At 73.4% G+C, this 57,671-nt stretch carries 45 protein-coding genes and 1 tRNA gene (1 of these 46 only partly in view); 34 read left to right on the top strand and 12 right to left on the bottom strand.

Annotation, left to right across the window (positions count from 1 at the left end; all coding sequences use genetic code 11):
- On the top strand, positions 1–1,817 hold the 3' portion of the coding sequence (locus ABD254_RS06400; RefSeq protein WP_344246748.1) for a M14 family zinc carboxypeptidase. It extends 841 nt beyond the left edge of the window; only the last 1,817 of its 2,658 coding nucleotides appear in the window; the start codon falls outside the window, past its left edge; its stop codon occupies positions 1,815–1,817.
- Between the two features lie 89 nt (positions 1,818–1,906).
- Here the strand turns inward: ABD254_RS06400 and ABD254_RS06395 are convergent, their stop codons facing one another.
- Both ABD254_RS06395 and ABD254_RS06390 read right to left on the bottom strand, forming a co-directional pair.
- Positions 1,907–2,899, bottom strand: coding sequence for a hypothetical protein (locus ABD254_RS06395; RefSeq protein WP_344246746.1), 993 nt, complete (start codon positions 2,897–2,899; stop codon positions 1,907–1,909).
- Positions 2,900–3,157: 258 nt separating this feature from the next.
- A complete protein-coding gene (locus tag ABD254_RS06390) occupies positions 3,158–3,700 on the bottom strand; it encodes a DinB family protein (protein WP_344246744.1) in 543 nt (180 codons plus the stop codon).
- 88 nt (positions 3,701–3,788) lie between these two features.
- Here ABD254_RS06390 and ABD254_RS06385 point away from each other — a divergent pair, with 88 nt between their 5' ends.
- Genes ABD254_RS06385 through ABD254_RS06370 form a run of 4 tightly spaced genes read left to right on the top strand, consistent with a single transcriptional unit; the run spans position 3,789 to position 7,258 of the window.
- Positions 3,789–4,328 carry a hypothetical protein gene (locus ABD254_RS06385; RefSeq protein WP_344246742.1) on the top strand — a complete coding sequence of 180 codons (540 nt, stop codon included), beginning with the start codon at positions 3,789–3,791 and terminating at the stop codon, positions 4,326–4,328.
- A gap of 57 nt (positions 4,329–4,385) precedes the next feature.
- Positions 4,386–4,991, top strand: coding sequence for a hypothetical protein (locus tag ABD254_RS06380; protein ID WP_344246740.1), 606 nt, complete (start codon positions 4,386–4,388; stop codon positions 4,989–4,991).
- Positions 4,992–5,050: 59 nt separating this feature from the next.
- Positions 5,051–6,736 (top strand): DUF7059 domain-containing protein, encoded by a 1,686-nt coding sequence (locus tag ABD254_RS06375; RefSeq protein WP_344248510.1) that lies wholly within the window; start codon positions 5,051–5,053, stop codon positions 6,734–6,736.
- A 27-nt stretch (positions 6,737–6,763) separates the two neighbouring features.
- Complete coding sequence (locus ABD254_RS06370) at positions 6,764–7,258, top strand: hypothetical protein (protein WP_344246738.1); 495 nt, start codon at positions 6,764–6,766, stop codon at positions 7,256–7,258.
- Positions 7,259–7,346: 88 nt separating this feature from the next.
- On the opposite strand, the gene ABD254_RS06365 is transcribed toward ABD254_RS06370, so the two are convergent.
- The 3 genes from ABD254_RS06365 to ABD254_RS06355 form a co-directional block, all read right to left on the bottom strand.
- Entirely contained in the window at positions 7,347–8,105 is a 759-nt protein-coding gene (locus ABD254_RS06365) for an alpha/beta hydrolase family protein (RefSeq protein ID WP_344246736.1), read from the bottom strand.
- A 103-nt stretch (positions 8,106–8,208) separates the two neighbouring features.
- On the bottom strand, positions 8,209–9,642 hold the full coding sequence (locus ABD254_RS06360; protein ID WP_344246734.1) for a TrkH family potassium uptake protein: 1,434 nt from the start codon (positions 9,640–9,642) through the stop codon (positions 8,209–8,211).
- Positions 9,643–9,671: 29 nt separating this feature from the next.
- Positions 9,672–10,319 (bottom strand): TetR/AcrR family transcriptional regulator, encoded by a 648-nt coding sequence (locus ABD254_RS06355; protein ID WP_344246732.1) that lies wholly within the window; start codon positions 10,317–10,319, stop codon positions 9,672–9,674.
- Positions 10,320–10,430: 111 nt separating this feature from the next.
- On the opposite strand from ABD254_RS06355, the gene ABD254_RS06350 reads away from it, so the two are divergent.
- The 9 genes from ABD254_RS06350 (at position 10,431) to topA (ending at position 24,698) form a co-directional block, all read left to right on the top strand.
- Positions 10,431–13,097: a beta-d-glucosidase gene (locus ABD254_RS06350; protein ID WP_344246730.1), complete on the top strand. Its 2,667-nt coding sequence runs from the start codon at positions 10,431–10,433 to the stop codon at positions 13,095–13,097.
- A 55-nt stretch (positions 13,098–13,152) separates the two neighbouring features.
- On the top strand, positions 13,153–14,841 hold the full coding sequence (locus ABD254_RS06345) for an ABC transporter substrate-binding protein (protein WP_344246728.1): 1,689 nt from the start codon (positions 13,153–13,155) through the stop codon (positions 14,839–14,841).
- Positions 14,841–15,938, top strand: coding sequence for an ABC transporter ATP-binding protein (locus ABD254_RS06340; RefSeq protein WP_344246726.1), 1,098 nt, complete (start codon positions 14,841–14,843; stop codon positions 15,936–15,938). Before ABD254_RS06345 ends, ABD254_RS06340 begins: the two co-directional genes overlap by 1 nt.
- Complete coding sequence (locus ABD254_RS06335) at positions 15,935–16,915, top strand: ABC transporter permease (RefSeq protein ID WP_344246724.1); 981 nt, start codon at positions 15,935–15,937, stop codon at positions 16,913–16,915. Before ABD254_RS06340 ends, ABD254_RS06335 begins: the two co-directional genes overlap by 4 nt.
- Position 16,916: 1 nt before the next feature.
- A complete protein-coding gene (locus ABD254_RS06330) occupies positions 16,917–17,939 on the top strand; it encodes an ABC transporter permease (RefSeq protein ID WP_344246722.1) in 1,023 nt (340 codons plus the stop codon).
- Entirely contained in the window at positions 17,936–19,012 is a 1,077-nt protein-coding gene (locus ABD254_RS06325; protein WP_344246720.1) for an ABC transporter ATP-binding protein, read from the top strand. Before ABD254_RS06330 ends, ABD254_RS06325 begins: the two co-directional genes overlap by 4 nt.
- 131 nt (positions 19,013–19,143) lie before the next feature.
- Positions 19,144–20,700, top strand: coding sequence for an Ig-like domain-containing protein (locus tag ABD254_RS06320; RefSeq protein ID WP_344246718.1), 1,557 nt, complete (start codon positions 19,144–19,146; stop codon positions 20,698–20,700).
- A 116-nt stretch (positions 20,701–20,816) separates the two neighbouring features.
- Positions 20,817–21,818, top strand: coding sequence for a phosphatase PAP2 family protein (locus tag ABD254_RS06315; RefSeq protein ID WP_344246716.1), 1,002 nt, complete (start codon positions 20,817–20,819; stop codon positions 21,816–21,818).
- Positions 21,819–21,932: 114 nt separating this feature from the next.
- Positions 21,933–24,698, top strand: coding sequence for a type I DNA topoisomerase (topA, locus tag ABD254_RS06310; RefSeq protein ID WP_344246714.1), 2,766 nt, complete (start codon positions 21,933–21,935; stop codon positions 24,696–24,698).
- A 110-nt stretch (positions 24,699–24,808) separates the two neighbouring features.
- On the opposite strand, the gene ABD254_RS06305 is transcribed toward topA, so the two are convergent.
- The gene (locus ABD254_RS06305) at positions 24,809–25,024 is read right to left on the bottom strand and encodes a hypothetical protein (protein ID WP_344246712.1); all 216 of its coding nucleotides are present in this window, start codon (positions 25,022–25,024) and stop codon (positions 24,809–24,811) included.
- Positions 25,025–25,096: 72 nt separating this feature from the next.
- Here ABD254_RS06305 and ABD254_RS06300 point away from each other — a divergent pair, with 72 nt between their 5' ends.
- Together ABD254_RS06300 and ABD254_RS06295 are read left to right on the top strand one after the other, a co-directional pair.
- Positions 25,097–25,591: a MarR family winged helix-turn-helix transcriptional regulator gene (locus tag ABD254_RS06300; protein WP_344246710.1), complete on the top strand. Its 495-nt coding sequence runs from the start codon at positions 25,097–25,099 to the stop codon at positions 25,589–25,591.
- 31 nt (positions 25,592–25,622) lie between these two features.
- Positions 25,623–26,684, top strand: coding sequence for a Gfo/Idh/MocA family protein (locus ABD254_RS06295; protein ID WP_344246708.1), 1,062 nt, complete (start codon positions 25,623–25,625; stop codon positions 26,682–26,684).
- Positions 26,685–26,703: 19 nt separating this feature from the next.
- On the opposite strand, the gene ABD254_RS06290 is transcribed toward ABD254_RS06295, so the two are convergent.
- Together ABD254_RS06290 and ABD254_RS06285 are read right to left on the bottom strand one after the other, a co-directional pair.
- The gene (locus ABD254_RS06290; protein WP_344246706.1) at positions 26,704–27,111 is read right to left on the bottom strand and encodes a pyridoxamine 5'-phosphate oxidase family protein; all 408 of its coding nucleotides are present in this window, start codon (positions 27,109–27,111) and stop codon (positions 26,704–26,706) included.
- A gap of 127 nt (positions 27,112–27,238) precedes the next feature.
- On the bottom strand, positions 27,239–28,261 hold the full coding sequence (locus ABD254_RS06285; protein ID WP_344246704.1) for a LacI family DNA-binding transcriptional regulator: 1,023 nt from the start codon (positions 28,259–28,261) through the stop codon (positions 27,239–27,241).
- A gap of 146 nt (positions 28,262–28,407) precedes the next feature.
- Here ABD254_RS06285 and ABD254_RS06280 point away from each other — a divergent pair, with 146 nt between their 5' ends.
- The 4 genes from ABD254_RS06280 to ABD254_RS06265 all read left to right on the top strand — a co-directional run bounded on the left by ABD254_RS06280 (position 28,408) and on the right by ABD254_RS06265 (position 36,329).
- Positions 28,408–31,455, top strand: a complete 3,048-nt coding sequence (locus ABD254_RS06280) for an alpha-mannosidase (protein WP_344246702.1) — start codon at positions 28,408–28,410, stop codon at positions 31,453–31,455.
- Positions 31,456–31,546: 91 nt separating this feature from the next.
- The gene (locus ABD254_RS06275; RefSeq protein WP_344246700.1) at positions 31,547–33,661 is read left to right on the top strand and encodes an endo-beta-N-acetylglucosaminidase; all 2,115 of its coding nucleotides are present in this window, start codon (positions 31,547–31,549) and stop codon (positions 33,659–33,661) included.
- Positions 33,662–33,773: 112 nt separating this feature from the next.
- Entirely contained in the window at positions 33,774–34,751 is a 978-nt protein-coding gene (locus ABD254_RS06270; RefSeq protein ID WP_344246698.1) for an EndoS/ChiA family endoglycosidase, read from the top strand.
- A 99-nt stretch (positions 34,752–34,850) separates the two neighbouring features.
- A complete protein-coding gene (locus ABD254_RS06265; RefSeq protein WP_344246696.1) occupies positions 34,851–36,329 on the top strand; it encodes an arylsulfatase in 1,479 nt (492 codons plus the stop codon).
- Here the strand turns inward: ABD254_RS06265 and ABD254_RS06260 are convergent, their stop codons facing one another.
- Positions 36,330–37,121, bottom strand: coding sequence for an AraC family transcriptional regulator (locus tag ABD254_RS06260; RefSeq protein ID WP_344246694.1), 792 nt, complete (start codon positions 37,119–37,121; stop codon positions 36,330–36,332). It abuts the gene before it with no gap.
- A gap of 135 nt (positions 37,122–37,256) precedes the next feature.
- On the opposite strand from ABD254_RS06260, the gene ABD254_RS06255 reads away from it, so the two are divergent.
- Both ABD254_RS06255 and ABD254_RS06250 read left to right on the top strand, forming a co-directional pair.
- Positions 37,257–38,198 (top strand): EndoS/ChiA family endoglycosidase, encoded by a 942-nt coding sequence (locus tag ABD254_RS06255; protein WP_344246692.1) that lies wholly within the window; start codon positions 37,257–37,259, stop codon positions 38,196–38,198.
- Positions 38,195–39,520: an alpha-L-fucosidase gene (locus ABD254_RS06250; RefSeq protein WP_344246690.1), complete on the top strand. Its 1,326-nt coding sequence runs from the start codon at positions 38,195–38,197 to the stop codon at positions 39,518–39,520. Before ABD254_RS06255 ends, ABD254_RS06250 begins: the two co-directional genes overlap by 4 nt.
- A 114-nt stretch (positions 39,521–39,634) precedes the next feature.
- Here the strand turns inward: ABD254_RS06250 and ABD254_RS06245 are convergent, their stop codons facing one another.
- Positions 39,635–40,891: an EndoS/ChiA family endoglycosidase gene (locus ABD254_RS06245; protein WP_344246688.1), complete on the bottom strand. Its 1,257-nt coding sequence runs from the start codon at positions 40,889–40,891 to the stop codon at positions 39,635–39,637.
- A gap of 108 nt (positions 40,892–40,999) precedes the next feature.
- Positions 41,000–42,484 (bottom strand): family 20 glycosylhydrolase, encoded by a 1,485-nt coding sequence (locus tag ABD254_RS06240; RefSeq protein ID WP_344246686.1) that lies wholly within the window; start codon positions 42,482–42,484, stop codon positions 41,000–41,002.
- Between the two features lie 215 nt (positions 42,485–42,699).
- On the opposite strand from ABD254_RS06240, the gene ABD254_RS06235 reads away from it, so the two are divergent.
- The 11 genes from ABD254_RS06235 (at position 42,700) to ABD254_RS06185 (ending at position 56,034) form a co-directional block, all read left to right on the top strand.
- The gene (locus tag ABD254_RS06235; RefSeq protein WP_344246684.1) at positions 42,700–43,998 is read left to right on the top strand and encodes an ABC transporter substrate-binding protein; all 1,299 of its coding nucleotides are present in this window, start codon (positions 42,700–42,702) and stop codon (positions 43,996–43,998) included.
- Between the two features lies 1 nt (position 43,999).
- On the top strand, positions 44,000–44,971 hold the full coding sequence (locus tag ABD254_RS06230; RefSeq protein WP_344246682.1) for a carbohydrate ABC transporter permease: 972 nt from the start codon (positions 44,000–44,002) through the stop codon (positions 44,969–44,971).
- Positions 44,968–45,843, top strand: coding sequence for a carbohydrate ABC transporter permease (locus ABD254_RS06225; protein WP_344246680.1), 876 nt, complete (start codon positions 44,968–44,970; stop codon positions 45,841–45,843). Before ABD254_RS06230 ends, ABD254_RS06225 begins: the two co-directional genes overlap by 4 nt.
- An 8-nt stretch (positions 45,844–45,851) precedes the next feature.
- The gene (locus tag ABD254_RS06220; RefSeq protein ID WP_344246678.1) at positions 45,852–47,300 is read left to right on the top strand and encodes a sulfatase family protein; all 1,449 of its coding nucleotides are present in this window, start codon (positions 45,852–45,854) and stop codon (positions 47,298–47,300) included.
- 26 nt (positions 47,301–47,326) lie between these two features.
- Positions 47,327–48,640: a glycoside hydrolase 5 family protein gene (locus ABD254_RS06215; protein ID WP_344246676.1), complete on the top strand. Its 1,314-nt coding sequence runs from the start codon at positions 47,327–47,329 to the stop codon at positions 48,638–48,640.
- On the top strand, positions 48,637–49,962 hold the full coding sequence (locus tag ABD254_RS06210) for a sulfatase family protein (RefSeq protein ID WP_344246674.1): 1,326 nt from the start codon (positions 48,637–48,639) through the stop codon (positions 49,960–49,962). Before ABD254_RS06215 ends, ABD254_RS06210 begins: the two co-directional genes overlap by 4 nt.
- A 53-nt stretch (positions 49,963–50,015) precedes the next feature.
- Positions 50,016–50,681, top strand: a complete 666-nt coding sequence (gene tmk, locus ABD254_RS06205; RefSeq protein ID WP_344246672.1) for a dTMP kinase — start codon at positions 50,016–50,018, stop codon at positions 50,679–50,681.
- Entirely contained in the window at positions 50,678–51,841 is a 1,164-nt protein-coding gene (locus ABD254_RS06200; protein ID WP_344246671.1) for a DNA polymerase III subunit delta', read from the top strand. The genes tmk and ABD254_RS06200 overlap by 4 nt, the downstream gene beginning before the upstream one ends.
- Positions 51,842–51,979: 138 nt before the next feature.
- The gene (locus ABD254_RS06195) at positions 51,980–53,698 is read left to right on the top strand and encodes an enoyl-CoA hydratase-related protein (RefSeq protein WP_344246669.1); all 1,719 of its coding nucleotides are present in this window, start codon (positions 51,980–51,982) and stop codon (positions 53,696–53,698) included.
- 7 nt (positions 53,699–53,705) lie between these two features.
- Positions 53,706–54,308, top strand: a complete 603-nt coding sequence (locus ABD254_RS06190) for a hypothetical protein (protein WP_344246667.1) — start codon at positions 53,706–53,708, stop codon at positions 54,306–54,308.
- 136 nt (positions 54,309–54,444) lie between these two features.
- The gene (locus tag ABD254_RS06185) at positions 54,445–56,034 is read left to right on the top strand and encodes an alpha/beta hydrolase (protein WP_344246665.1); all 1,590 of its coding nucleotides are present in this window, start codon (positions 54,445–54,447) and stop codon (positions 56,032–56,034) included.
- Here the strand turns inward: ABD254_RS06185 and ABD254_RS06180 are convergent.
- Positions 56,024–56,941 (bottom strand): PrsW family intramembrane metalloprotease, encoded by a 918-nt coding sequence (locus ABD254_RS06180; protein ID WP_344246663.1) that lies wholly within the window; start codon positions 56,939–56,941, stop codon positions 56,024–56,026. The genes ABD254_RS06185 and ABD254_RS06180 overlap by 11 nt on opposite strands.
- Positions 56,942–57,216: 275 nt before the next feature.
- Here ABD254_RS06180 and ABD254_RS06175 point away from each other — a divergent pair.
- Positions 57,217–57,292 (top strand) — tRNA-Thr (locus tag ABD254_RS06175).
- Positions 57,293–57,671 lie beyond the last annotated feature (379 nt).

Genomic DNA, 57,671 nt, shown 5'->3' with positions numbered 1-57,671 from the left:
CGGGCGTGCTGCAGGTGGAGCCGTGCGGCCCGCCGCACGGCGAGAACTACGAGTACGACCTCTTCATCCCGCACGGGTACGCGCTCGCGCGGCAGGTCGAGGAGGACGTGGTCGCCGCCGAGATCCCGGGCAACACGTACTACGACCCGGCCACCGACGAGGCGGTGGACGAGAACACCGGCTTCATCAAGATCCCGTACCGCGACACGCCGTCCGGCTGGGACGACTACCCGCCGATCTTCACGGCCCAGTACGCGGCGTTCCACGGGGCCACCACCAGCACGGTCGAGCTGCCGAAGGGCCGCACCGGCGCCACCACGACGCCAGAGAACGCCGTGATCAACACGGCCGTGGCGAAGCGGACGATGGAGACGATGGTCGACTACGTCGGCCAGCACCACGACGCGATGCTGGCCGACCAGATCGAGGCGTTCCGGCGCGGCGTGGCCGGCGAGCCGAAGGACGCGCTGACCGCCGAGGACGTCGCCGCCGTGCCGGGCCCGGACGAGTGGAAGCAGCACTGGGACGTCGCCGACGACCAGGACCCGGTGGACCTGCCGCGCGCCTACGTGATCCCCGTCGGCGACGGGCAGCGGTCGGCCGCCGACGCCGAGGCGCTGGTGGACCAGCTGCTCTTCCACGGCGTCAAGGTCGGCACGCTGACGCGCACCCTCCACATCGGCGGGGTGACGTACCCGCGGGGCTCGTTCGTCGTCGACCTGCACCAGCCGCTGCGCGGGCTGGCGAACGTGCTGCTCGACCTGGGGACCGACATCTCGGCCAAGGTGCCGTCGATGTACGACATCTCGGCGTGGAGCCTGTCGTCGCTGTGGGGCGCCACGGTCGAGCGGATCGGGTCGACGACCGGCCCGGCGCTGCGGGGCGTCGCGGGGCTGCGGGGCGAGCCGTCCGACGGCGGGCTGCCCCGCGCGGCGGCGTTCGTCGCGTTCGACGTCGCCGGGGTCGAGGACTACCGCGCCCTCAACGCCCTGCTGGAGGACGACGCGCCCGTGTGGCTGCTCGACGACGGCCGCGCCGTCGTCGGCCCGCGCGGGCTGCGGGCGGCGCGCGAGGTCGCAGACGAGCACGACGTGCCGTTCGAGCGGGCGTCGTGGCGGGACCTCGCCGGGCTCCGCGACGCGACCGAGCTCGAGGACCTCACGGTCGCGTACGCGGGCACCCAGGACGACCTGCTGTCGCTCACGGAGCTAGGTTTCGACGACCTGGTGCGCGTGACGACGAGGGGCATCGAGGACGGCGCCGCGACCGGGACCACCGGGCTCGAGGACGCCGACGTGCTGTGGGTCGGCACGTCGCTGAGCCCGGCCGAGGGCGGCGCCGGGCAGGCCGCACTGCAGGAGTGGGTGGACGACGGCGGGTCCGTCGTCGGGCGCACCGCCGCGGCGTTCGCCGTGGCCGAGGCGTACGGGTTCGTGGAGGGGGAGGCGACGTCGGGGGACCGCAGCTCCAACGGCATCGTCGACGTCACCACCCCGGACGGCTCGATCCTGGCCGCGCACGAGCAGGACCACGCGTTCGTCTACCCGGCGACCTGGTTCACCGGCCTCGGTGAGGGCACGACCGTCGAGCAGACGTACGACGCCGAGCACCCGTTCCTCGCCGGCCACTGGGTCCCGACGGAGGGAAGCGCGGACGGCCCCGACGCTGCCGCCGGGCAGGCGGCCGTCGTCTCCGGCGAGGCGGAGTCCGGGGCGAGGGCTGTCGTCTTCGGCACCTCGGTGTTCTTCCGCACCCACCCCAAGGGCGGGCTGAGCCAGGCCGCGCAGGCGCTCTTCTGGGCGGCGTCGGGAGACTGACGGGGCAGCGGCTCGGGTCGACCACTCCGTACCCGGGTCGGCAGCAATGTCTGCCGACCCGGGTACGGGACGCCGACCCGACCCGGCGGTCAGGCAGTGGGGGCGGCGGGCTCCCGCCGGGACGCCACCAGCCGCCGCCCGCGCGGGTAAGCCCACGGCCAGGCGAAGCACACGACGCTCACGACGGCGGACACCCAGAACACGCGCCAGATCTCGCCTCGCAGCGGCGCGAGGAACGCGTCGAGGGCGAGCCGCACGGCCTCGAGCCCGGTCTCCTGCAGCGTCAGGGCGCCCAACGCACGGTTGTTGCCGATCAGGACGCCGAGCTGCAGCACGAGCATGACCAGCGCGATCACGCCGGCGGCGACCGCGACCGTGCGCAGCCGCCGACCGGCTCCCGCGGCCCATGCCGCCGCCGCGACGAACGCCAGGACGATCACCGGCAGCCAGGGCGTGAGGATGTCGAGCCACCGGACCCCGTCCGAGACGGTGGCGAGGTCCTCCGACTCGAAGAGGGTGATCGAGCGGCCCTGCGGCTCGATCCGCTCGGCGACCGTCACGCCGCGGTCGACGAGCCGCTGCTTGATCTCCTCCACGAACGGGTCGAGCGGCACCGAGACGGTGCCGTCCTCGATGTTCAGGTACTCGCCGGTGCGGTCCTCCAGGACGCGCACCGTGGTGCCGTGCCCCACCTCGTTCGCGCTGATCCACAGCGTGACGAACGCCTGGGACTGCACCAGCCGGTCCGCGGCGCGGGCGATCAGCGTGTCCACCTGGTTGGCCAGGGCAGGGCCGATGACGGGCGACAGCCGGGTGATCGCGTCGGGGACGCGCTCGCGGCCGGCGGCGTTGGAGAGGGCGTCGTCGACCAGCGCCTGCACGTCGATCTGCTCGGTCACCTCGCGGGTGATCGCCGTCGACACCGCCTCCTGCACCGCCGGCTCCGACGCCAGCGGACCCACCACCTCCAGGTAGCCCTCCGTGTCGAGCACCGTGTGCTCCACGTACCGCGCCGGGATCGTCACGACCGCGACGAGCACGGCGAGGACCACCAGCAGCACCGCGACGACTGTGCGCACCATGGGCCGGACGCTACCTGTGGCGAGGCCGCCCGGCGCGGGGAGGGTCGGGACGGTGCGGGTTCCGCGTGCGGGGCACTCCGCCCATCGCTGGGCCACGACGAGGGGCAGGGATCGGCCAGTCGATCGGATACGCGGAGATGAGGTGCAGCGTGCGCGCTAGGTCCAGTACAAGATGCGCGAAAGGTTCGGTTGCTGGGGCGCATCCGGGATGGCAGGTGGGTCTGACCAGGGGCTCGACAGGGTCGACCGGAGGTCGCTCTACAGCCCGGTGCGCCCGTCGATGCACTCGCGGAGCAGGTCGGCGTGCCCCATGTGCCGCGCGTACTCCTCGGTCACGTGCAGCAGCACGTCGCGCGCCTCGACGGTGCCGCCGTCGTACGGCAGCTCGCGCTCGAGGTCCTCGCCGACCATCCAGTCGTCCGCGACGTCGACCGCGCGGTGCCACGCCTGCCACGCCTCGTCGACGCAGGTGGCGTCCGGCAGGGCGCCGTCGAAGTCGACGTCGGGGTAGCCGGGCAGCTCGAACGGGCCGCGCTCACCGACGCCCTGCAGCACGCGGCGGAACCAGTGGTGCTCGACGTTCGCCAGGTGCCGCACCAGCCCGAGCAGCGAGAGCGTCGATGGCGCGACGGAGCGGCGCGCCATCTGCGACGCGTCCAGGCCCTCGCACTTGAGCACCAGCGTCATGCGGTACCGGCACAGGTACTCCCAGAGGGTCTCCTTCTCCCCGACGGGGTCGACGCCGGTCACGCGGGGGTCGTGCTGGGGGTCCACCCACATGCCGGGTGCGGTACGAGTCACGCGCGTAATCTGGCGGATCCTGGGCCCCGGGTCAAGCGCCGTCCGCGCCGTCCGGGACCCGCCGCCGCTACCGGTAGCCTTCGCGGTCATGAGGGCGACCCGGACGCGACGCGGTGCGCGGCGCCGCGGCGCCCCCCGGGGCCTGCGACGTCCCCTCCCGCCGGGCTGGGCGCGACGGTCGTCGCTCGCGGCGAGCGCGGCGGTCGGACTCCTCCTGGGTGTGGCCACGGGCCTGGGCGTCGACGTGCTGGGCGGCGGGTCCCCGCCGGACGCGCGGCCCGAGGTCTCGGTCGAGCCGGCGACGTGCGCGCAGGCGCAGGTCGCGTGGTCGCGCGCGGCGGCGGCGCAGGTCGCGATGTCGGGGGACGACCCGGGAACGCTGCGTCGCGGGTTCGTGGAAGCCTCCGCCGCGCTCACGACGGCGAGCCCGCCCGAACCCGTCGCCGCCGACTGGCGGACCGTGTCGGACTACCTGGCCGCGGTCGCGGCGGCGCTCGAGGACGTGAAGGGCGACAGCGAGGTGACCGGCGCCGTGGCAGGTGCGCTCGACGAGCTGGACACCCCGGCGATGACCGCGGCGTTCGACCGGGTCACTCGGTACCTCAAGGCCGGCTGCGCCGCAGGCTGAGCCCCGCGCGGCCGGGGCGGCTTTCGTCCCGCGCGCGCGGTGGTTCACCATAGGGGGATGCGTCCGCCCCGCCACACCCGCTCCCGCCTCCCCGTCCTCGCCGCGTGCGCGGTGGCGGTGGGTCTCGTGACCGCCGGCTGCACGGCGGCCCAGGACGGCGCGGAGCCGGTGGCCGAGCCGGCGCCCGCGGTGTCCGTCCCCGCCGACCTGCGCATGGGCGTCGAGGGCGAGGCGTCGCGGTCGGCGTCGAAGAAGCCTGCCGCTTCCAAGCCGAGCGCGGCCGCGAAGGACGGCGCGGTCGACGCGAAGGACGGCGCGGTCGACGCGAAGCGTTGCGCGTCGATGCAGGAGGCGTGGGCCGCGACCAACCGCGCGCTCGTGGACCTCAGCGCGGAGCACCCGCGTGCGCTGGTCGAGAGCTTCCGCGCCGGGCACAGCGCGGTGACATCGACGGAGCCCACCGAGGAGGTCGCTCCGTCGTGGACGACGATGGCGGACTACCTGGGCGACGCCGTGGCGGCGTTCGAGGACGTCGACGAGGACGACGCGGACGCCGTGAGCTCGGCGATGGCGGGCGCGATCACCGCGGACGACACGGCGGAGGCGACGACCGCGGCCCAGACGGTCACGGACTACCTCGCGACGACGTGCGGCGGCCGGTGAGCGGCCCGACCCCGCCGGGTGTTGCTTCCCGGACGGGCGCCGCCGACGAGGGCGCCCGCATCGTCGCCCGCCTGCGCGCCGACCTCGACGTGGCGGGGTACACGGTCGACGGCGTCCGCGACCTGCTCGGCGACGTCGCGTCGGCCGCGCTGGAGCGCGAACAGTCGGCCCCCGCCCGCCGGGCCCTGACGGTCCGCGGCGTGGACGGCGGCCGCGGCGTGGACGGCGGCCGCGACATCGACACCGGGTCCGGGGCGTCGCGCGACCCGCGGGCCGCGCTGACCCGGCTGTTCCTGCTCGGCGACGAGGTGTCGCGGGCGGACCTCGACCGAGCGCTGCCCGGCGTGGGCGCCGACGGGGCACGGCGGCTCGGTCTCGTCCGCGTCGCCGGCTCGGCGCCCGGCGACGCCGTGGCGGCCGCCGTCGAGCTGCACCCGTATGCCGCCGAGGACGCCGGCGGGCAGGTCGCGTGGTGGCTCGCCAGCGACCTGGGCGAGCTCGCCACGGGCGGGCGGCTCGCCGCCGATCACGTGCTCGGCGCGGGCGGCGCGTCGACCACGCTGGCCCAGGTCACGGTCCGTACGCCGGTGGGCCGGGTGCTCGACCTCGGCACCGGCTGCGGCATCCAGGCGCTGCACGCCGCGCGGCACGCGCGCCACGTCGTGGGCACCGACATCTCGCGCCGTGCCCTGGACTTCGCGCGCTTCAACGTCGCGCTCAACATGCCCTTCCCGGGCGCCGACCATGCGGCCGGTGCGGATCCCGGCGACGGGATCCCGACGAACCGCATGCTCGGCGGGGCCGGGAGCGGGGCCGGGGGAGTGGAGCTGCGGCACGGCTCGATGCTGGAGCCGGTCGCGGGCGAGCAGTTCGACCTCGTGGTCTCCAACCCGCCGTTCGTCATCACGCCCCGTGCCGGCGCCGCCGGGCGCGCGGTCACGGAGGCCATCGGCGACTACGAGTACCGCGACGGCGGGCGGGCCGGCGACGACCTGGTGCGCGACCTGATCATCGGCGTCGGCGGCGTGCTCGCCCCCGGCGGGGTCGCGCAGCTGCTGGGCAACTGGGAGCACCGGCGCGGCGAGCCGTGGACCGAGCGGGTGGGTGCCTGGCTCGACGACGCGGGCCTCGACGGCTGGGTGATCCAGCGCGAGCTGCTCGACCCGGCCGAGTACGCCGAGACGTGGATCCGCGACGGCGGCACGACGCCGGACCGCGAGCCGGCGGCCTGGGCCGCCGCGTACGGCGCATGGCTCGACGACTTCGCCGCGCGCGACGTCGAGGGCGTCGGCTTCGGCATCGTCACGCTGCGCCGCCCCGCCGACGGTGCACGACCCACCCTGCGCCGGCTCGAGGAGCACGCAGGCTCCGTGCGGCAGCCGCTCGGCGCACACCTCGCCGCGTCGCTGGCGGCGCACGACTGGCTCGCCGCGCGGGACGACGACGCGCTCGCCGCCGCGCACCTCGTGGTCGCGCCCGACGTCACCGAGGAGCGCCACCTCACCCCCGGGGCCGCCGACCCGAACGTGATCGTGGTCCGCCAGGGCGACGGGCTGGGGCGCGGCGTGCACGCTTCCACCGGGCTGGCGGCGTTCGTCGGGGTGTGCGACGGCGAGCTGGCCGTCGGGCAGATCGTCGGCGCGATCGCGGCTCTCTTCGACGTGCCGGCCGAGGACCTGCGCGCCGAGCTGCTGCCCGCGGTGCGCGGGCTCGTGCGGGACGGCTTCCTGCGCCCGCGTGACTGACGCCGGGCGGTCATGGACGATGGCTGCATGCGTACCCGACAGACCATCACCCGGACCACCGCTGTCACCGCGGGCGCCCTGCTGACGTTCGCGCTCGCCGCGTGCGGCGGCTCGGACGGCGGCTCGTCCGACGGCGGCTCGTCCCCCGAGGACGGCGCGGCGTCCGAGCCCGCGCCGCAGGCGGAGGGTGGTGGCGACATCTGCGAGGCGACCACCATCCTGGAGGACATGTCCACCACGATGGCGGACGTCGACCCGACCGACCTGCAGGCGACCCTCGACCAGCTCGAGGAGCTGACCACCACCGTCGAGGGCGTCGAGCCCCCGGCCGAGGTCGCCGACGACTGGGACACGCTCGCGACCACCTTCCGCGACATGACTGACAGCCTCCAGGCCGCCGTCGACGACCCCGCCGACGCCGACGCCATGTCGGACGTCAACGACGCCATGGCCGCCCTGACGGACGAGGAGTTCCAGACCGCGGGGCAGAACATCAGCGCCTACACGGCGGAGAACTGCTGACCCTCCCGCCGACATGCGTCGCCCCGGGCCTCCGCGCGGAGGGCCGGGGCGTCGTCGTCGGGCGTGCGCCCTGAGGCGGGCCGACGGGTCAGTGCGCCAGGTACATGTCGGCCCACGCGCTGACGATCCGCGCCGCGCGCTGCGCCCGGCCGGGGCGGGTGAGCAGGTGGTCCGAGCCGTCGAGCGCGACGAAGCTGCGCGGGTGGCGCGCGGCGGCGAAGATCATGCTCGCGTTGTCGATGCCGACGACGGAGTCGGTGGGCGAGTGCATGACGAGCAGCGGCAGGCCCAGGTCGCCGATGGTGTGCTCCAGGTCGGCCTGTCGCACGTCCTCGACCATGCCGCGCTTGAGGTTGAGCCGCTTGTCGCCCACGTGCCACTGCGCGACGCCCTCCGCCAGCACCTGATCCACGAGCTCGTCGTACTGCGCCTCGGCGTGGCTCGGGTCGAACGGCGCGCAGACCGACACCACGGCCCGGACCCCGGCGACCTCGGTCGCCGCCGCGATCGCCGCGGCCCCGCCCCACGAGTGCCCCACCAGCAGCTGGGCCGGGGTGCCGCGGGCCGCCATGAGCTCGCACGCGAGCACGGTGTCGGCGACCTTGACCGTGAACGACCCGTCACCCCAGTCGCCCTCGGAGTCCCCGAGCCCCAGGTTGTCGAACCGCAGCATGCCGATGCCCTCGGCCGCGAGCTGCTTGCAGATGCGCGCGGCCGCCGGCGAGTCCTTGCCGAGCGTGAACCCGTGCGCGAACACGCCCCAGCCGCGGACCTCGCCGTCCGGGAGGTCGAGGATGCCCGCCAGCTTCGGGCCCGTGCTGCTGGTGAAGGTCACGCGTTCGGCCATGCGCCCATCCTGTCAGCCGATGCCTGTCTGTCGCCCGAGTCTGCGGTTCCGCTGCGGGCGGGTGCCTCGTTCCTCGGCCTCCACCCTGCGCTGCACCTCCGCCTCAGCCGATGACGACGGCGGACTCGGGGCGCCGATACAGCCGCTGCCGCTCGCGCAGCGCCAGCCCGGTGCCGAGGGTGATCGGGCCGAGCCGCCCGAGGAACATCAGCACCACCAGCACGACCTGGTGCCACGGCTGCATGTCGGCGGTGATCCCGGTGGACAGGCCGGTGGTGCTGAACGCGGAGACCACCTCGTAGAGCACCTGGTCCAGGGTGAAGAGACTGGTCGAGAGCGTGATCGCCAGGGTCGGCAGGACGACGGCGGCGACGCCGACCAGGGCGACGGCGAGCGCCTGGCGCTGGGTGGCGCGGGACAGCCGCCGGTCGAAGACGGTCACGTCCGGGTCCCCGCGCAGCTCGGACCAGATGACGAACGCCAGCACGGCGAACGTCGTGATCTTGATGCCGCCCGCGGTGCCCGCCGACCCGCCGCCGACGAACATCAGCAGGTCGGTGAAGAACCACGTGCCGTTGTTGAGCTGCGAGATGTCGACCGAGTTGAAGCCGGCCGTGCGAGGCATGACGGACTGCGTGAAGGCGGCCAGCACCTTCCCAGGGCCGTCGAGCGGACCGAGCGTGCCCGGGTTGCGCCCCTCGGCGGCGACGAAGAACACCGTCCCCACGACGAGGAGGATCCCGGTGACTCCTACCGTGAGGCGCGAGTGCACGCTCCAGCGCGAGAGCCGGAACAGGTCCCGACGCACGTCGGGAGCGCGCCGGGTGCGGCCGAGGCGCCACAGCTCGAGCAGCACGGGGAACCCGATGCCGCCCAGAATCACGGCCGCGCAGATCGGCAGGCACACCCACGGGTCGGCGACGAACGGCATCAGGTTGGCGCTGTAGATCGAGAAGCCCGCGTTGTTGAACGCCGACACGGCATGGAAGACGCCCGACCAGACCGCGTGCCCGAGCGGCTCGCCGTAGGTCGTCGCGAACCGTGCGGTGAGCAGCACGGCCACCAGCAGCTCCGCGACGACCGTGAACCGCAGCACGCCCACCAGCACCCGCCGCACGTCGCCGAGGCTCACCGCGTGCGTGGACTCGGCGGCGACGAGCCGCGTGCTGAGCCCCAGCCGCCGGGAGAGCAGCAGGCCCAGCAGCGAGGCCACCGTCATCACGCCGAAGCCGCCGACCTGGATGAGCGCCAGGATCACGGCCTGCCCGAACGGGGTCCAGAACGTCTCGGTGTCGACGACGGCGAGGCCGGTCACGCAGGCGGCGGACGTCGCGGTGAACAGCGCCTCGACGAAGCTCGCGTTCCGGCCGGTCGCGCTGACGGGCAGGCTGAGCAGGGCCGTGCCGACGGCGATCGTGGCGAGGAAGCCGACGGTGATCATCTGCGCCGGGCGTCGCCGCAGGCTGGCCGGGGAGGCATGGGACGCGGTCGGCGGGCGGCTCGGGATCAGCCGGCGCAGCACGGGAACGAGGTGCACGAGCGCCAAGTGTGGCACCCCGGGGGTACTCAGGAGGGGGGAACGGTGCGGGGGGCGTCGGGGCCGGCGAGCGCCGCGGCGAGGATCGCCTCGATGGCGAACGCCGTCTCCTGGGCGAGGTCGACGTCGTCCGGGTCGAGCAGCCACTGCACCTGGAGGCCGTCCATGACGCCGATGACGGCGCTCGCCGCCCGGCGGGCGTCCCGCTCGCCGATCTCGACGCCGCGCTCGCGCGCGACCTGCGCCACGGCGCCTGCGATCTCGCCGCGCAGGACGGTGAAGCGCTCGGTCACCCAGCCGGCGGCGGGATGCCCGTCGGTCACGGACTCGCCCGTGAGCACGGCGTAGGCCTGGACGATGCCGCGGCGCTCGGCGTTCTGGCGCGCGGTCGTGAGCAGGTGGCGGAAGAGGTCGAGGCCGCCGGGGATGTGCTGTCCCTCGAGGTGCTCGACGTCGATCTTGTCGCGGTACTCGAGCACGGCCCACAGCAGCTTGTCCTTGCTGCCGAAGTGGTGCAGGACCCCGGCGTGGGTGATCCCGACCTGCTCGGCGACGTCGACGAGCGACCCGGCGTGATAACCCTTCGAGCCGAAGACGCGCGTCGCTGCGCGCAAGATCTCCTCGCGTCGTTCCGCTCGCGAGGGCCGGGACCGCGCGGGGCGGCTGACGTCGGTCATGCCGTCACCATACTGTGACCTGGGGTACTTACTGACTTGTCAGTAAGTGTGCTTCACTGGGCGCACGCCGACGACGTGGCCGGCGTGAAACCGGACGAAGGAGCCCTTCGCGTGTCATCGCAGACCGCCTCCCAGACGGCACCGCGCGCGGCAGCGCAGACCACCGCTCAGACGGCGGCGCCGGGCGGCGCCCCCCGCCTCGACGAGCTGGTGGCCGCGCTGACCCTCGAGGAGAAGGTCTCCGTCGTCGTCGGGGCGTCGATGTGGTCCACGGCCGGTATCGAGCGCATCGGCCTGGAGCCGGTCGTCATGTCCGACGGGCCGGTCGGCGTCCGCGACCCGCAGGGGCGCGGCACCTCCGCCATGTTCCCCGCGCCCTCGGCCCTGGCCGCCACCTGGGACGTCGCCCTTGCGGCGCGGGCCGGCGAGCTGTTCGCCGCCGAGGCGCGGCGGCACGGCGTCCACCTCGTGCTGGCGCCCCAGGTGAACCTGCAGCGCACGCCGGTCGGCGGTCGCCACTTCGAGTGCTACTCCGAGGACCCGCACCTCACCGCCGAGCTCGCCGTCGCGCTCGTCACGGCGGCCCAGTCCCGCGGCGTCGGCATGTGCGTCAAGCACTTCGTGGCGAACGACTCCGAGACGGAGCGCACCCGGTACCTCGCCCGCGTCGACGCGCGCACCCTGCGCGAGGTGTACCTCGCGCCGTTCGAGCGGCTCGTCGAGGCCGGCGCCTGGAGCGTCATGGGCGCGTACAGCGGCGTCGACGACGGGACGACGGCGGCGCCCGCGCTGGAGCACCGCCCGCTGCTGGTCGGCGTGCTCAAGGAGGAGTGGGGTTTCGACGGGCTCGTCGTCAGCGACTGGGTCGCCACGCAGTCGGTCGCCCCCGCCGTGCGCGGCGGCCTCGACCTGCAGATGCCCGGCCCGGACGGCCCGTGGGGCGACGGGCTGCTCGCCGCCGTCCGCGCCGGCGAGGTTGCCGAGGCGGAGCTCGACGACAAGGTGCTGCGGGTGCTGCGGCTCGCGCGGCGCGTCGGCCGGCTCCGCCCGCCGGGTGGACCCGGAACGACCCCCGACGAGGACGACCGCGTGGGCCGAGACGTGGCGCCGGCGGCGTCCGCCGCGCTGCTGCGGGAGCTCGCCGCCCGCTCCGTCGTCGTGCTCAAGGACGACGCGGGTCTGATGCCGCTGGTCGGCCCCGGCCCCGACACCGGACAGGACGCCCGGCCGGGCGCCGCGCCGCTGCGGGTGGCGCTGCTCGGGGCGTCGGCCGTCGAGCCGTTCTTCGCCGGCGGGGGGTCGTCGTTCGTCGTGCCCGACCGGCTGTCGTACCCGGCCGACGCCCTGGCCGCCGCGCTGCCCGCCGGCTCGGAGGTGACCGTCGTCGCCGGGTCGCGGGCGCTGCGCAACCCGCCCGCCCTGGACGTCGCCGCGCGGTGCACCGACCCCGTGACGGGGGCTCCCGGCCTGCGGGTCGAGGTGCTGGGCGCGGACGGCGACGTGCGCCGCGCCGAGACGCGGACGGCGTGGGACGGCTGGTACGGCGACGTCGGACCCGACGACGTCGTGGTCCGGGTGTCCGCCCGGGTGGCGCTGCCCGAGCCCGGCGAGCACGAGCTCGGCGTGGGCACGGTGGGGGTGCACCGGGTGACGGTGGACGGGCGACGGGTCGCGAGCGGCGACGTCGTGGTCGACGAGGACGTCATCCTCGCCTCCGGGCACAACCACCCGGTCGCCGAGACGGCGCCCGTCGGTGGCGGGGCGGACGGCGTCCTCCTCGTGGCCGACCTGCAGGTCGTGCACCCCGTCGGCTACGACACGTTCGTGCGCGGCGCGCTCGTGCACCGGCTCCCCGGGCCGTCCGCCGACGACGAGCTGGCGGCCGCCGCGGCCGCCGCCCGGGCCGCGGACGTCGCCGTCGTCGTGGTCGGCACCACGCCCGAGGTCGAGTCCGAGGGCTTCGACCGCGCCGACCTGGCGCTGCCCGGCAACCAGGACGAGCTGGTGCGCCGCGTGCTCGCGGCCAACCCGCGCACCGTCGTCGTCGTCAACGCCGGCGCCCCCGTCGTCCTGCCCTGGTACGACGACGCGCCCGCCGTGCTCTGGGGCTGGCTGCCCGGCCAGGAGGCGGGCACGGCGCTCGCCGACGTGCTCACCGGCGCGACCGAGCCGTCCGGGCGTCTGCCCTGGACGCTGCCCCGCCGGGCCGACGACGTCACCGTGCCGCACGCCGTGCCGGTCGGCGGCGTCGTCGACTACGCCGAGGGCCTGGACGTGGGCTACCGCGCCTGGGAGCGACGGGTCGCCGAGCGCGGCGCGCCGCCGGCCCCCGAGCCCGCCGCTCCGCTCGGCCACGGGCTGGGGTGGACCACCTGGGCGTACGAGGCCGCCACCCTGGACGGGCACGACGGGCACGACGGGCACGACGGGCACGACGGGCACGCCGGGCACGACGGCGACGACGTCGTCGTCCGGGTCACCGTCCGCAACTCCGGGCCGCGGCCCGGGCGCGAGGTGGTGCAGGTCTACGTCGAGCCCGGCGCGGAGGTCCTCGCCGCCGACCCGGCCCGCCCGGTGCGCTGGCTCGGCGGCTTCGCGGTCGTCGACGCCGCGCCCGGCGAGGCGGCGACCGCCCGGGTGCGCGTCCCGCGGCGCGCGCTGCAGACGTGGGACGTCGGCTCCGGCGACTGGACCACACCGCCCGGCGGCTACCGGCTGCGCGCCGGCAGGTCGGTGCGCGACCTACGGCTCGACGTCCCCGTCGAGATCCGTCCCTGACCGGAACACCACCGCTCCGTCGACCCGCGGCGGGGCCCGTGCAAGGAGGCACACCGTGAGAATCCGCAAGCTCACCTCGGCGGCCGTGGGTACGGCGGTGGTCGCGCTGCTGGCCACGGCCTGCGGCGGCGGCAGCACCGGCGACGGCGACCCCACCGCCTCGTCCGGCGGCGGCGTCGGGACCGAGACCCTGACCGTCGGCATGCCCAACGGCGTGCAGACCGAGAACCAGAACCCGCTCACCTCGGCGTCGTCGTCCGCGATGTCGCTCGGCTACGCGTTCGTCATCTACGAGCCGCTGATGATGCGGAACCAGGCGAAGCCGTCCGAGGAGCCCGAGCCCTGGCTGGCCGAGAGCATCGAGTGGAACGAGGACTACACCGAGGCCGTGATCACGCCGCGCTCCGGCGTGACGTGGTCCGACGGCGAGGACTTCACGGCCGACGACGTCGCGTTCTCGATCCAGCTCCGGATCGACCACGAGGCGCTCAACACCGCGGCCCTGCCGTACGACAAGGTCGCCACGGACGGCACGACCGTCACGGTGTCGTTCACCGCCTCGCAGTACGTCAACCAGTCCAAGCTGCAGGACCTGCTCATGCTGCCGGAGCACCTGTGGTCCGAGGTCGAGGACCCGACGACCTTCACCAACACCGAGCCGGTGGGCACCGGCCCGTACACGCTGGAGTCGTGGACGCCGCAGGCCGCCACCGTCGTCGCGCGCGACGACTACTGGGGCGGCCAGCCGAAGGTCCCCGAGATCCGCTACTCCTCGTACAACGACAACAACGCCCTGACCACCGCCCTCACCACCGGCGAGGCGCAGTGGGGCTGGACGTTCATCGCCGACTACGAGAACGTCTACATCGCCGCGGACCCGGAGCACTACCACCAGTACGCCGCGGCCGGCCTCGGCATCGACGCGCTGTTCCTCAACAACGAGACCAAGCCGTTCGACGACCTGGCCTTCCGCCAGGCGCTGAACATGGTGATCGACCGCCAGGAGCTCGTCGACGTCGCGACCTCGGGCGTCAACCCGCCGCTGACGAACGTCACCGGCCTGCCCCTGCCCGCCGGCGACGCGTTCCTCTCCGAGGCGTACGCGGGGCAGGACTTCGCCGTGGACGTCGACGGGGCCAAGGCGCTGCTCACCGACGCCGGCTACACCTGGGAGGGCGAGACCCTCATGGACCCGGACGGCGAGAAGGTCACGTTCGAGCTCACGAACCCCGCGGGCTGGAACGACTACCTCACCGCGCTCGACCTCATCAAGAACGCCGCGAGCCAGCTCGGCGCCGAGGCCACGGTCCAGCCGGTCAACCAGGACGGCTGGTTCGCCGACGTCATCCCGCCGGGCAACTTCCAGGCCACGCTGCACTGGACCGACGGCGGCGCCACCCCGTGGGACATGTACTCCGACATGTTCGACGGCGCGCAGTACCAGCCGCTCGACAAGCCGGCGACGTGGAACTTCGGCCGCTTCCAGGACGAGGCGTCCACGACGGCGTTCGCGGACTACGCGGCCGCCACCGACGAGGCCGACCGGCAGGCCGCGATGGACGTCATCCAGAAGACGTTCGTCGAGCAGGTCCCGGCCATCGCCATCTGGTCCCGCCCCGCCACCGCGCAGTACTCGACCCAGAACTACGTCGGCTGGCCGAGCGAGGAGGACCCGTACAACCAGCCGCAGCCCACCGGGGTGCAGGCCGCCCAGATCGTCATGAACCTGGAGCCCGCGTCCTGATGAGCACCCACATCTCCGTCCCCGGGGCGCCCGCCGGCGCCCCGGGGACGGGCCCCCGGCCGGGCCCGTCCGAGCCGCCGGTCCTCGAGACCGTCGGCCTCACGAAGCACTACCCCGTCGGCTCCGGCGGACGGCGCGGCGCCGTCGTGCACGCCGTCGACGGCGTGGACCTGACCCTGCACCGTGGCCGCGTGGTCGCCCTCGTGGGCGAGTCCGGGTCCGGCAAGTCCACGATCGCGCGGCTGCTCGCCCAGCTGCAGCCCGCCACGGGCGGCCGCCTGATGCTGCACGGCGAGGACGCGACGGCCCGCGGTCGGCGGGCGTTCCGCCGCTACGTCCGCCGCGTGCAGATGATCTTCCAGGACCCGTTCGGGTCCCTGAACCCCGTGCACCCGGTGCGGTACACGCTCACGCGCGCCGTGCGGATCCACCAGGGCCGGCTGCGCGGAGACCGCCTCGAGTCCGCGCTGACGACGCTGCTCGAGCGGGTGCACCTGACCCCGGCCGAGCGGTACGTGGACAAGTACCCGCACGAGCTCTCGGGCGGGCAGCGGCAGCGCGTCGCCATCGCGCGGGCGCTCGCCGCCGACCCCGAGGTGCTGCTCGCCGACGAGCCGATCTCGATGCTCGACGTGTCGATCCGGCTCGGGATCCTCAACCTCCTGCAGGACCTGCGCGACCGGCTGCACCTGGCGATCCTCTACATCACCCACGACATCGCGTCCGCGCGGTACTTCGCCGACACGACGCTCGTCATGTACGCGGGCCGCGTCGTGGAGACCGGCGACAGCGAGTCCGTCACGCAGGACCCGAAGCACCCGTACACCCGGCTCCTCGTGGCGTCCGCGCCCGACCCGGAGAACCTCGTCGCGCGGGACCGGGCCGAGGCGCGCGGCGAGCCGCCGAGCCTCGTCGACCCGCCAGCCGGGTGCCGCTTCCACCCGCGCTGCCCGTTCGCGAACGCGCTGTGCCGCGCCGAGGTGCCGCCGCTGCTCGACGTCGGCACCGGGCCGGGCGGGGTGCGGCGCGAGGCCGCCTGCTGGGGGTTCTCCGACCGCGACGACGCCCCCGACGTGCCGGAGGTGAGCGCACCGTGAGGTTCTTCGCCCGCCGCGCGGCGTTCTACCTGTTCACCGCGTGGGCGGCCATCACCATCAACTTCGTCATCCCGCGCCTGCTTCCCGGCGACCCGGTCACCGCGCTGCTCGGGCGGATGCAGGGGCAGATCGACGCGGACGCCGAGCAGTCGCTGCGCGTGCTGTTCGGCCTCGACGCGGACCTGAGCGTCTGGCAGCAGTACGTCGAGTACTGGCGGCTGCTGCTGGCGGGCGACCTCGGGCTGAGCTTCACGCACTTCCCGACGCCGGTCGCCGACATCGTCGCGCAGGCGCTGCCGTGGACGATAGGCCTGGTCGGCATCTCGACGATCATCGCGTTCCTGCTCGGCACGGCGGTCGGCACCGGCATCGGCTGGCGCCGCGGCACCTGGGCCGACTCGCTGCTGCCGATCACGACCTTCTTCTCGGCCGTGCCGTACTTCTGGCTGGGGCTCATCGCCATCGCCGTCTTCGCCGTCAACCTCGGCTGGTTCCCGTCCAGCGGCAGCTACGACCGCGGCATGGTGCCGTCGATGAGCTGGGGCTTCGTCGGCTCGGTGATCTACTACGGCACCCTGCCGGCCCTGACCGTCGTCGTGTCGTCGGTCTCCGGCTGGATCCTCGGGATGCGCAACATGATGGTCACCGTCTCGAGCGAGGACTACGTCACCGTGGCGCACGCCAAGGGGCTGCCCGAGAAGGCCGTCGTGGTGGGCTACGCCGCGCGCAACGCGATCCTGCCGCAGGTCTCCAGCTTCGCCCTCGCCCTGGGCTTCGTCGTGGGCGGCACCCTCGTCATGGAGATGGTCTTCAGCTACCAGGGGATCGGCTACACGCTCTACGAAGCGGTCTCGACGCACGACTACCCGCTGATGCAGGGCTGCTTCCTCGTCATCACGCTGTCCGTGCTGGTCGCCAACCTCGTGGCCGACGTCGCGTACACGTTCCTCGACCCCCGCACCCGGCAGGAGGGCTGACATGGCCACCGGCACCACCGCGATCGAGGTCGCGGCTCCCACCGGGGCGGACGACGCCGGCCCGGGCGTCGCGCGCCCCGGGAAGCGGCCGCGGCTCGTCTTCCTGCGCAACGGCAAGGCCGTCACGGGACTCGCGATCCTCGCGGTCTTCGCGATCCTCGCGGTCGTCGGGCCTTGGATCGCCCCCTACGACCCCAACCAGGTCAGCACGGACCTGCTGCAGCCGCCGTCAGGCGCGCACTGGCTCGGCACCGACCACACGGGGCGCGACATCCTGTCGCAGCTCGTCGTGGGCACGCGGGGCGTGCTCGTCGTCGGCCTGATCGCCGGCCTCGCCGCGACGCTCATCGGCGTCGTCGTCGGCGTCACGGCGGGCTTCCTCGGCGGCCTCGGCGACGAGACGCTCTCGGCCGTGTCCAACGTGTTCCTCGTCATCCCGCAGCTGCCGCTCATCATCATCATCGCGGCGCAGCTGCCGAGCGCCGGCGGGGTGACGGTGGCGCTCGTCATCGGCGTCACCGGCTGGGCGTGGGGCGCTCGCGTGCTGCGCGCCCAGACCCTGTCGCTGCGCCGGCGCGACTTCGTCGAGGCGGCGCGGGCCGCCGGCGAGCGCACCTGGCGCATCGTGCTGGCGGAGGTGCTGCCGAACCTCACGGCGATCATCGCCGCCGGGTTCGTCGGCACGGTGATCTTCGCCGTCCTGAGCCAGGTGACCCTCGCATTCATCGGCATCACGCCGGTCAGCGACTGGAACTGGGGCACCATCCTGTTCTGGGCGCAGAACAACCTTGCGCTGCAGCGCGGTGCCTGGTGGTGGTTCGTGCCCGCCGGGCTGTGCATCGCGCTGCTCGGCATGGCGCTCACCCTCGTCAACTTCGGGATCGACGAGCTCGTCAACCCGCGCCTGCGCAGCACCGGCATGCACGCCCGCGCCCTGCGGCGCCGCCGGATCCGCCCCCGCGTCGGCTTCACGCCCGTGGTGCGCGAGAAGCCGGCCAGAGAGACGAAGGAGGCCCGGCCATGACCGAGCTGCTCAGCGCCCCCGGTGCCGCCGGACGCACCGGCGAGCCGGTGCTGGAGATCCGCGACCTGCGGGTGGACTACGGCTTCGGCGCCGACCCGACGCACGTGCTGCGCGGGGTGGACCTCACGCTGCATCGTGGCGAGGTGCTCGGGCTGGCCGGCGAGTCCGGCTGCGGCAAGTCGACCCTCGCGTACGCCGCCACGCGCCTGCTGCCGCCGCCGGGGCTCATCACCGGCGGCGAGGTGTGGCTCACGGACCGGGAGGGCCGCCGCGCGGACGTGCTCGGCCTGACCGACGCCGAGCTGCGTGCGGCCCGCTGGCGGGACGTCGCGATCGTGTTCCAGGGCGCGATGAGCTCGCTCAACCCCGTGTTCCGGATCGGTCGCCAGCTGGCCGACGGGATCCGGGCGCACCGGCCGGACCTTTCCCGGGCCGACCTCGAGGCGCGCTCGGCGGAGCTGCTGGAGATGGTCGGCATCTCGGCCGACCGGCTGCGGGCCTACCCGCACCAGCTGTCCGGCGGCATGCGCCAGCGCGTGATGATCGCGATGGCGCTCGCCCTGGAGCCGCAGGTGCTGCTCATGGACGAGCCCACCACCGCGCTGGACGTCGTCATGCAGCGCCAGATCCTCGAGCAGATCACGGAGCTGCGCGACCGCCTCGGGTTCTCGGTCGTCCTCATCACGCACGACGTGTCGCTGTTGGTGGAGGTCGCCGACCGCATCGCGATCATGTACGCCGGCGAGATCGTCGAGGAGGCGGCGGCGCACGACGTCTACCGGCGCCCGCGGCACCCCTACGCCCACGGGCTGCTCGGGTCGTTCCCGCCCCTGCACGGGCCGCGGCGCGAGCTGGCGGGGATCCCCGGCGCGCCGCCGGACCTGCAGCGGCTCGGCCCGGGCTGCCCGTTCGCGCCGCGCTGCCCGCACGCGATGGACGTGTGCGGCCGGGTGCGGCCCGAGCTGGGCGCGCCGCGCACGGGCGAGGCCGGCCGGGCGGTCGCGTGCCACCTGCACGACGACGGCCCCTCGGGCCCGGGCGGGCCACTCCCGCCCGAGCTCGCCCGGAGCTGACCGGATCGTCGACGAGTGGTCACGTCTGGTTTCTGCGCCGGCCGACCGCTATCTTTCACGCAGTCTCGACGAAGGGCGGCGGTGTGCAGGCGGACGTGGGTGTTCGACGGTGGGTGGCTGCGGTGGGCGCGATGCTCGCGCTCGCCCTGGCGTTGACGGGGTTGACGGTGGTCCCGTCGTCGGCCGCGGAGGCCGCCGACAGCACGGTCATCGCTCCAGGCGACCAGCGGTGGTGGACGGGCCAGGACATCGCCCTCGAAGTGAGCGTCACGCGTGACGGCTCCCCGGGCACCGGGTACGTCGGATGGTTGGAGGACGGCCGGGGCGCACTCCTGCGGCACGTGGCTCTGGTGGACGGGCGGGCCACGGTCGTGATCCCCAGTCGCTACTTCTCGGTCGGCACGCACGTCATCGAGGCGCGGCACCTCGACACGTCGTCGGGAGTCGACCCGCAGACCGGGCAGTGGCCGTACTACTCCACGGACTCGGTGACGATCGAGGTCGCCGAGCCTGCCCGCCCTGTCCTCGACGCGACGTCGTGGTACTACGGCGAGGAGCACCAGCTCCGCTTCGACGTCACCGGCACGGACCAGCCGCGCGAGGGCACGGTGACCGCATCCTTCGACGACGCCGAGCGGTCGGCGCCGTTGGTGGACGGCGTCGCCACGTTCGCGCTCGACGGCACGGAGGTGAGCGGGGGCGAGAATCTGAGATTCACCCACACGTCCGCCTCGGGAGCGCGCGTGTCGGCCTGGTCGTTCCAGGTCATGGCCGAGAGCAAGCCGATCACGCTGGAGGCCGACGTGCCCGCCGTCGCGCGCTACGGCTCTGACGTCGTCGTGCCGATCCGGGTGACCTCGCCGCTAGGGACCCCGACGGGTCGCGTGTTCGTCGAACGGGACGAGACGCTGGCGTCTGGCGTCCTGGTGGGCGGCAAGGCGACCCTGAAATTTCCCGCGAGCCGGCTCCCGTTCGGCAAGGGGCACGTGGCGGTGCGGTTCAACGGGCTGCCGGGCTACGAGCAGAAGGGTCGGTCCTTCGCCGTCGACGTCCGCCCCCGCGCCACCTCCGTCGCGGTGTCGACCCCGAAGGCGTGGACCTACGGGAAGTCGCGTCGGGTCTCGGTGACCGTCTCCTCGCCGAGCGGTACGCCGTCGGGTCGGGTCGAGCTGTGGCGGGGCGGCAGCAAGCTCCGCTCCGCCACCCTGACGCGAGGCAAGGCGTCGCTGCCGGTGTCGGGAACGCGCGTGCCCTCAGGGCGCCAGAGCCTGGTGGTCAAGTACGTCGGGCCGTCCACGTACGCGAGGTCGCAGCGCGCCTGGACCCAGAAGGTCGTCCAGGCACGGCCGGTGGTCACCTTCCGCATGGAGCGCACCTCGTTCCCGAGCAGCTGGCGGTCGACGCGATCGGTCGCCGCGACGGTCACCGTGCGGACGCCCGGGCTCCCGGAGCGCGGCCGCCTGTGCATCTGGTCCCGCAACCCGGTGAACTTCCACGGACGGTGGAGCGAGTGCTGGACCAACTGGTCGTGGAAGGTCACGGACGGGAAGCGGACGATCCGTGTCCCAGGTCGGTTGCTGCAGGGCAACGAGGGAAGGTCCTTCCTCAAGCTCCAGTACTTCCCGAGGAACGGCAACGTGCGCACCGTCTTCTCCCCCACGATCACCCTGCGGCACAACGCCCCGTGACCCGCGGTGCGCGGTGCGGGCTCGACCGCCGTGGACCGTGACTCTGTGCGGGAGCGAGGAGAGGTCCCCACGGGGTGTGTACGTTTCCGTCACACCCGGTGGGTAGCGTGATCCCCGTGCTCGCCGACACCCGCCCGCTGCCGACGTCGGTCCCGGACCCGGGGCCGTCGGGAGTCGGCGCGCCCATCCTCCCGGTCGGCGCGTGGCGGGGAACCCCGCGGCCCCGCGCGCGGACCGCGCCCCGCGTGGTGGCCGGCGTCGTCGCCCTGCTCGCGGCCGTCGGCGTCTGGCTGACCTGGCGGATCTTCGTCGCCACGCCCACCGGGCAGCGGGTCGACGAGCTCGCGTTCCTCGGCGCGACGCACGGACAGGGCCGGCTGTGGCAGGTCGCGGAGCCGGTGCTCGACGTCGTCTCCGTGGCGTTCGTCGTCGCCGGGGTCGGGGCCGCCGCGGGGGTCGCGGCGCTGCGCCGGCGCTGGGCGCTGGCGCTGCAGGTCGTGGTCCTGGTCGTCGGGGCGAACGTCACGACGCAGGTGCTCAAGCACGCCGTCCTGGACCGCCCCGAGCTGCTGCCCGGCTGGACCGGGCAGAACACCCTGCCCAGCGGGCACACCACGGTGGCGGCGTCGGTCGCGGCGGCGCTGCTGCTCGCCGCGCCACGGGCGTGGCGGCCGGTGGTCGCCGTGCTGGGCGCGGCGTACACGGGGATGACTGGCGTCTCGACGCTGGTGGGCCAGTGGCACCGGCCGTCGGACGTCGTCGCGGCCGTGCTCGTCGTGCTGGTGTGGGGCGCCGCGGTGTGCGCCCTGACGCCGCCGTCGTCCCTCGACGCCCCCCGGCGGCCCGGGGGGTCGACCGCGAGCCCCGGGTCGTTCGTCGTGGCCGGGCTGATGCTGCTCGCCGCGGCCGCCGGCGCGGTCGCGTCGCTGGCCACCATGGTGGGCCTGGCCCGGGCCGGCGCCACGGTGCCGGTGCTGTCGTCGGCCCCCGACCTCACCGCTTATGCCGCCGGCGCCGTCGGCGTGCTGAGTGTCACGGCCGCGGCGTTCGCGGTGCTGCTCGTGCTGCGCCAGCTCACCGCGCGGCCGGCCGTACAGCATCGGGAGCAGGGACACTAGCCCCTCGGTAGAGTTCCGCCCGCGGCCACCACCGGAACCATGTCGTGGAGGCATGTCGTACCGTGACATGACCGGTCCACCGGCAGCCCCTCGCACCACGGAAAGCAGGAACGGATGCCCCAGCCACGCAAGCTCGTGATCGTCGAGTCGCCGACCAAGGCTCGCAAGATCCAGGGCTACCTCGGCGACGACTACGAGGTCGAGGCGAGCGTCGGGCACATCCGCGACCTGCCGCAGCCGTCGGAGATGCCGGCGGACATGAAGAAGGGCCCGTACGGCAAGTTCGCGGTCGACGTCGACCACGGCTTCGACCCCTACTACGAGGTCCACGCGGACAAGAAGCAGAAGGTCCGTGAGCTGAAGAAGGCCCTCAAGGAGGCCGACGAGCTCTTCCTCGCCACGGACGAGGACCGCGAGGGCGAGGCCATCGCCTGGCACCTCATCCAGGAGCTCAAGCCCAAGGTGCCGGTCAAGCGGATGGTCTTCCACGAGATCACCCGCGAGGCGATCCAGCGGGCCCTGCAGAACACCCGCGAGCTCGACACCGACCTCGTCGACGCTCAGGAGACGCGCCGCATCCTCGACCGGCTCTACGGCTACGAGGTCTCGCCGGTGCTGTGGCGCAAGGTGCGCCAGGGCCTGTCGGCCGGCCGCGTGCAGTCCGTCGCGACGCGCCTCGTCGTCCAGCGCGAGCGGGAGCGCATGGCGTTCGTCTCGGCCGAGTACTGGGACGTCGCGGGCTCGTTCGCGCCGACCGGCGGCGACGACGCCGGCCAGTCCTTCCGCGCCCGGCTCACCGCGGTGGGCGCCGACCGCGTCGCCACGGGCCGCGACTTCGACGACCTCGGCCGGCTCAAGGTCCGCACGGGCGTCGCGACGCTGGACGAGGCGTCCGCCCGCGCCGTCGTCGCGGGCCTCGCGGACGCGGCGTTCGCCGTCCGCTCGCTCGAGACCAAGCCGTACTCGCGCAAGCCCGCGGCGCCGTTCACCACCTCCACGCTGCAGCAGGAGGCCGGTCGCAAGCTGCGCATGAGCTCGCGCCAGACGATGCGCACGGCCCAGGGCCTGTACGAGAACGGCTACATCACCTATATGCGGACGGACTCGCCGACGCTGTCGACGGAGGCCACCGACGCCGCCCGCCGCCAGGCGGCCGAGCTGTACGGGCCCGAGTACGTGCCGGGCGCCCCGCGGCTGTACGCCCCCAAGAACAAGGGCGCGCAGGAGGCGCACGAGGCGATCCGCCCCGCGGGCGACTCGTTCCGCACCCCGGCGCAGGTGGCGCGCGAGCTGTCGGGCGACCAGTTCCGCCTCTACGAGCTGATCTGGAAGCGCACGGTCGCCTCGCAGATGGCGGACGCCAAGGGCTCGACGGCGTCGGTGCGCCTGGCCGCCCCGCTGTCCGACGCCGCCGGCGACCTCGCCGGGCGCGACGCCGTCTTCGCGGCGTCGGGCACCGTCATCACGTTCCGCGGCTTCCTCGCCGCGTACGAGGAGAGCACCGACGTCGAGCCGGCCGGGGACGGCGAGAAGAGCGCGTCGGCCCGCGAGACCCGGCTGCCGCGCATGGCCGAGGGCGACGCGCTGCGCGGCGACGACCTCGCCGCCGACGGCCACGCCACGACACCGCCTGCCCGCTACACGGAGGCGTCGCTCGTCAAGGCGCTGGAGGAGCTCGGCATCGGCCGCCCCTCCACGTACGCGGCGACGATCTCGACCGTCCAGGACCGCGGCTACGTGCGCACCAAGGGGCAGGCGCTCGTGCCGACCTGGCTCGCGTTCGCCGTCATCCGGCTGCTCGAGGAGCACTTCCGCTGGCTGGTGGACTACGACTTCACCGCCGAGATGGAGGCGGACCTCGACCAGATCGCCGCCGGCGAGCGCGAGCGCGTCGCCTGGCTCACACGGTTCTACTTCGGCGACGGCACCGGCGAGGCCACGGGCTGGGGCCTGCGCGACATCGTCGCCAACCTCGGCGAGATCGACCCCGTCGCGATCAACTCGGTCGAGATCGGCGAGGGCATCCGGGTGCGGGTCGGGCGCTACGGCCCGTACGTCGAGGATCTCGGGGCCGAGGTCGCCGAGGGGCAGAACCCGCCGCGCGCGTCCATCCCGGACGACGTCGCGCCGGACGAGCTCTCCGTCGCCGTGGCGCGCGAGCTGCTCGCGGCCGGCGCCGACGACGGCAAGGAGCTCGGCACCGACCCGGCGACCGGGCACCCGATCGTCGCGAAGTCCGGCCGGTACGGCCCGTTCGTCACCGAGGTGCTGGACCTGCCGGAGATCGACCCGAGCCTGTCCGCGGCGGCGAAGAAGAAGGCGAAGGCCGCCCAGCCCAAGCCGCGCACCGGTTCCCTGCTGCAGTCGATGACGCTGGAGACGGTGACGCTCGAGGACGCGCTCAGGATCCTGTCGCTGCCGCGCGTCGTGGGCACGGACCCGGAGTCCGGCGACGAGATCACCGCGCAGAACGGCCGTTACGGCCCGTACCTCAAGAAGGGCACGGACTCGCGGACCATCGCGTCGGAGGAGCAGCTCTTCACGATCACGCTCGACGAGGCGCTGAAGATCTACGCCGAGCCGAAGCGCGGCCGGGGAGCGCGGGCCGCCACCCCGCCGCTGCGCGAGCTGGGTGACGACCCGACCAGCGGCAAGCCGATCGTCGTCAAGGACGGCCGGTTCGGCCCGTACGTCACCGACGGCGAGACCAACCGCACCCTGCCGCGCGACGTCACGCCGGAGAGCATCACGGCCGAGCACGCCGTCCAGCTGCTGGCGGAGAAGCGCGCGGCCGGCCCGGCCAAGAAGCGCCGCACGACGTCGACGGCCAAGACGACGGCGAAGAAGACCACGACCCGGAAGACGACCACCAAGAAGTAGCTCCCCCCGGGGGTGTTGTGAGCATGATTCTGGCCCACTTTCGAAACCGAAAGTGGGCCAGAATCATGCTCACAACACCCCGGGGAGCGGGCGAGGGCGGAGAGGCGACCCTAGTCGTCGCGCTCGACGAGGTAGGCGTGCCCGTCGGCCCGCACGACGCGCTGGTGCGCCCGGCGGAGGGCGGCCTCCTTGGCGAGGTCGTCGTCGCTCGGCGGGTTCGGGTCGTTGCGCAGGATGGACGCCGGGCCGAAGTACGGCAGGAAGCTCTCGGTGACCCGCATGCCCCACGTCCGGTCGTCGTCCTCGCGCCGTGCTCGCCGTCCCATGGGACTCCTCGCATTCCTTGGTGGACCAATAGTTGGTGCACCAAGGATACCTCTCGGACGTAGGCTGTGCGCATGGAGCTGCCCCCCGATCCTCTCCGGCTCGAGGTACAGGTCTGCTTCTCCCTCTCCGCGGCCGCGCGGGCGATGGTGTCCCTCTACAAGCCCGTCCTCGAACCGCTGGGCCTCACGCACCCGCAGTACCTCGTGATGCTCGGGCTGTGGCAGGACGACCGCGCCGGCCACCAGACGACCGTCACGGGCCTCGCGGCCCGCCTGCTGCTCGACGCCGGCACGCTGTCGCCGCTGCTGAAGCGCCTCGAGCGTCAGGGCCTGGTCGAGCGCCGCCGGGCATCGGCGGACGGGCGGGTCGTGGAGCTGCACCTCACCGACGCGGGGCGCGGGCTCCGGGCCGAGGCCGAGAAGGTCCCCGCCGCTGTCGTCGAGGCGAGCGGCCTGACCCTGGCGGAGCTCGACGCGGCGCGCGTCGCGACCGACCGGGTCGTCGCCGCGGCGCAGCGTGCCCACCGCGGCGGGCCCGTGGCCGCGGACGAGCCCGCGGCACGGTGACGCGCGCCGGCGTCGCCGCTACCGTGTGCCCATGACCGACGACACCCCCGCCACGTTCGCGCCCGGCCTGACCGCCGACGACCTGGCGGGCACCGTCCCTGACCCGCGGACCGCACCCGCCGTGCGGTGGGGCGTGCTCGGTGCCGGCAACATCGCCGGCTCGTTCGCGGACGGGGTGCGCGAGCACACCGCCGCGTCGGTCGTCGCCGTCGGCTCGCGCGACGCGACCAAGGCGCAGCTCTTCGCGGACGCGCACGCGCCGCAGGCCCGCGCCCACGGCGGCTACGAGGCCCTGGTCGCCGACCCCGACGTCGACGTCGTCTACGTCGCGACGCCGCACTCCCACCACCACGAGCACGCGCTGCTCGCGATCCGCGCCGGCAAGCACGTGCTCGTCGAGAAGGCGTTCACCCAGGACGCCGCGCAGGCGCGGGAGGTGCTCGACGCCGCGCGCGACGCCGGCGTCTTCGTCATGGAGGCGATGTGGACGCGCTTCCTGCCGCACGTCGCGGCGATCCGGGGCGTCGTCGCGCGGGGCGAGATCGGGCGCGTCGTCAGCGTCCTCGCCGACCACGGCCAGTACTTCCCCCTCGCCCCGGAGCACCGGCTCTACGCGCCGGCGCTCGCGGGCGGCGCCATGCTGGACCTCGGCGTCTACCCGGTGTCGTTCGCCCACGACCTGCTCGGCGCCCCCGAGAGCATCACCGCCGTCGGGGCGCTCACCGAGACGGGCGTCGACGGTCAGGTCGGCATGGTGCTCGGCTACCCGGAGGGGGTGCAGGCGACGCTCTCGACGACGCTCTGGTCGCGCACCGCCACCACGGCCGTGATCGGCGGCACCGGCGGCCGCATCGAGGTCGCCGGCGCGTTCTACGGGCCGACGTCGTTCCGCGTCGTGCGGCACGACGGCGCGACGTGGACGTACGACGGGTTCCGCGGCGAGGGCAAGCAGTACCAGGCCGCCGAGGTGGCGCGCCGGGTCGCGGCGGGCGAGACGCAGAGCCCGCGCATGTCGTGGGGCGGCACGCTCGAGGTGATGGACACGCTCGACGAGGTGCGGCGTCAGGTGGGCGTGGTCTACCCAGGGGAGTGACCCGCAGGCTCGACCGGGGTCAGCGCGAGAGGCGGCGGCCGCTGACCTCGGCCGGGGCGATCCGCACCCACACGTTCTTGCCGTCCTGGAGGTAGCTGCGCAGGCCGGTGGCCTCCGCGGCCGCGAGGTCGGCGTCGTGGTCCAGGATCTCGGCCGTGCCCTTGAGCACGACGCTGCGCGCGACGTCGGGGCCCCACTCGTCGGCCTCGAACGCGACGTGCGAGTTGACAGCGATCTCCACGAGCTTGGTGCCGGGCCGGGTCTTGAGGTACACCTGCCGCTCGGCGACCGCGAAGTTCACGGGGAAGATCTCGGGATCGCCGCCCACCGCCGTCGCCAGCCGGCCGACGGTCTGGCCCTCCAAGAACTCCCAGCACTCGTCCTCGGTGAGGATCGTGGTGGGCCGGTCGGGCGTCTGCGCGGACATGTGACCTCCAGGGCGGTCGTGCGTGGGGGCCGGTCGTGGGCCGGCCCCTCGTGTCCTCCCATCGTCTCGCCGCCCGTGGCCCGGCGCGCGCCGGTCGGGTGTGACGTGCGCCCGCCCGGCGGCGCGCTCAGGCGGGGACGGTCCGGGCGCAGCGGGTCGACTGCCGGACGACCAGGGAGGGCAGCGGCTCCTCGACGTCGCCGTCGGCGCCCGCGAGGACCTCGAGCAGCCGCCGCGCCGCATGGGCACCCAGGGTGAAGGGGTCGCGGTCCAGCGCGGTGAGGGCGGGGTCGATTGCCCGCGCGACCGGGCTGTCCTCCCAGACGACGACGCACGCGTCGTCGGGGACGCGCAGGCCCGCCTGGGTCAGCGAGTGCATCCCCGCGAGCGCGAGGACCTCGTTGTCGAAGACGTACGCGTCGGGGCGCTGCTCGCCCTCGCACGACGCGGCCACGGCCCTTGCGGCGACGGCGGGGGCGAACCCGGTGTCGACGACCTCGGCGACGACTCCCGCACCCTCGGCGGCGCCGCGGAAGGCCGCCGCGCGCGCCGCGACGTGGCGCGCCGTGAGGTCGCCGCACAGGTGCACGACGTGCCGGTGGCCGGTGTCGATGAGATGGGCGACGACCCGCTCCATCGCGGCGCCGTCGTCGATCGTCACCGCCGGCCTGCGGTGCTCGGGGTCGGCGACGCCCACGAGGACGGCCGGGAGGTCGAGCTGCTCCAGGGCGGCGGGCCGGGGGTCGTCGGTGTGCAGGTCGACGACGAGGACCCCGTCGACGCGGGCCGCGGTGCTCCAGCCGCGGTACGTCGCGACCTCCTCGTCGAGGGACGCGACGATCTGCAGGAGCAGGCCGTAGTGCCGGGGGGAGAGCTCGTCCTGGATGCCGGCGAGCAGGCGCAGGAAGAAGGACTCGGACCCGATCTCCTGGGTCCCGCGGGCGATGACCAGGCCGATGGTCGAGGTCCCGGCCCCCGACAAGGTCCGCGCCGCGTGGTTGGGCCGCCACTCGAGCGCCTCGGCGACCTCCAGGACGCGGGCGCGGGTGGCGTCGGAGACGCCCGGGCGGCCGTTGAGGGCGAACGAGGCCGCGCTCTCGGAGACGCCGGCCCGGCTGGCGACGTCCTTGAGCGTGATCCGCCGTGCCATGTCTGCTCCTCAAGCGCTTGATTTTTTCTGCCGTTCCACGGTCCTCGAATGTCGAGTGTAGACGTCTGCAACGCTTCTTCCCCTGGTCTTGACAGCGAAACTAAAGCGCCTTAGCGTCGGGCCCGCCCGCACGACGAAGGAGTTCGATGCACTCAACGACCACCCGCACGCAGGCGAGGGTCACCCGCGTCGTGCGGGACCGGATCGCCCCGTTCGTCCACCGCCCCGTGGCGGAGGTCGGGCTCCAGGCGTGGCCCGTCGACGGGGGACAGGGGGAGCCCGTCCCGGCGGCGCACGCCCTGGGGCTCCGCGCGGCCCCCGGCCGCGAGACGCCCGACTACCGGCCGTTCGCGGTGGGGCACGAGTGGGGCCCCGCGTGGGGAACCACCTGGTTCCGCATCACCGGGACGGTGCCCGCCGGCCTCGCGGACGGCGAGCGCGCCGAGCTCGTCGTCGACCTCGGGTGGGAGGACCACTCGGTCGGCTTCCAGTGCGAGGGCCTGGTGATGACCGCCGACGGCGCCGTGCTCAAGGCGCTCAACCCCAGGAACCGCTGGGTCGACCTGACGGCCGTCGCCGGCCCCGGGGAGAGCTTCGAGCTGTACCTCGAGGCGGCGTCGAACCCGCTCCTGCTCGACGTGCCGCCGTTCCGGCCCGTCACCGGCGGCGAGAAGGAGACCGCGGGCCCCGCGCCGGCCTACCGGCTCCGGCGCGCGGAGATCTGCGTGCTCGAGCGGGAGCTGCACGAGCTCGTGCTCGACCTCGAGGTCTCCGCGGGCGTCGCCGCCGAGCTGTCCGTCGACGAGCCCCGGCACCATCGCCTGCTGCGCGCGGTGGACCGCGCGCTGGACGAGATCGACCCGGAGGACCTCGCAGCCTCCGGGGCGCGCGCCCGCACGCACCTGCGCGAGGTGCTCGCGCGGCCGGCCCACGCCACCGCCCACCGCGCCACCGCCGTCGGCCACGCGCACATCGACTCCGCGTGGCTGTGGCCGGTCCGGGAGACCGCGCGCAAGGTGACGCGGACGGTCGCGAACACGCTGTCGCTGATGGACGAGCACGACGACTTCGTCTACGCGATGTCGTCCGCCCAGCAGTTCGCGTGGATCGAGGAGCACGCCCCCGAGGTCTTCGCGCGCGTCGTAGAGCGGGTCCGCGAGGGGCGCTTCGTCCCCGTCGGCGGCATGTGGGTCGAGTCCGACGTCACCATGCCGTCGGGCGAGTCGCTGGTCCGGCAGATCCTGCACGGCCAGCGGTACATGCGCGAGCGGTTCGGCGCCTACAACAGGATCCTCTGGCTGCCCGACTCCTTCGGCTACTCCGGGGCGCTGCCCCAGCTCGCCCGGCTGGGCGGGTTCGACTCGTTCCTCACGCAGAAGATCTCGTGGAACGACACGAACGACTTCCCGCACCACACCTTCTGGTGGGAGGGGATCGACGGCACGCGGCTCCTCACGCACTTCCCGCCCGTGGACACCTACGGCGCCGAGGTGACGCCGCGCGAGCTCGCGCACGCCGTGCGCAACTTCCGCGACAAGGAGCTCTCCGACCACTCCCTGGTCCCGTTCGGCTACGGCGACGGCGGCGGCGGCCCGACGCGCGAGATGCTCGGGCGCGTCGAGCGCATGGCCGACCTCGAGGGGGTGGCGCGGGTCGAGCAGCGCCGGCCGGACGAGTTCTTCGCCGACCTGCACGCCGAGACGACCTCGGAGACCCCGGTCTGGCGCGGGGAGCTCGCGCTCGAGCTGCACCGGGCCACCTTCACGACCCAGGTCGCGATGAAGCAGGGCAACCGGCGCAGCGAGAACCTCCTGCGTGAGGTCGAGGCCCGCGCGGTGCGGGCCATGCTCGCGGGCGCCCCCTACCCGTACGACGAGCTGGCGTCGCTGTGGCAGCGCGTGCTGCTCCACCAGTTCCACGACATCCTGCCGGGGACGTCGATCTCCTGGGTGCACCGGGAGGCGCGGGCGACATACGCGGCCGTCGAGGCCGAGGCGCGCGCTCTCGCAGACGCGGCCGACGCCGCGGTCGCCGCGGCGGAGCCCGCCGCGGTGGAGCCCGCCGCGGTGGAGCCCGCCACGCCCACCGCCGAGGTGCGGGTCGACGCGGACGCCCGCACCGTCGAGTCCGCCGACGTCTCGCTCCGGCTCGACGCGGGCGGCGCCGTCGTCTCCTGGGTGGACGCCGCGACGGGCCGCGAGGTCGTCCCCGCAGGCGCGCGGCTCGGCGAGCTGCGGCTGCTGCGCGACCAGCCGGTGCTCTGGGACGCGTGGGACGTCGACCGCGGCGCGCGCCGGACGGCGCAGGCCCTGGACGGGCCGTGCGAGTGGGAGGTCGTCCGCTCCGCGGGGCGCGCGGGCCTGGCGGTGACGCGGTCGTTCGGACGCTCCGTCGTGCGGACGTCGTACGCCCTCGTCCCGGGCCGCCGCGAGGTCGAGGTCGAGGTCGACGTCGACTGGCACGAGTCCGAGCGCCTGCTCACGGTCGGCTTCCCCGTCGACGTCGCGGCCCGCACGGCGCGTTTCGAGACCCAGTTCGGCTACGTCGAGCGTGCGGTGCACGAGAACACCTCGTGGGACTGGGCCCAGTACGAGACCTGCGCGCACCGGTACGTCCACGTCTCGGAGCCCGGGTTCGGCGTCGCCGTCGTCAACGACGGGAGCTACGGCCACGAGGTCGCGGCCCGCGACGGCGGTGGCGTGGAGGTCGCCGCGTCGGTCGTGCGCGCGCCGCACTACCCCGACCCGGCGACCGACCAGGGCCGGCACCGCAAGCGGTGGGTCCTGGCCGTCGCCGACGACCTCGGGATCGTCACCGAGACGGCCGCGCGCGTGAACCGCGTGCTCGCCCCCGTCGACTCCCCGGTCGGGCTCGAGGTCGACGAGGGCGTCGCCGTGCTGGACACCGTCAAGGCCGCGGAGGACCGCTCGGGCGACGTGGTCGTCCGGCTGTACGAGGCGGCCGGCGGGCGCGCCCGCGCGCGCCTCGTCCCGGGGCCGCTGCTCGGTGCCGACGTCTCGGTCCGCGTCGTCGACCTGCTCGAGGACGACCTCGGCGCCGACCTCGCCGACGACCGGTCGCTCGTCTCCGGGCAGGGGGCGGTCGCGGTCGAGCTCCGCCCGTTCCAGGTGCTGACGCTCCGGCTGTCGCGCACCCGCGCCGGCGACGCCCCGGGGGCGCCCCGCCCCCACTGACCTGTCCGTACCGGGCACGACCTGCCCGGTACGGGCACGACATGCACAGCGTGGTGTAGCTGTGATCCACCGACGAAAGGTTGAATCACACATGTCCTCGACCGACCTCACCCCCGGCCCTTCGCGCCGCACGGTCCTCACCGTCGGCGGGCTGGGGCTCGGCGCTCTCCTGGCGGGCGTGAGCCCCGCCGTCGCCTTCGCGGACGCCACGGGCGCGGCGGACGCCGGCTTCCCCGTGCCCGACTCGGCGGGGATCCCGCCCGGTCCGGCGCCGTTCGGGTGGAACCCGACGGACCTCCTCGAGTTCGACCCGGCGACGCACCCGTGGGCGCGCCACCTGCGCTGCCTCGTGCCGCGGGCGGAGCGGATCGAGCCGTTCGCGCCGACGCAGGCGCACCCGGACCTGGACCCCGCCGTCCAGCTCTCGACCCTGACGCGCTACTACTCCGGCGCGACCTACGGCGTCCGGCCGCAGCCCATCGGGCTGGAGCCGTGGGCGTACACCCAGCGCTACTGGCAGTACATCGACGTGTGGGGGACCTGGCACGGGATCGTGTCCCACCTGACGCCGGACGAGCTCGTCTCCCAGCCGTCGGGCACGCCCGGCCGCATCGGTGCCGTCATCGACCTGCCCGACCCGCAGTGGGTGGAGGCCGCCCATCTCAACGGCGCGAAGGCGATCGGCGGCTGGTTCTGGCCGCGCGGCGGCGTGGACTTCGACGGCTTCCTCGTCCGCCGCGAGGACGGCTCGTTCCCGGTCGGGGACAAGCTCGTCGAGATCCGGAGGTACTTCGGCTTCGACGGCCTGTTCATCAACCAGGAGGCCCGCATCACGGCCGATCAGGTCGCGCGGCTCAAGGCCCTGTTCGCCTACGTCAAGCGGATCGACCCCGACTTCTACCTGCAGTACTACGACGCGGTCCTCCCGGACAGCGGCAGCCTCTCCTACCAGAACGAGCTCAACGACCGGAACGCGCCGTGGCTCGGCACCCCGGACGAGCCGATCATGGACTCGATCTTCATCAACTACGGCTGGTACTCCTGGCAGGACCCCGACCTCTCCACGAGCCGTGCGACCGCCGAGCGGCACGGGTTCGACCCGCGCCAGGTGGCGTTCGCGGGGATCGAGCACCAGAAGGGCGTTTTCAACCCGAGCGAGCGCTTCGGCGCCGTGGCGGGCCCGGGGGTCCCGGCGCCCGTGTCGGTGGGGCTGTTCGTCGACAACACGTTCTGGTGGACGAAGTCCCGCGACGGGGAGGCCGCGACCGTCGAGGGCCGCGCCGGGCTGCGCGCCGTCGAGCAGCACTTCTGGTCGGGACCGACGGGGGACCCCAGCACGTCGGGCCGCCGCGTCCCGTTCTCGTCGGGCCGTCAGGACATCTGGAACCACGACCGCTTCGACGGCATCGCCCACTGGATCTCGGAGCGTTCCCCCTTCGGCGAGCTGCCCGTCGTGTCGTCGTTCAACATCGGCTCGGGCGCGGCGTTCTGGCTCGACGGCGAGCAGGTGGGCGACCGCGGGTGGAACAACCAGGGCTGCGCCGACCGGGCACTGAGCTGGCAGTTCTGGACCGAGGGCGACCTGTCCGTCGAGCTGGACGAGACCGTCGCCTACGAGGGCGGGCACAGCCTCGCCGTGTCCGGGGCCGGGGTGCTGCACCTCTTCAAGACCGACCTCACCGCGGACGGGCGGATGCGCGCCCAGGTCGTGGCCCAGGGCCTCGAGTCCGCCGAGCTGGGGATCACCTGGCGGGACGCCCCGGACGACGTCGACTGGCATCCGCTGGACGCCGAGCGGGGCGATACCTGGGACGTCTGGGGGACGTCCGTGGCGGTGCGCGGCCGCCGGGTCGCGCGCGTCTCGCTGCGGGTGCGTGGCGAGGGCCGCCTGGGCAAGGTCGCGCTCCTCCCGCAGCTGCCCGGTCGTCGGCCGGAGCGGGTCACCGGACTGAGCGTGACCGACGCGGGCGACTGGAAGGCCCTGCCGGGCACGCGCCACCTGGCGCTCGAGTGGAGCCTGTCGGAGGGGGCCGACCTCTACGACGTCCTGCAGCACGGCGACGCCGGGGCCACGTGGCTCGGCCGGGTCCGTCGGGACGCCTTCTTCGCGGAGTCCGTCGACCTGGGGCGGGGGCGCACCTTCTCGGTCCGCCCGACCGGCGCCGACGGTCGTCGGGGAGCGCCCGCCGTCGCGACGCTGCGGTGACCGAGCGACACCGTCGGCAGGAGGGCCCGCGCCGGTCCGGGTGACGGGCGGGTCGTGTCACGGGGCCGGCAGCCGTCGGCCCCGACGCAGAAGGAATCGAAGGAGATGACCTGTGCGAAGTATTTCCCGAGGGCTCGCGGCGACCGTGGCCATGACGGCGACGCTGCTGGCTGGCGGCTCGGTCGCGGCAGCCGCCGCCCCAGAACCGGTCGACGAGACGACGACCGGCACCGCCGCGCAGTGCGCCGACGACCCGCTGATGATGGCGTACTACCGCACGTGGCGGGACGTGACGGTGCCCCCCGGGGGCAACGGGCTCGTCAACCAGTCGGTCATGAGCGACCTGCCCGCGGGCGTCGACGTGGCGTTCGTCTTCGAGGCGTGGGGCGCGATGGAGAACGGGTACGGCGACGCCCTTCGCGACGAGTACGTGCCCGCCCTCCACGCGCAGGGCACGCAGGTGGTACGCACGCTGCACGTGGGCGAGCTCCTCGACCTCCCGGTCCAGGACGACGCGGCCGGCTACGACCGGCTGGCCCGGCAGCTCATCGCCGAGTACGTCACGCCTGCCGACCTGGACGGCCTCGACGTCGACGTCGAGCAGGCGCTGAGCCCCGCGGAGCTGGACCACGTGGCGGGGATCTTCGAGGCGCTCTCGACGTACCTGGGCCCGGAGTCGGGCACGGACGACCTGCTGATCTACGACACGAACCAGAGCGGCAACCACCCGCTCGTGCCCCGCGTGGCGCCGCTGGTCTCGTACGTGCTCGTGCAGTCCTACGGGCGCGACGTCCGCGGGCTCCAGGCCACCTGGGAGACGTTCGCCCCGTACATCAGCTCGTGCCAGTACCTGATCGGGTTCTCCTTCTACGAGGAGCGGGGTCACCGCTGGGGCGACACCGAGCCGGACTTCGGCGAGAGCCGTGCCTTCGCCTACGCCAAGTGGCAGCCGGAGGGCGGCACCAAGGGAGGAATCTTCTCCTACGCGGTCGATCGCGACGGCAAGGACGAGGGCGACGACACGCTCAGCAGCTCGTCCTACTCGTGGACGAAGCGGCTGAGCAACGTCCAGGACGCCTGGGGCCGTTGACGCCACTGCCTGTCGAGGGGCGGACGTCCGGTTCCGGACGTCCGCCCCGGGTACCGTTTCGACCTGGTCCATGTCGTCAACGAGGAGGCACAGGGTCCCGTGAGCGCCCCGAACATCATCCTGATCTGCGTCGACCAGTGGCGCGGCGACTGCCTGTCCGCCGCCGGGCACCCGCACGTCCGCACGCCGCACCTCGACCAGCTCGCGTCCGGCGGGACGCGGTTCTCGGCCGCGTACTCGGCGACGCCGACCTGCGTCCCCGCGCGCGTCGCCTTCTTCACGGGTCAGTCCCAGGAGCGGCACGGCCGCGTCGGGTACGTGGAGGGCGTGCCGTTCGAGGAGGCCCACCCGGTGACGCTGGCCGGCGAGCTCCGCAAGGGTGGGTACCAGACCCAGGCGATCGGGAAGATGCACGTCTGGCCCGAGCGTGCCCGCGCCGGCTTCGATGACGTCGTCCTCCACGACGGGTTCCTCGGCTTCGCCCGGCGCCAGGGCGGGCGGGACGTCGCGTACTACGACGACTACGTCCCGTGGCTCCGGCGGCAGCCCGGGGCGAGCCCGGACGAGGACCACGTCGACCACGGCGTGAGCTGCAACTCGGTGGTGGCCCGGCCCTGGGACAAGCCCGAGCACCTGCACCCGACGAGCTGGGTCGGGACCCAGACCAAGGAGTGGCTGTACCGGCGCGACCCGACGCGGCCGTTCTTCCTGTACCTGTCGTTCCACCGGCCCCACCCGCCCTACGACCCACCCGCGTGGGCGTTCGACGACTACCTGGACCTGCCGCCGTACGAGCCGGTCGTGGGCGACTGGGTGGACGACTACGCGGCCTACGGCGCCGACGGCGACCACGAGGCGTTCGTGGGGCGGATGGACCCGCGCTCGCTGCACCGGGCGCGGGCCGGGTACTACGGCCACATGTCCCACATCGACCTGCAGATCAACCGGATCCGGACGGTGCTCGCGGACTTCGGGCTGGACGACGACACGATCGTCTGCTTCACGTCCGATCACGGCGAGATGCTCGGTGAGCACCACATGTTCCGGAAGGGCTTCGGCTTCGAGGGGTCGGCGCGCGTGCCCCTGCTCTTCGGCTCGCTCCCGGAAGGTTTCGCGAGCTCGAACGTCGTGGACGAGCCGGTCGAGCTGCGCGACGTCATGCCGACGCTGCTCGACCTGGCAGGGTTGCCTGTCCCCGAGGAGTGCGACGGCCGCAGCCTCGTCCCCCTGCTGCGCGGCGAGGAGGCGGACGACTGGCGACCGTTGATCCACGGGGAGCACGTGCTGCTCGGGCAGTCGCTCCAGTGGGTGACGGACGGACGGACCAAGTACCTGTGGATGTCGGGGGACGGGCACGAGCAGCTCTTCGACCTCGGGGCCGACCCGCACGAGGAGCACAACCTGGCGCACGACCCGGCGTCGCGGGACCTCCTCGAGACCTGGCGCGGCCACCTGGCCGAGGCCCTCGAAGGCCGCGAGGAGGGCTTCGTGTCGGGCGGCCGGCTGGTGACCGGCCGTCCGGTGGTGAACATCCTGCGGCACACCCGCGAGCGGCTTGCAGCCGCCGGGACCGCCTGACTACCGTTCTCCGGACCGCAGTGCCCGGGGCGGCGCCCCGAGCTGCGACCGGCAGAACTTGTTGAACGCCTGCAGGTCGGGGATGCCGACGGTCGCCGCCACCGAGCTGATCGGCTGGAGGGTGTCGCGGAGCAGGTGCCGCGCCCGGTCGGCCCGCTTTCTCCGGACGTAGCGGGACACGCTGATCCCGAACGCCCCGACGAAGAGGCGGTTGAGGTGGCTCGTCGACGCCAGCGCGACCCGGGCGACCTCGTCGACGCGGAGCGTCGCGTGCAGGTGCCGATCGATGTGGTCGACGGCCGCCAGCACCGCCGGGTGCTGCCTCTCGGTCGACGCGTCCGTTGCCGAGGGCCGGGTCGCCGCCGCCCACAGCACCGACCACACCTCGGCCGCCCTGTGGCCCGGATCGACCGCCGTGCTCGCCGCGACCAGCCGGGCACGCAGTCGCGGGGCGTCGGGACCCAGGCTCTGGACGGACGGGATCTCGCGGCGCGGCCCGGCCGCGGGAAGGCGGACGTGGGCGAAGACGTGCTGCGAGGGGCCGTTGTAGCGATAGGCCTCCAGCGTGCCGGGCGGGACGAGGGCCAGGTCGCCCGGCCTGATCCGGTGCAGCCGGTCGCCGATCTTCAGCTCACCGGCCCAGTCGTAGATGTGCAGCGAGTACAGCTCCGGCAGCAGGAAGCGTTCCTCCCGGTCGCTCAACCCGTGCACGGCGTGCCCGACGTCGACGACGACCGGCGGGTGCTGCAACGGCACGGCGAAAGACTGCAGGGCCGCCTCCTGAACGGGCATGGGCGATTCCTACCACGACGCGGTCGGCGTCGACCATCACGGCGCGGTACCGCCGTCCATAGCATTCCCGTGCGGAGCTGGGACGTTCGTCCTGCCCCGCAGTCCGGTTCGTACTTCGATGTGGAAGGACCACCAGTGGATCGCCGAAAGTTCGTCGCCCTCGCCGCCACCTCCGTCGCCGGCGGGGCCATCCTGTCGGCCACCGGGCTCGCCCCGGCCCAGGCGCAGGAACAGGCAGCATCGTCGCTGCCGAAGCCCCGCAAGCAGCTCATGATGGGCTACTACCGCACCTGGGGCGACGTCGTGACCGAGCAGGATGCCCATACCTCGATGGCCAACATCCCCGACGAGGTCGACGTCGTGTTTCTCTCGTTCGCCGTCACCGCGAACGACAGCCGCCTCAGCAAGGCGATCCAGCACACGTACATCCCCCTGCTGCAGGGCCAGGGCACCAAGGTCGTCAACACGATCTTCGTCGACAAGCTGATCGACCCCGCCTACCCGAACACTCCCGAGGGTCACCGCGCGCTCGCGGAGCACCTGGTCACGACCTACGTCACCGACATCGGCGCCGACGGGCTGGACGTCGACGTCGAGCGCTCGTTCACCACTGCCCAGCTCGCCCAGGCGAAGGGTGTGTTCACCGAGCTGAGCACGCTGCTCGGCCCCCGGGCCGACAACGGCACGCTGCTGATCTTCGACACCAACAAGAGCGGCAACGAGCCGCTGCTCCAGCACGCGGCGGGCCTCGTCGACTACGTGCTGGTCCAGTCCTACGGGCGCAACGTCGCCGGCCTCCAGGCCACCTGGGAGACGTTCGAGCCCTGGATCGAACCGCACCAGTACCTGATCGGGTTCACGTTCTACGAGCACCGCGGCCAGTTCCGCACCGACGTGACCCTGCCGATGGAGACCAGCCGCGCGTACGCCTACGCGACCTGGAACCCGGAGGGCGCCCGGAAGGGCGGGATCTTCTCGTACGCCATCGACCGGGACGGGGTGGCGCCGGGCGACGACACCTCGCACCCGTCCGACTACTCGTGGTCGCGAGAGCTCAAGCACGTGATGAACCGGTGAGCGCAGCAGACTCCCGCTGGGCGGCCCTTCGCCGTCCGACCCCCGAGTGGTTCACGACCGCGCCCTTCGGCATCTTCATCCACTGGGGCGCGACGTCCGTGCCCGCCTGGGCGGAGCCGACCGGCGAGTTCGGCACCGTGGACGACCACGAGTGGTTCACCCACAACCCGTACGTCGAGTGGTACCTCAACACGATCCGGATCGACGGGAGCCCGGCGCAGCGCCACCACGCCGAGGAGTTCGGCGGAGCGGACTACGACGACCTCCTCGACCTCTGGGGTGCCGAGCGCTTCGACGCGGACGACGTCGTCGACCTGATCGTCGCGTCCGGGGCCGACTACGTCGTGCCGACCACGAAGCACCACGACGGCATCCCGCTGTGGGACGCGCCCGGGACGGGCACCCGGAACACGGTCCACCGCGGCCCGCGGCGCGACATCGTCGGCGAGCTCAGCAGCGCGGCGAAGGCCCGCGACCTGCGGCTGGGCCTGTACTACTCCGGCGGGCTGGACTGGCACGTCCGGCCCGGTCCGCCGGCGCTGACGCACGAGGAGGTCCACGACAACCGCCCGAGCGACGCCGAGTACGCGGCCTATGCCTACGACCACGTCCGGGATCTCGTCGACCGCTACGACCCCGACATCCTGTGGAACGACATCAACTGGCCGGACGAGGGCAAGCACTTCGGCGACCACGGCCTGGGGGAGCTCTTCGAGCACTTCTACGCGCGCAGGCCGGACGGGCTCGTCAACGACCGCTGGGGCGACGGGACCCACCACGACTACGCGACGAGCGAGTACCAGACCGCGCTCGAGAACGAGTCGGAGGCGCAGTGGGAGAACTGCCGCGGCATCGGCTACTCGTTCGGGTACAACCGGCTCGAGGGTGCGGAGCACTACCTTGACGGTGCCGGCATCGCCCGGCACCTCACCGACGTCGTCTCCCGCGGCGGGCACTTCCTGCTCAACATCGGCCCGAAGGCGGACGGCACGATCCCCGAGCTCCAGCGGTCCGCGCTGCTGGGGGTGGGGCGCTGGATGCGGGTGGCCAAGCCGTTCCTCGCGGGCTCGCGACCGTCGCAGGGCGCGGTCGTCGCCTCGGACGGCGGCTGGGTTCGCGCCGTCGAGTCCGGCGGCCGGGTGGTGCTCTTCGTCGACCGGCCGGACGGCGCGTCGGGACCGGTCACGGTGCGCGGCGACGTCGCCGGCCCGGTGCGCGGCGTTGAGCCCGCCTGGGGCGAGGTGACGTCGCGGACGGACGACGGCTTCGTCGTCGATCTCGCCGAGGGACGGCCCGGGCCGGCCGTGCTCGTCGTCGGGTGACACGCGTCGGACGGCCGGCGGGTTCCCGGCCGTCCGACGGTGGACGCCCCTGGGAGACGCGGACCAGCTGCTGGAGGCTGCCGGGACTCCGGAGGTCGAGGGCGTCGCCGTTGGTCAGCCCGCCCAGGGGCGGTAGCGCACCTCCGTGGCCTCCGATGCGGCGGTGTGAGCGAGCTGCTGGGTGATCGACGCGCTCATGGGGACGGTCAGCTTCCGGTCCAGCGTGACCGACCAGGTGCCGTCGACCGCCACGGTGGTCTCCGTCGCGGACGGCAGCAGGCCAGGCCCGGTCACCGTGACCCGCACCCCCGCGGTCGGTGCTCCGGTGCCGGTGAGCGTCACCCGGTCGCCGGCCAGGCTCGCGGTCGGCGCGGCCGGCGCCACGCCGGCCGCGTCGTCCTGCACCGCCGCGAGGTTCCGCATCCAGGTGAACTGCGTGGGGGTGATGGTGTCGTCGCCCCACACCTTGCCGTCCCGGTCGACGGCGTAGGCGAAGAAGCCTCCCTTGGTGCCGTCCGTGGGCTGCCACGTCGCGTACTCGTGGGCGGTGAAGGAGGGCGCGGTGGCGGGGTCGTAGAGGCCCTCGGCGTCGCCCCAGTGCGTGCGGTCCTGCTCCTCGGGGAACGAGAAGCCGGGCAGGAACTGGCAGGGCGCGATCTCGTCGGCGAACGTGTCCCAGGCCGCCTGCATCCGTTCCGCCCCGCGGCCGTACGCCTGCAGCAGCACGAACGACACGTTCTCGGAGACGGCCTGGAACAGCGGGGCGTCGCCGGTCTGGTTGGTGTCGTAGAGGAAGAGCGTGTCGGTGCCCGACCGCGGGCCGATCAGCTCGCCGAGGGCGTCGAAGACGCCGATGGCCCTGGTGAGGTCGTCGCCGCGCGGATAGGACTCGACGTCGACGTCGATCCCGTCCAGACCGTACGGGGTGACGTAGGTGTCGACGAGCTCCTGGGCGTAGGCCCGGTAGGCCTCGTTGGTCAGCGGGATGTCGGCCTTCGCGAGGTCGTCGATCCACAGGGTGTAGACGGCCCGGGTGCCCTGGGCGTGCAGGCTCGGCACGTACTCGTCGCGGAGGGTGTCCCAGTAGTCGGTGTCGGCGGTGGCGCCCGCGTCGAACACCATCGCCACGTCGATCTCCCGCGGCAGGTCGCTCATGCGCGTGACGTTCGGGTCGGGCAGGTTCGAGTTGGCGCTCTCGGGCACGGTGACGTCGCGCCACGTGCGGTAGTACGCCATGACGAGCGGCTCGCTCTCACAGTGCGTGGTGTCGCCGACCGGGGGTGCGGCGTCCTGGGCGACGGCAGGTGTCGCGGTGAGAGCGGTGAGCGCGGTCAGGAGTGTGCCGAGGCCGAGGGCAGTCGTTCGCTTCATGACTCTTCTCTTCATCGAGGGCGGAGTTCAGCTCGCGCACGAGTCCAAAAAAGGGAACTCAAGCGCTTGAGTTGACCATAACGTACGAGCCACGCCCGTCGGGCCTGGTCAGCCGATCGCGGCCTCGATCCGCAGGAAGGCGTCGTGACCGAGCCGGCTCCCGGCGTTCCATGCCCGCTCGGCCATCCCGCGCAGGGGGCGGCGGATGCCGGCGGCGACCTCGTCGGGGGTCTGGGCGTCGACGATGTCGGACCAGACGGAGAAGCTCGCCCCGAGCAGCTGCTCGGGGTACGGGGTTCCCCAGGTCTGCGCGACGCCGCCGGGCAGCCGGGTGAACGCTCCCGGGTGCCAGTCCTCGGCCCAGAGCCGCTCGCTCGTGGGGTAGGGATAGTTGTTCACCTCGCCCAGCACGTAGTAGAGCAGCGAGTCCATGAAGTTGACGATGCGGTGCCCGCCGGCGAGGCCGTCGGTCACCGGGCGCATGAGGGCGTTCCAGTTGGTCCACCAGGTGACCTGGACCCCCGGGTCGAGCGCGACGACGGCGCCGCGGAACATCCCGTCGTTCCACACGCGGGCGGTGAAGCCGTGCTCGGCGAGGTGGGCTGCGGTGTCGTTGGCGAACGCGGTGAGCAGGTCGAAGCCGTTCGCGGCGGGGCCGAACCGCGACCGTGCCGCGTCGGCCAGGACGGGGTAGTCGTCCATCGCCTCGAACGCCACGAACTCGTCCGCGCCGAGGTTCCAGTGCCGGCTCGTCGAGAACAGCTCGGCGTACTCGTCGATCAGGTCGCGGGCGAACCGCACCGCGTCGGGACTCGTGATGTCGAGGGCGTGGGTCGTGTCCGCCGCGGGGGCGGGGAGCTGCCACTCGGGGTGGGTGGCGAGCGCCTGCCGGAGGTGGCCGGGCATGTCGAGGGAGGGCACGACCTCGATGTGGAGGTCGGCCGCGAGCTCGAGGAGCTCGCGCACCTCGGCCTTCGTGTGGTGCTCGGCCGAGACGATCTCGGGATGCCGTTCGGAGGCGATGCGGAACCCGAGGCTCTCCGAGAAGTGCCACTGGAAGGTGGTGATCCCGACCCATGACAGGGACCGCAGCAGGTCGGCGATCCACGAGGCCGGGTAGTGCTTGCGGGCGGCGTCCAGGTGCAGCCCGCGCTCGGCGACCGCGGGCTCCGAGCGGACCTGGCCCCGCGGGACGCCGTCCTGGGCGATCAGGTTGTGGAGCAGCTGACGGGTCGCGCGGAAGACCCCGACGGCCGAGCCGCCGACGACCTCGACCGTGTCGCCGACCGAGATCGTGAACGACTCGGGGGACGCCATGCCCGTGTCGCCGGTGCGGAGCGCGACGACGGTCGCCTGCGTGTCGGCGGGGTCGCGGTCCTCGACGCCGCCCGGGGCGGGAACCTCGGCGGCCGCGCCATGGCCGAGCGCCGTCAGCTCGTCGGCGAGCCGCTCCGCCTCGCGGCGGAGCCCGGCCTGGGGCGCGGTGACGAGGACGCGCCGCCCGGGCTGCCAGAGCCCGCCGGTCAGGTCGACGCTCGTGGGCTGCGGCAGGCTCGACCACATCGGTGTGGCCGCGCTCGTCGTCGATGACATGTCCTGCTCTCCGTCCGGTGGATGGGGAAGTCGCGTCGCGCGGGGAGGCGGTCGCCCGGCGCCGGATCTGAGCCACGGTGTTGACCCGACTACTAAAGCGCCTTAGCATCCTGCCCGGAGTCATCGTAGACCGAACGGATCGGTGCCGCGACGACCGACACCGTGCCGACGTTTCCGTCCGCCCGGGTCCCTCCAAGGAGAGATGGAGATCGACGATGTTGTCTTTCAACCGACGAGTTCTCGCGACCGGTGCCGCCGCGGCGGCGGTCGCGCTGTCGCTCGCGGCGTGCGGGGTGGGCAGCCCGGCCGCGGAGGAGCCGCAGGCCAGCGGTGCCGCGGAGGGTGAGATCACCGGTGAGATCAGCTTCCAGACCTGGAACCTCAAGGCGAGCTTCGAGGACTACTTCAACGGCGTCATCGACGACTTCGAGGCCGAGCACCCCGGCACGACGGTGAAGTGGATCGACCAGCCCGCCGAGGGGTACGCCGACAAGCTGTCGGCGGACGCCGCCGGCGGCACGCTGCCCGACGTCGTCAACATCGACCGTGGCACGGGCTCGCCGCTCGCCGAGGCCGGCATGCTGCTCAACCTCGACGAGGCCGACCCCGAGGCAGGGCCGGACTTCCTCGCCAGCGCCTGGGACGGCAACGACTGGACGGACGTCGGCGGCCACTACGCCTACCCCTGGTACCTCAACACCGGCCCGTCGCTGTTCAACACGGCGCTGTTCGAGAAGGCAGGGCTCGACCCGAAGGCCATCCCGACGAACTACGACGAGCTCTACGACGCGGCGCTGCAGATGGCCGAGAAGTCGAACGGCAAGTTCGCCATGCTCGGGGTCCTGCCGGGCACCGAGATGATGGAGAAGTACGGCATCGAGGTCATGAACGCCGACCAGACCGAGTACACCTTCAACGGACCGGAGGCCGTCGCGCTCGTCGAGAAGTACAAGGAGATGTACGAGGCGGGCGCGATCCTGCCCGAGGCGCTCACCGACGACTACGTCGGCGAGGGGGAGAACTTCAACTCCGGCCGGCTCGCGTTCATGGACGGCAGCGCGTACGCCATCCAGAACCTCAAGGACAACGCGCCCAGCGTCTACAAGAGCCTCGTCTACACGAAGCAGATCACGAACACGGGCCCGGTCGGCTACAGCCAGTCGGTCGCGGTGTCGGCCGGCTCCGAGAACAAGGCGACGGCCATCGCGTTCGCCAAGTTCGTCACGAACGCCGAGAACCAGGTCGAGTTCGCCAAGCAGGTGAACATCTTCCCGTCGACGGAGGGCTCGCTCGACGACGAGTACTTCCACACGTCGGACGGCAGCGACGACGCCGAGGTGCGCGTCATGTCCGCCGAGCAGCTCCCCGACGCGCTGATCAGCCGGACCCCCGGCAGCGAGGCGCTGAAGACCGAGACCCGGGACCAGATCGCGCAGGCCGTGCTCGGCAAGAAGCCCGTACAGGAGGCGCTGGACGCCGCCGTCGCCTTCGGCAACGAGCAGCTGCAGGGCTGACGTGGCCACTCCGACGACGACGTCGGCGGCGAGCCGCCCGGTCCGGGAACCGTCCTCGCGACGGAACCCGGACCGGGCGGCCCCCGCCCGCCGGGCCGCCCGGCACGCGTGGTTCACGCCCTGGCTGTTCCTCGCGATCGCGGTCGTGACCGAGGCGCTCTTCACGGTCTTCCCGTTCTTCAACACCGTCGTCCTGGGTTTCACGGACGCCAGCCGGCTCGGCGGCGGCCAGTTCATCGGGCTGGAGAACTTCAGCCGCATGCTCGAGGACGAACGGTTCTGGACGGCGCTGTTCAACTCGGTGCTCTACATGGTCGTCGTCGTGCCGTGCATGGTGGTGCTGCCGCTGTTCCTCGCCATGCTCGTGAACACGAAGCTGCCCGGCGCGGGGTTCTTCCGCACCAGCTACTACGTGCCCGTGGTCTCGTCGACGGTGGCCGTCGGCATCATGTGGTCCTGGATGCTCGACAGCCAGGGCCTGGTGAACCAGACGCTGCAGGCGCTCGGCGTCGTCACGGCGCCGGTCCCGTTCCTCACGGACCGGTGGCTGCTGCTCGCGAGCGCCATGCTCGTCACGGTCTGGACCGGCCTCGGCTGGTACATGGTCGTGTACCTGGCGGCGCTCGCCAACGTCGGCAAGGACCTCTACGACGCGGCCGCCATGGACGGCGCGGGGTGGTGGCGGCGGTTCACCTCCGTCACCGTGCCCGGGGTGCGCAACACGATGGTGCTGGTCGCGGCCCTGTCGTCGGTCGCGGCGTTCCGCGTCTTCACCGAGATCTACGTGCTGTCCGGCAACAGCGCCGGGCCGGGTGGCGCCGACATGACGATGGTCATGCTCATCCAGCGCGTCGGCACGGGGCTCGACGCCGACGTCGGCTACGCCTCCGCGCTCTCGATCGTCGTCTTCCTCATCACGATCGGGCTGATGATCGCGACGCTCAAGATGCAGACCAAGGGGGACGAGAAATGACCGCCGTTGTGCCCGTCGAGGTCTCGCCGGCCCGCCGGCGCCTGGTCCGCCGGCGCCGCACGCTCAACGCGTGGCGCTACGCCGGCCTGGTCCTCATGACGATCGTCTGCCTGGGGCCGCTGCTGTGGCAGCTGTCGACGTCGCTGAAGGGCCACGGGGTGGATCTCTACTCCTCGCCCCCGCAGCTGTGGCCGCAGAACGCGAGCCTCGACGCCTACGCCCGCGTCGGCGAGATCGTGCCCATCTGGCAGTACGCGGTGAACTCGCTGGTGGTCGCCGCCGCCGTGGTGGCGACCAACGTCATCGGCGCCACGTGCGCCGGGTACGCGCTGGCGAAGATGGACTTCCGCGGCAAGCGGCTCGCGTTCATCCTCTTCATCGTCGCGATCCTCGTGCCGGGCGAGGTCGTCCTCATCGCGAAGTACATGCTCACGCTGTCGATGGGCATCAACAACACCCTGCTCGGCGTCATCCTGCCGTCGGCGGTCGGGGCGCTGAACGTGCTGCTCATGCGCAACGCGATGTCGGCCATCCCGAACGAGCTCGAGGAGGCCGGGATCATCGACGGCGCGAACGCGTGGCAGCGGTTCCGCCGGCTCGCGGTCCCGTCGGTGCGCGGCACGATCGCCGTCGTCGCGATCTTCGCGTTCGTGGGGGCGTGGGACTCGTTCCTGTGGCCGCTGATCGTCCTGTCCGACCAGGCGAAGTACACGCTCACGGTCGGGCTGAACTTCCTCCAGGGCACCTTCCAGGGGGACCCCCGAGTCATCGCCGCCGGCACGATGATCGCGATCCTCCCGCTGGTGGTCTTCTTCTTCGTGCTGCAGCGCTACTTCTTCCGGGGCATCGGCGAGGGCGCGATCAAGGGATGAGTGAACCGATGAACGACCAGTCACCGCGCCGTCCGAACGTCCTGTTCTTCCTCACGGACGACCACGCCTCGGCGGCGATCAGCGCCTACGGCTCGCGCGTCAACACGACGCCCCGCATCGACGCCATCGCGGAGAACGGCGTGCGGTTCGACCGCGCGCTGGTCAACAACGCGCTGTGCACGCCGTCGCGAGCCGCGATCCTCACGGGCACCTACAGCCACGTCAACGGCGTGACCACGCTGGCCACGCCGATGGACTCCGGCCAGCCCACCTTCGTGTCCGAGCTCAAGGCCGCGGGCTATCGCACCGCGATCTTCGGCAAGTGGCACCTGGGGCACGGGGAGGGGCACGACCCGCAGGGGTTCGACCACTGGGAGATCCACGCGGACCAGGGGACCTATACCGACCCGGTCTTCCTCACCGCCGACGGCCCGGTCGAGCTCGAGGGCTACGCGACCGATCTCCTCACGGACCGCGCGATCGCGTGGCTCGACGAGCAGGAGGGCGACGAGCCCTGGTGCGTGCTCGTCTGGTTCAAGGCACCCCACCGCCCCTGGGTCCCGCACGAGCGGCACATGGGCCTCTACACCGCGGAGATCCCCCTGCCGGAGACGTTCGACGACGACTACTCCGGCCGGGGCACCCCGGCCCATCACGCCACCATGCGCGTCGCCGAGGACCTGACGGACGTGGATCTCAAGGAGGACCCGCCCGAGGGGCTCGACTACGACGGGCTCGCGCGCTGGAAGTACCAGCGCTACATGGCCGACTACCTGCGGTGCGTGGCCGCCGTCGACGAGAACGTCGGTCGGCTGGTCGACCACGTCGCGGCGCGCGGCGAGGCCGCGGACACGCTCACGATCTACGGGTCCGACCAGGGGTTCTTCCTGGGCGAGCACGGCTGGTTCGACAAGCGGTTCATGTACGAGGAGTCCCTCCGCATGCCGCTGGTGATGAGCTACCCCCGCAAGGTCCCCGCGGGCCGGAGCACCGAGGCGCTGGTCTCCAACGTCGACCTCGCGCAGACGATCCTCGACGCCGCGGGCGTCCCCGCACCTCCCCGGATGCAGGGGATCAGCCTCCTGCCGACCCTCGCCGGGGAGGCGGACGCCCCGGCGCGCGACAGCTTCTATTACCGGTTCTACGAGCACGACGACCGCGAGCACCACGTGTGGGCGCACTACGGCGTGCGGACCGACCGGTACAAGCTCATCTACTACTACGCCGACGGGCTGGGCCTGCCCAACACGAGGAACACGACCTATCCGCCGGAGTGGGAGCTCTTCGACCTCGAGACCGACCCGCAGGAGCTGCGCTCCGTCCACGACGACCCGGCGTACCGCGACGTCCGCGACGAGCTGACCGGTCAGCTCGCGAAGCTCCAGGCGGAGCTCGGCGACGACGCGTACGTGCGACCCAGCCCCGCCGAGCGCGCCGCCGCGCTCGGCCGGCTCTGACCCGAACCCCGAGGATCCCCCAGCAGATGAGCCCCATCGAACGTCCGCGCCTGCGCTTCGGCGCGAACTACACCCCGTCCCAGTCGTGGATGTACTCCTGGATGGACCTCGACCTCGACGAGGTCCGGCGGGACTTCGCCGGCCTCGCCGAGCTCGGCCTCGACCACGTGCGGGTCCTGCCGCTGTGGCCGGTGCTGCAGCCCAACCGGACGTGGGTGCGGCCCCAGGCCGTCGACGACGTCCGCCGGGTCGTCGACGCCGCCGCCGAGCACGGCCTGGACGCCAGCGTGGACGTCATCCAGGGGCACCTGTCGAGCTTCGACTTCGTGCCCGCCTGGCTGGGCTCCTGGCACCGCACCAACATGTTCACCGACCCGGACGCCGTCGCGGGCCAGGTGCTCCTGGTGGAGCGGCTGGCGGCGGGCCTGGTCGACGCGCCGAACTTCCTCGGGCTGACGCTCGGGAACGAGCTCAACCAGTTCTCCGGCGACCCGCACCCGAGCCCCATGCGGGCCGACGCCGGCCAGGTGACGCGGTGGTTGGAGGCGCTGCTCGGCGCGGCCGAGGCCACGGCGCCCGGCAAGGAGCACCTGCACAGCGCCTACGACGCCGTCTGGTACCTCGACGACCACCCGTTCGCGCCGACGCACGTCGCCCGCGCGGGCGCGCTGACGTCGATCCACTCGTGGGTCTTCAACGGCACCGCCCAGCGCTACGGCGGCCGGTCGTTCGAGTCGGACCACCACGCCGAGTACCTCATCGAGCTGTCCCGGGCGTTCGCCACCGACCCCGGCCGGCCGGTCTGGCTGCAGGAGGTGGGGGCACCCCTCAACTGCATGAGCGCCGACGAGGCGCCGGGGTTCCTCGAGGCGACCGTCCGGTCGGCCGCGACGACCGAGAACCTGTGGGGCGTCACCTGGTGGTGCTCGCACGACGTGCCGCGCCGGTTCGGCGACTTCCCCGAGCTGGAGTACAGCCTGGGCCTGATCGACTCGGACCGCCGGGCCAAGCCCATCGGCCGCCGCCTCGCGGAGGTCGCCGCCGACCTGAGGTCGTCCCCTCCCGCGACGCCGGCGCGGACGGTCGGCGTCGTCGTGGACGTCGACGCCGACGACCTGCCCGACTCGCGGGGCTCGCTCGGACCGGGCGGCGCGGTCTTCGAGGCGTGGATGGCGCTGGCGCGCGAGGGGGCGCACCCCGCGCTCGTGCTCTCGTCCGCGGTCGACGCCGGCAGCCTCGCGGCCCGGGGGATCGCCGAGCTCGTGCGCGTGCCCCAGGACGGTCCGCGCGCCGTCTACCAGGCCGTCAACACCGTGGTCCCGGAGGCGGCGTCCCGATGAGCGACGTCCCGGGAAGCCGCCGCCCCGCGACCCCAGCGCCGCAGCGGCCGAACGTCGTCGTCATCTACGCGGACGACCTGGGCTACGGGGACCTCGGGTGCTTCGGCTCCGAGGACGTCGACACCCTGTACCTCGACGGGCTGGCCCGGGACGGTGCGCGGCTGACGCACTGGTACTCCAACGCGCCGGTGTGCTCGCCGTCGCGGGCGGCGCTGCTCACCGGGAGGTACCCGGTGCACGCCGGCGTGCAGGAGATCCTCGGCGGCAAGCGCGGGACGGAGGGGCTGCCGCAGCAGCCCACCCTGGCGACGACGCTGCGCGGCGCCGGCTACCGCACCGGCATCTTCGGCAAGTGGCACCTGGGGACGGCGGCGGGCCACACGCCGCTCGACCACGGGTTCGACACCCACACCGGCATCCTGGCGGGGTGCGTCGACTACTACTCGCACATCTTCTACTGGGGGGCCGGGAACCCGGTCCACGACCTGTGGCAGGACCGCGAGGAGATCTACGACAACGGCCGGTACCTCACCGAGGTGATCGCCGAGCGTGCGGCGGACTTCATCTCCGGCTGCGGCGACGACCCGTACCTCTGCTACGTGCCGTTCAACGCGCCGCACTACCCGATGCACGCCCCGCGCGAGTACCTGGACAGGTTCCCCGACCTCGAGCCGGACCGGCGCATCATGGCGGCGATGATCTCGGCGATGGACGACGGCGTCGGCCGCATCCTCGCCGCGATCGACGACTCGGGGCAGCGGGACCGCACCATCGTGGTGTTCTCCTCCGACAACGGTCCGTCGGCGGAGTCGCGGAACTGGCTGAACGGCGAGGAGATCGACTACCAGGGCGGCTCGGCCGGAGGGCTCCGCGGCGCCAAGGGCTCGCTCTTCGAGGGCGGCATCCGGATGCCCACGATCGTGCGCTGGCCCGGCGTGGTGGACCGCGGCACGGAGATCACCGAGCCCGGCGCCATGATGGACCTGCTGCCCACGATCCTCACCGCGGCCGGCGTGCCGGTCCCCGGCCGGGTCGACGGCGTCGTGCCCGGCTGGGCCGGGGGCACCGGTGCGGAGCGCGACCTGTTCTGGGAGTACGGCCCGCAGCTCGCCGTGCGGCGCGGCCGGTGGAAGCTCGTGCGCTCGCCGCGCGAGGTCCTCGGCGGCCCGTTCGTGCTGGACGAGATGCTCGTCGACCTCGAGACCGACCCCGCGGAGACGACGGACGCGCGCGAGCGGGTGCCCGGGGTCGCGGCCGCCCTGGGCGAGGCGCTGGACGACTGGGCGGCGTCGTTCGGCTGGGACCCGACCCCGTGGCTGTAGGGACCCGCCCGCGCGCCTCGGGGCGTGTGGGCGCGCCCGACTAGGGTGTCCGCGTGAGCAACGCACCCGGGTACTTCGTGTCGTTCGAGGGCGGCGACGGCGTCGGCAAGTCGACGCACGTGCGCCTGCTCGGGCGGTGGCTCGGCGAGGTCACCGGGCGCGAGGTCGTGACCACGCGCGAGCCGGGCGGCACGCAGCTCGGCGCGCAGCTGCGGCAGGCGGTGCTGCACGGCGAGGACATGGGCCCGCGCGCGGAGGCCCTGCTCTACGCCGCCGACCGCGCCCACCACGTGGCCACGGTCGTGCGGCCGGCGCTCGGGCGGGGCGCGATCGTCGTCACGGACCGCTACCTCGACTCGTCCGTCGCGTACCAGGCCGGCGGGCGCGAGCTGTCGGAGGACGACGTGGAGCGCCTGTCGCTGTGGGCCACCGGCGGCCTGCTGCCCGACGTGACCGTGCTGCTCGACCTCGACCCGGCCGCCGGCGCGGCCCGGCTGTCCGGCACGCCCGACCGCCTGGAGCGGGCGGGGGAGGACTTCCACCGACGCACCCGCGAGGCGTTCCTGCGGCGCGCGGCGGCCGACCCGGGGCGCTGGCTCGTGGTCGACGCGTCCGCCACGCGCGACGACGTGCAGGCCCAGCTCCGCGTGGACGTCGCGGCCCGGCTCGACCTCACGCCCGTCGTCGACGAGGCCACGTCGGCGGAGGGGCGCGCGTGAGCGTCTGGGACGACGTCGTCGGCCAGCCGGATGCCGTGGCGGTGCTGCGCCGCGCCGCGACGGACCCGGCCGCGATGACGCACGCCTGGCTGGTCACCGGCCCGCCCGGCTCCGGTCGCTCGGTCGCGGCGCGGGCGTTCGCCGCCGCGCTGCAGTGCACGGGCCCCGACGACGGGTCCGGCGGCGAGGCCGGCGGCTGCGGCCGGTGCCACGCCTGCACGACCACGCTGGCGGGCACGCACCCGGACCTCACCGTCGTGGCCACGGACAAGGTCGTCATCACGATCGACGAGGTGCGCGACCTCATCGGCACCGCCGTCCGCACGCCGTCGTCCGGCCGGTACCGGGTGATCGTCGTGGAGGACGCCGACCGCATGGCCGAGCGCACCACGAACGTGCTGCTCAAGTCCATCGAGGAGCCGCCCCGGCACACCGTGTGGGTGCTGTGCGCCCCCAGCGCGCAGGACGTGCTGCCCACGATCCGGTCGCGCTGCCGAGGCGTCGTGCTGCGGGTGCCGCCGGCCGGCGACGTGGCCCAGCTGCTGGTGCGCCGCGACGGCGTCGACCCTCAGCTCGCGCTCACGGCCGCCCGGGCGGCCCAGTCGCACGTCGGCCTCGCCCGCCGGCTCGCGCGCGACCCCGAGGCGCGCCGGCGGCGCGACGCCGTGCTGGAGGTCGCCCGCCGCATCCGCGGGGTCGGGGACGCCGTGCTCGCGGCCGGGGAGCTCGTCGACGTCGCGAAGGCCGAGGCGGTCGCGGCGGCGGCCGAGCGCGACGCCGCCGAGCGGGCCGAGCTGATGCGCGGCCTGGGCGTGCAGGAGGGCGACACGCTGCCGCCGCGGCTGCGCTCGCAGGTCAAGCAGCTCGAGGACGACCAGAAGCGTCGGGCCACCCGGCACCAGCGCGACGTCCTGGACCGCGCGATGGTCGACCTGCTGTCCCTCTACCGGGACGTGCTCGTCGTGCAGCTCGGCGCGACGGTCGAGCTGGTCAACACCGAGCACGCCGCCGCCGTGCGCACCCTGGCCGCCGACTCCACCCCCGAGCAGACGATCCGCCGGATGGACGCGATCGGCACCGCGCGCGAGCGGCTCGAGGGGAACGTGGCACCGCTCCTCGCCCTGGAGGCGATGACGGTCGCGCTGCGGCCGCAGGGCTGACCGCGTCGGTGCACGTCACGACGCCACCCCGAGGGGAGCGGTGTATCAGGGCGACAGTTGCCTGATCACCCCCTGATGCCCTGTGATGTTCCGCGGCAGGGGCCACGGTGGCCCCGGCGACCTGATGTGGGGGTTGGCATGAAGATCCTGCTGCTCGTCTCGGCTTTCAACGGACTCACGCAGCGCGTGTGGTGCCACCTGAGGGAGCGCGGTCACGACGTGGGGGTCGAGCTGGCCCCGGCGTTCGACGGTCCCGACGCCCTGACGGCGGCCGTCGAGGCGATCGACCCGGACCTGATCCTGGCGCCGTTCCTCAAGCACCGCGTCCCGGCCGAGGTGTGGGAGCGCTGGACGACGGTCGTCGTGCACCCGGGCCCGGTGGGCGACCGCGGCCCGTCGTCGCTCGACCACGCGATCCTCGACGGCCGGGAGCGCTGGGGCGTGACGGCGCTGTCCACGGTCGAGGAGATGGACGCCGGCCCGGTGTGGGCGACGTCGACGTTCGCGATGCCCTCGCCGCCGGTCGCCAAGAGCGCCCTGTACAACGGCCTGGTCGCCGACGCCGCGATGGCGTGCGTGGACGAGGTGCTGCGCAAGGTCGCGGCGGGCGAGGCGCCCGTCCCGCCCGAGACGCTCGACGGCGGGGTGCCCGGCACGGGCGAGCTCCCGCTGCTGCGGCGGGCGGCGTTCGAGCTCGACTGGTCGCTCGCGGCGGCCGACCTCGCGCGGACGATCGCCGCCGCCGACGGCGCCCCCGGCGCCCCGGCGACGGTCGCCGGCGCCCGCGTGTGCCTCTTCGACGCCGCGGTGGCCGACGACGGGGCCGACGACGCGGATGACGACCGTGCGGGCCGCACGGCCGAGCCCGGCACCGTCGTGGGCCGCGACGGCGACGCCGTCGCGATCGCGACCGGCCGCGGCACCCTGTGGGTGGGCTACGCGGCCGCGCTCGCCGAGCGCCGCGGGCCGAAGCTCCCCGCGGCCCACGTGCTCGACGTCCGCGGCGTGCCGTACCGCCCCGTGCCGGCCGCGCTGGCCGAGTCGGTGTACGTGCGCGACGGCGACGTCGGCTACCTCACGATCCGGTCGTACAGCGGCGCCATGCACACCGCGCAGTGCCACCGGCTCGCGACGGCGGTGGAGAAGGCGCTCACCGAGGACACGCGGGTGCTCGTGGTGCGCGGCACGGAGCACGCGTTCTCCAACGGCATCCACCTGGGCGTGATCGAAGCGGCGGTGGACCCGGCCGCCGAGGCGTGGGCCAACATCCAGGCCATCGACGACCTGTGCGAGGCGATCGCCCGCGCCGACCAGCTCACGGTCGCCGCGTTCACCGCAAACGCCGGTGCGGGCGGGGTCATGGCGGGCCTGTGCGCCGACGTCGTGCTCGCCCGCGACGGCGTCGTGCTGAACCCGTACTACGACATGGGCATCTTCGGCTCGGAGCTGCACACCTGGGCCGTCGCGGCGCGCCTCGGGGACGACGGCGCCGACGAGCTTCTCGCTGCGAAGCTGCCTGTGTCGGCGGCGCAGGCCGCGGCGTCGGGGCTGGTCGACGCCGTGGGGCCGCGCGACGCGGCGTCCTTCGACCGGTGGCTCGCCGACCGCGCGTCCGGGCTCGCGACGCCCGACGGGCGGAAGGACCCCGCCGCGGCCGCGGCCCGCCGCGCGCCCGACCGGCCGCTGTCGTACTTCCGCACGATCGAGCTGTCCGAGATGGCGCGGGACCTCTTCGACGACCGCCGGGGCTTCGCCGCCCGGCGCCGGGACTTCCTGCGCAAGGCCGCCCCGACCGCCACGCCCGAGCGCCTGCGGTTCGCCCGCGAGCGGGCGCTTGCCACCCCGGTCGGGGGATGATCGGCGCATGAGACGCAGGCAGAGTGTCCTCGCCCTGGGTGCCGTCACCGTGCTGGCGCTGTTCGCCGCCGCGTGTGCGGCCCCCGAGCCCTCCGGGGGGTCCGGCTCGTCACCGGGGTCCACCTCGACGGGGAAGCCGAGCGACGGGACGGCCTCGCCCGCGGACCCCAGCGCCGAACCCACCGCCGACGCCACGGACGCGCCGCTGCCCGACGCGGGTACGGCGTCGCCGGAGCCGGGCTCGCCGGTCCGCGGGCTGCCCGACGGGGTCGAGGGGACCATGGAGTCCCGGGCCGGGGCGGGCTGGGCGCCGGCGGCCGGGCAGCTGTACGTCGTGACGTACGGCTCGAGCACGTGCGCCCGGGTCGCGGAGCCGGAGGCGGCGTGGGACGACGCCCACGAGACCGTCGTCGTGACCATCCAGGAGCCGGCCGCGGACGCGATCTGCACGATGGACTACGTGCCGACGACGAGCCTCGTCGTGGTGCCGGGCGACGTCGCCGACACGGCGCCGGTCGCCGTCCGGCTCGGCGACGACGGCCCCCTCGAGGTGGCGCCCCGCGCGGCCGCCGGCGAGACCGGCCCGATGGCGTGGCTGGCCGCGGGCTGAGGTCGCAACCCGTCCGCGCGCGGTGGCGGGCGCGGTGCCGGCACGGTCCCGGCGGCGTCCACAGCGGGCCCGGCGGCGTCCACAGCGGGCGGGTCCGCGTTCCGGCGCCCGCGGGGGAGACCGGTAGGTTGAGCGGGTGAATTCCGACGCGCGCCGCACGACCACCCGCCGTACGACCGCCCGCCGCGCCGCCGCCGCTCTCGTCGCCGGCGTCCTCCTCCTCGCCGGGTGCTCCACCCCGGCCAAGGAGCAGTCGTCCGTCGGGAGCGGGAGTCCCTCGCCCGACGCGTCGACCGGCGGTTCGGCCGGGGGCTCGGGCGCGCCCGCCGGGTTCGAGGAGTTCTACGGCCAGTCGCTGGAGTGGTCCGGCTGCGAGGACGGCTTCGAGTGCGCGACGGCGAGCGCGCCGCTGTCGTGGCACGACGCCGACGCCGGCAGCATCGAGCTCGCCCTGGTCCGCTCGCGCGCGCAGGGGCGCGACCGCGACAAGGTCGGGTCGCTGCTGGTGAACCCGGGCGGGCCAGGCGCGTCCGGCACGGACTTCGTCCGGTCGGCGGTCGGGACGTTCGGGGAGCCCGTGAAGGAGTCGTTCGACATCGTCGGCTTCGACCCGCGCGGCGTCGGCGAATCGACCGCGGTGAGGTGCTTCGACGACGCCCGCAAGGACGAGTCGCTGAGCAAGGACTTCGGCACGGACGACGCGGGCCTCGCCGCGATGGCCGACGAGGCCGAGGCGTGGGGCGAGGCGTGCGCCGAGAGCACGGGCGAGCTGCTCGGGCAGGTGGACACGCAGAGCGCGGCGCGCGACATGGACCTGATGCGTGCCGTGCTCGGCGACGAGAAGCTCAACTACCTCGGCTACTCGTACGGCACGCAGCTCGGCGCCACGTACGCGGGCCTCTTCCCGGACCGCGCGGGCCGGTTGGTGCTGGACGGCGCGATCGACACGTCCCTGTCGGCCGACGACATCTCGAAGGGCCAGGCGGTCGGGTTCGAGAACGCGCTGCGCGCCTACGTCACGGACTGCCAGGGCGGCCCCGACTGCCCGCTCACCGGGTCCGTCGACGACGGGATGCGCCAGGTGCGGGCCGTCCTCGACCAGGCGTACGAGCGCCCGTACCCGACGTCCGACCCGAACCGCGACGTCACCCAGACGCTCGCGTTCTACGGCGTCGCCGTGACGCTGTACGACGAGGCGAGCTGGCCGCTGCTCACGCAGGCGCTCGACGAGGCGATCAACGAGGGCAAGGGCGACGTGCTGCTCTACCTCGCCGACTTCTACAACGACCGGAACGCGGACGGCTCGTTCGCCACCAACTCGTCCGAGGGCTTCCGGGCGGTCAACTGCCTCGACGACCGCGGCACCACCGACGTGGACGAGATGCGCGCCAACGCCGCCGAGATCGAGGACGTGGCGCCCACCATGGGCCGGTTCTTCGCCTACGGCGGCGTCACCTGCGCCGACTGGCCGTACCCCGAGGCGGAGCAGGAGTTCGACCTGCACGCGAAGGGCGCGCCGCCCATCGTCGTCGTCGGCACCACCAACGACCCGGCCACCCCGTACGTGTGGGCCGAGGGCCTCGCCGACACCCTCGAGACGGCCACGCTCGTCACCTACGAGGGCGAGGGGCACACGGCGTACGGGCGCTCCAACGACTGCGTCGCGAAGGCGGTCGAGGGCTACCTCGTGGACGGCACCGTCCCCGAGGACGGGCTCACCTGCTGACGGTGTGCTCCAGCTCGCCGGGCTCCGCGCGGCCCCAGCGGCGCAGGAACACGATCCCGGCCCACGAGATCAGGGCGAGCCCGATCACGTAGATGACCGTGGAGATCCGGCCGGCGTTGTCCGCCGCCGTGGGCAGCAGCTGGCCGTAGGCGAGCACATAGTGCACGCCGCCGGTGAGCTTGATCGCGAGCCAGCCGGCGATGAAGCCCATCGAGTCCCACAGGGCGTGCAGCAGGAGCACGAGGCCGTAGGCCCCCCAGACCTTGCCGGTGAACCGGTACTTGCCGTCCCCCGAGGCGGCGCGGAAGATCGCGGCACCCAGGATCGCCGTCCACAGGACGTGCCCGACCGGCGTGAGCAGCCCGCGGACCGCCTCCGTCTCCAGCAGCGCGGAGAGGTCGATCTGCCCGAGCCGGGTCAGGCTGGCGTTGAACGCGTACCCGGCCGACTCGAAGGCGGCGAACCCGGCCCCCACGGTCGCGCCGAGCAGCGCCCCGCGGCGCGCCGTCTTCGGCAGCACCGACGCGCCCACGACAAGGAACACGAGCGCCTTGACCAGCTCCTCGATGGCCCCGACGCCGAAGTACATCCACCACGCCGGCTCGAGGAGGCGGGACTCGAGGATCGACGCGCCGAGCACGCCGAAGATGCCGCCGACGAAGAATGCGGCGAACAGCCGCAGGGTGTCGATGCTGCCGTAGGCCCGCTCGAGCACGAGGAGCACCACGCAGAACGGGACGAGGAAGCTGCCGAGCAGGATGACGGTCGGCACGAGGTTCGTGTTCTGCGTCGAGTACGTCACGGCCGCCGTGATGAGCCACAGCACGACGCCGCCCACCAGGGCCTTCCACCACCACCCCTGGGGCGTGGTGACCTGGTCGGCCTGCGGTGCGGGCGTTGCGTTCATCGGGGTCCCTCCAGGCGACCGGACCGGGCGCACGGCTGCGCCCGTCACCTGCGAAAGTATGCCGAGGGACCTCGCCGCTGTCGCGCGGTACGGGCGGCTCATCGTCGCGCCGGGCGGCGGGTCGCCGTCGCGTGGCGACGTCGGCGCCGGACGTGTGCCGTGCCGTCGGCTGTCCGTCGGCGGCGTCACCGGAACGATTTTGGAGTCCGCCCGGGGCGTCAGGTACTGTGGGCGCGCTCGCTGTTCGGGGGACACCCTCGGCGCGGTGCGAGCACGCCGCCTTAGCTCAGTCGGTAGAGCGATTCACTCGTAATGAATAGGTCATCGGTTCGATTCCGATAGGCGGCTCCAGCAAGGAAACCCCTGCTGACCTGGACGAACAGTCCAGAGTCGGCGGGGGTTTCTCGCGTCTCAGGCACCCTTTTGGCCATCTCGCGCACGCCCGGCGCTCCCCGGGCCGCCGTTGGACCTGCTCCGACCCGTTCACCCGGAATCTGACGCCCGCCGACTAGGACCGCTCGTCCCCCCATGCGTCTAGGATGCGGCGTGGCCCTGACGCACCGTGCACCGCTCGCCCGTCGCGTGCCTGCGCTGTTGATGCTGGTCGCTGTGGCCGGCTGCGCTCCGTTGTACGGTGCGAACTTCGGCTACCCCAGCGAGGTTCCCGTTCCGGACTCGGCCGACCGTCCTCGCGACGGATACGGGTTCGGACGATGATGATCCGATGCGC

This window comes from Isoptericola hypogeus, from assembly GCF_039531145.1.
In the GTDB taxonomy this organism is placed as follows: domain Bacteria; phylum Actinomycetota; class Actinomycetes; order Actinomycetales; family Cellulomonadaceae; genus Isoptericola; species Isoptericola hypogeus.
This window is presented reverse-complemented; position numbering and strand designations above follow the sequence as displayed.

Coding starts and splice junctions, on each gene's coding strand:
- ABD254_RS06275 (WP_344246700.1), top strand. CDS start 31,547: ATGTCCTCGACCGACCTCACCCCCGGCCCTTCGCGCCGCACGGTCCTC.
- ABD254_RS06365 (WP_344246736.1), bottom strand. CDS start 8,105: ATGGCCGAACGCGTGACCTTCACCAGCAGCACGGGCCCGAAGCTGGCG.
- ABD254_RS06180 (WP_344246663.1), bottom strand. CDS start 56,941: ATGAACGCAACGCCCGCACCGCAGGCCGACCAGGTCACCACGCCCCAG.
- ABD254_RS06295 (WP_344246708.1), top strand. CDS start 25,623: ATGACCGACGACACCCCCGCCACGTTCGCGCCCGGCCTGACCGCCGAC.
- ABD254_RS06245 (WP_344246688.1), bottom strand. CDS start 40,891: ATGAAGCGAACGACTGCCCTCGGCCTCGGCACACTCCTGACCGCGCTC.
- ABD254_RS06195 (WP_344246669.1), top strand. CDS start 51,980: ATGAAGATCCTGCTGCTCGTCTCGGCTTTCAACGGACTCACGCAGCGC.
- ABD254_RS06215 (WP_344246676.1), top strand. CDS start 47,327: ATGAGCCCCATCGAACGTCCGCGCCTGCGCTTCGGCGCGAACTACACC.
- ABD254_RS06385 (WP_344246742.1), top strand. CDS start 3,789: ATGAGGGCGACCCGGACGCGACGCGGTGCGCGGCGCCGCGGCGCCCCC.
- ABD254_RS06220 (WP_344246678.1), top strand. CDS start 45,852: ATGAACGACCAGTCACCGCGCCGTCCGAACGTCCTGTTCTTCCTCACG.
- ABD254_RS06395 (WP_344246746.1), bottom strand. CDS start 2,899: ATGGTGCGCACAGTCGTCGCGGTGCTGCTGGTGGTCCTCGCCGTGCTC.
- ABD254_RS06285 (WP_344246704.1), bottom strand. CDS start 28,261: ATGGCACGGCGGATCACGCTCAAGGACGTCGCCAGCCGGGCCGGCGTC.
- ABD254_RS06290 (WP_344246706.1), bottom strand. CDS start 27,111: ATGTCCGCGCAGACGCCCGACCGGCCCACCACGATCCTCACCGAGGAC.
- topA (WP_344246714.1), top strand. CDS start 21,933: ATGCCCCAGCCACGCAAGCTCGTGATCGTCGAGTCGCCGACCAAGGCT.
- ABD254_RS06260 (WP_344246694.1), bottom strand. CDS start 37,121: ATGCCCGTTCAGGAGGCGGCCCTGCAGTCTTTCGCCGTGCCGTTGCAG.
- ABD254_RS06210 (WP_344246674.1), top strand. CDS start 48,637: ATGAGCGACGTCCCGGGAAGCCGCCGCCCCGCGACCCCAGCGCCGCAG.
- ABD254_RS06370 (WP_344246738.1), top strand. CDS start 6,764: ATGCGTACCCGACAGACCATCACCCGGACCACCGCTGTCACCGCGGGC.
- ABD254_RS06340 (WP_344246726.1), top strand. CDS start 14,841: ATGAGCACCCACATCTCCGTCCCCGGGGCGCCCGCCGGCGCCCCGGGG.
- ABD254_RS06240 (WP_344246686.1), bottom strand. CDS start 42,484: ATGTCATCGACGACGAGCGCGGCCACACCGATGTGGTCGAGCCTGCCG.
- ABD254_RS06325 (WP_344246720.1), top strand. CDS start 17,936: ATGACCGAGCTGCTCAGCGCCCCCGGTGCCGCCGGACGCACCGGCGAG.
- ABD254_RS06320 (WP_344246718.1), top strand. CDS start 19,144: ATGCTCGCGCTCGCCCTGGCGTTGACGGGGTTGACGGTGGTCCCGTCG.
- ABD254_RS06305 (WP_344246712.1), bottom strand. CDS start 25,024: ATGGGACGGCGAGCACGGCGCGAGGACGACGACCGGACGTGGGGCATG.
- ABD254_RS06190 (WP_344246667.1), top strand. CDS start 53,706: ATGAGACGCAGGCAGAGTGTCCTCGCCCTGGGTGCCGTCACCGTGCTG.
- ABD254_RS06235 (WP_344246684.1), top strand. CDS start 42,700: ATGTTGTCTTTCAACCGACGAGTTCTCGCGACCGGTGCCGCCGCGGCG.
- ABD254_RS06355 (WP_344246732.1), bottom strand. CDS start 10,319: ATGACCGACGTCAGCCGCCCCGCGCGGTCCCGGCCCTCGCGAGCGGAA.
- ABD254_RS06300 (WP_344246710.1), top strand. CDS start 25,097: ATGGAGCTGCCCCCCGATCCTCTCCGGCTCGAGGTACAGGTCTGCTTC.
- ABD254_RS06280 (WP_344246702.1), top strand. CDS start 28,408: ATGCACTCAACGACCACCCGCACGCAGGCGAGGGTCACCCGCGTCGTG.
- ABD254_RS06225 (WP_344246680.1), top strand. CDS start 44,968: ATGACCGCCGTTGTGCCCGTCGAGGTCTCGCCGGCCCGCCGGCGCCTG.
- ABD254_RS06330 (WP_344246722.1), top strand. CDS start 16,917: ATGGCCACCGGCACCACCGCGATCGAGGTCGCGGCTCCCACCGGGGCG.
- ABD254_RS06380 (WP_344246740.1), top strand. CDS start 4,386: ATGCGTCCGCCCCGCCACACCCGCTCCCGCCTCCCCGTCCTCGCCGCG.